This is a genomic window from Marinomonas sp. GJ51-14, assembly GCF_055808695.1.
Genome location: NZ_CM147879.1, coordinates 2,974,116 through 3,031,786, shown reverse-complemented (window position 1 = coordinate 3,031,786; position 57,671 = coordinate 2,974,116). Strand labels below are relative to the sequence as shown.

The 57,671-nt window shown below is 39.1% G+C and carries 52 protein-coding genes, 12 tRNA genes and 1 pseudogene (2 of these 65 cut by a window edge); 42 read left to right on the top strand and 23 right to left on the bottom strand.

Going from position 1 to position 57,671, the window contains the following annotated elements; genetic code table 11:
- Positions 1-600, top strand: partial view of a 4-phosphoerythronate dehydrogenase gene (locus AC0L3Y_RS14535; RefSeq protein WP_473465254.1) — the 3' portion only. 549 nt of this gene lie to the left of the window's left edge; 600 of the gene's 1,149 nt are visible here — the last part of the coding sequence; its start codon lies off the left edge, out of view; the stop codon is at positions 598-600.
- A gap of 10 nt (positions 601-610) precedes the next feature.
- Positions 611-1,333 (top strand): flagellar brake protein, encoded by a 723-nt coding sequence (locus AC0L3Y_RS14530; RefSeq protein WP_473465250.1) that lies wholly within the window; start codon positions 611-613, stop codon positions 1,331-1,333.
- Positions 1,334-1,395: 62 nt separating this feature from the next.
- Here AC0L3Y_RS14530 and htpX read toward each other — a convergent pair whose 3' ends face one another.
- Complete coding sequence (gene htpX, locus AC0L3Y_RS14525; protein ID WP_473465246.1) at positions 1,396-2,274, bottom strand: protease HtpX; 879 nt, start codon at positions 2,272-2,274, stop codon at positions 1,396-1,398.
- Between the two features lie 318 nt (positions 2,275-2,592).
- Complete coding sequence (locus AC0L3Y_RS14520) at positions 2,593-3,165, bottom strand: YajG family lipoprotein (RefSeq protein ID WP_473465244.1); 573 nt, start codon at positions 3,163-3,165, stop codon at positions 2,593-2,595.
- A 131-nt stretch (positions 3,166-3,296) separates the two neighbouring features.
- On the opposite strand from AC0L3Y_RS14520, the gene AC0L3Y_RS14515 reads away from it, so the two are divergent.
- From AC0L3Y_RS14515 to AC0L3Y_RS14365, 31 genes are all read left to right on the top strand, one after another.
- Positions 3,297-3,372: transfer RNA gene (locus tag AC0L3Y_RS14515), tRNA-Glu, on the top strand.
- A gap of 100 nt (positions 3,373-3,472) precedes the next feature.
- A tRNA-Gly gene (locus tag AC0L3Y_RS14510) sits at positions 3,473-3,547 on the top strand.
- Positions 3,548-3,616: 69 nt separating this feature from the next.
- Positions 3,617-3,692 (top strand) — tRNA-Glu (locus tag AC0L3Y_RS14505).
- A 77-nt stretch (positions 3,693-3,769) separates the two neighbouring features.
- Positions 3,770-3,844 (top strand) — tRNA-Gly (locus tag AC0L3Y_RS14500).
- A 69-nt stretch (positions 3,845-3,913) separates the two neighbouring features.
- A tRNA-Glu gene (locus AC0L3Y_RS14495) sits at positions 3,914-3,989 on the top strand.
- 77 nt (positions 3,990-4,066) lie between these two features.
- Positions 4,067-4,141 (top strand) — tRNA-Gly (locus AC0L3Y_RS14490).
- Between the two features lie 69 nt (positions 4,142-4,210).
- A tRNA-Glu gene (locus AC0L3Y_RS14485) sits at positions 4,211-4,286 on the top strand.
- A 77-nt stretch (positions 4,287-4,363) separates the two neighbouring features.
- A tRNA-Gly gene (locus AC0L3Y_RS14480) sits at positions 4,364-4,438 on the top strand.
- A 69-nt stretch (positions 4,439-4,507) separates the two neighbouring features.
- A tRNA-Glu gene (locus tag AC0L3Y_RS14475) sits at positions 4,508-4,583 on the top strand.
- A 60-nt stretch (positions 4,584-4,643) separates the two neighbouring features.
- A tRNA-Glu gene (locus tag AC0L3Y_RS14470) sits at positions 4,644-4,719 on the top strand.
- A gap of 56 nt (positions 4,720-4,775) precedes the next feature.
- Positions 4,776-4,850: transfer RNA gene (locus AC0L3Y_RS14465), tRNA-Gly, on the top strand.
- Positions 4,851-4,869: 19 nt separating this feature from the next.
- Positions 4,870-4,945: transfer RNA gene (locus tag AC0L3Y_RS14460), tRNA-Glu, on the top strand.
- Between the two features lie 48 nt (positions 4,946-4,993).
- Complete coding sequence (locus AC0L3Y_RS14455; RefSeq protein ID WP_473465240.1) at positions 4,994-5,302, top strand: aminotransferase class IV; 309 nt, start codon at positions 4,994-4,996, stop codon at positions 5,300-5,302.
- Positions 5,299-5,832, top strand: a complete 534-nt coding sequence (locus tag AC0L3Y_RS14450) for an aminotransferase class IV (protein ID WP_473470637.1) — start codon at positions 5,299-5,301, stop codon at positions 5,830-5,832. The genes AC0L3Y_RS14455 and AC0L3Y_RS14450 overlap by 4 nt, the downstream gene beginning before the upstream one ends.
- Positions 5,819-6,334: an endolytic transglycosylase MltG gene (locus AC0L3Y_RS14445; RefSeq protein WP_473465237.1), complete on the top strand. Its 516-nt coding sequence runs from the start codon at positions 5,819-5,821 to the stop codon at positions 6,332-6,334. The genes AC0L3Y_RS14450 and AC0L3Y_RS14445 overlap by 14 nt, the downstream gene beginning before the upstream one ends.
- Entirely contained in the window at positions 6,331-6,849 is a 519-nt protein-coding gene (gene mltG / locus AC0L3Y_RS14440) for an endolytic transglycosylase MltG (RefSeq protein ID WP_473465235.1), read from the top strand. Before AC0L3Y_RS14445 ends, mltG begins: the two co-directional genes overlap by 4 nt.
- A gap of 12 nt (positions 6,850-6,861) precedes the next feature.
- Positions 6,862-7,500: a dTMP kinase gene (gene tmk, locus AC0L3Y_RS14435; RefSeq protein ID WP_473465232.1), complete on the top strand. Its 639-nt coding sequence runs from the start codon at positions 6,862-6,864 to the stop codon at positions 7,498-7,500.
- Positions 7,501-8,439, top strand: coding sequence for a DNA polymerase III subunit delta' (holB, locus tag AC0L3Y_RS14430; RefSeq protein WP_473465229.1), 939 nt, complete (start codon positions 7,501-7,503; stop codon positions 8,437-8,439).
- A gap of 7 nt (positions 8,440-8,446) precedes the next feature.
- On the top strand, positions 8,447-9,253 hold the full coding sequence (locus tag AC0L3Y_RS14425; RefSeq protein ID WP_473465226.1) for a TatD family hydrolase: 807 nt from the start codon (positions 8,447-8,449) through the stop codon (positions 9,251-9,253).
- 196 nt (positions 9,254-9,449) lie between these two features.
- Positions 9,450-11,939 (top strand): Lon protease family protein, encoded by a 2,490-nt coding sequence (locus AC0L3Y_RS14420; RefSeq protein WP_473465224.1) that lies wholly within the window; start codon positions 9,450-9,452, stop codon positions 11,937-11,939.
- Positions 11,940-12,440: 501 nt separating this feature from the next.
- Complete coding sequence (locus AC0L3Y_RS14415) at positions 12,441-12,872, top strand: cytochrome b562 (protein WP_473465221.1); 432 nt, start codon at positions 12,441-12,443, stop codon at positions 12,870-12,872.
- A 129-nt stretch (positions 12,873-13,001) separates the two neighbouring features.
- Positions 13,002-13,352, top strand: coding sequence for a hypothetical protein (locus tag AC0L3Y_RS14410; protein ID WP_473465218.1), 351 nt, complete (start codon positions 13,002-13,004; stop codon positions 13,350-13,352).
- Between the two features lie 117 nt (positions 13,353-13,469).
- Positions 13,470-14,537, top strand: coding sequence for an AraC family transcriptional regulator (locus AC0L3Y_RS14405; protein ID WP_473470635.1), 1,068 nt, complete (start codon positions 13,470-13,472; stop codon positions 14,535-14,537).
- A gap of 140 nt (positions 14,538-14,677) precedes the next feature.
- Positions 14,678-16,450 (top strand): acyl-CoA dehydrogenase, encoded by a 1,773-nt coding sequence (locus AC0L3Y_RS14400; protein ID WP_473465214.1) that lies wholly within the window; start codon positions 14,678-14,680, stop codon positions 16,448-16,450.
- A 49-nt stretch (positions 16,451-16,499) separates the two neighbouring features.
- Positions 16,500-18,149, top strand: coding sequence for an electron transfer flavoprotein-ubiquinone oxidoreductase (locus AC0L3Y_RS14395; RefSeq protein ID WP_473465211.1), 1,650 nt, complete (start codon positions 16,500-16,502; stop codon positions 18,147-18,149).
- 181 nt (positions 18,150-18,330) lie between these two features.
- The gene (locus AC0L3Y_RS14390; protein ID WP_473465208.1) at positions 18,331-18,780 is read left to right on the top strand and encodes a YaiI/YqxD family protein; all 450 of its coding nucleotides are present in this window, start codon (positions 18,331-18,333) and stop codon (positions 18,778-18,780) included.
- 88 nt (positions 18,781-18,868) lie between these two features.
- The gene (locus AC0L3Y_RS14385) at positions 18,869-20,158 is read left to right on the top strand and encodes an NAD(P)/FAD-dependent oxidoreductase (RefSeq protein ID WP_473465205.1); all 1,290 of its coding nucleotides are present in this window, start codon (positions 18,869-18,871) and stop codon (positions 20,156-20,158) included.
- Positions 20,159-20,347: 189 nt separating this feature from the next.
- Positions 20,348-20,770 carry a MerR family transcriptional regulator gene (locus tag AC0L3Y_RS14380; protein WP_473465200.1) on the top strand — a complete coding sequence of 141 codons (423 nt, stop codon included), beginning with the start codon at positions 20,348-20,350 and terminating at the stop codon, positions 20,768-20,770.
- A gap of 9 nt (positions 20,771-20,779) precedes the next feature.
- Entirely contained in the window at positions 20,780-23,374 is a 2,595-nt protein-coding gene (locus tag AC0L3Y_RS14375) for a heavy metal translocating P-type ATPase (RefSeq protein ID WP_473465196.1), read from the top strand.
- 293 nt (positions 23,375-23,667) lie between these two features.
- Positions 23,668-24,819 carry an MFS transporter gene (locus AC0L3Y_RS14370; protein WP_473465193.1) on the top strand — a complete coding sequence of 384 codons (1,152 nt, stop codon included), beginning with the start codon at positions 23,668-23,670 and terminating at the stop codon, positions 24,817-24,819.
- A 326-nt stretch (positions 24,820-25,145) separates the two neighbouring features.
- Positions 25,146-26,579 carry a sensor domain-containing diguanylate cyclase gene (locus tag AC0L3Y_RS14365; protein ID WP_473465190.1) on the top strand — a complete coding sequence of 478 codons (1,434 nt, stop codon included), beginning with the start codon at positions 25,146-25,148 and terminating at the stop codon, positions 26,577-26,579.
- An 82-nt stretch (positions 26,580-26,661) separates the two neighbouring features.
- Here the strand turns inward: AC0L3Y_RS14365 and kduI are convergent, their stop codons facing one another.
- The 6 genes and pseudogenes from kduI to AC0L3Y_RS14335 all read right to left on the bottom strand — a co-directional run bounded on the left by kduI (position 26,662) and on the right by AC0L3Y_RS14335 (position 32,452).
- Complete coding sequence (kduI, locus tag AC0L3Y_RS14360) at positions 26,662-27,504, bottom strand: 5-dehydro-4-deoxy-D-glucuronate isomerase (RefSeq protein WP_473465186.1); 843 nt, start codon at positions 27,502-27,504, stop codon at positions 26,662-26,664.
- 432 nt (positions 27,505-27,936) lie between these two features.
- Positions 27,937-28,617 (bottom strand): pyrimidine 5'-nucleotidase, encoded by a 681-nt coding sequence (yjjG, locus tag AC0L3Y_RS14355; protein ID WP_473465181.1) that lies wholly within the window; start codon positions 28,615-28,617, stop codon positions 27,937-27,939.
- Positions 28,618-28,642: 25 nt separating this feature from the next.
- Positions 28,643-29,191, bottom strand: a complete 549-nt coding sequence (yjjX, locus tag AC0L3Y_RS14350; protein WP_473465177.1) for an inosine/xanthosine triphosphatase — start codon at positions 29,189-29,191, stop codon at positions 28,643-28,645.
- A gap of 153 nt (positions 29,192-29,344) precedes the next feature.
- Positions 29,345-30,442, bottom strand: coding sequence for a chorismate synthase (aroC, locus tag AC0L3Y_RS14345; RefSeq protein ID WP_473465174.1), 1,098 nt, complete (start codon positions 30,440-30,442; stop codon positions 29,345-29,347).
- A gap of 24 nt (positions 30,443-30,466) precedes the next feature.
- Positions 30,467-31,374: pseudogene (prmB, locus tag AC0L3Y_RS14340) on the bottom strand (50S ribosomal protein L3 N(5)-glutamine methyltransferase).
- Between the two features lie 106 nt (positions 31,375-31,480).
- Complete coding sequence (locus AC0L3Y_RS14335) at positions 31,481-32,452, bottom strand: RluA family pseudouridine synthase (protein WP_473470633.1); 972 nt, start codon at positions 32,450-32,452, stop codon at positions 31,481-31,483.
- 467 nt (positions 32,453-32,919) lie between these two features.
- Between AC0L3Y_RS14335 and rne the strand changes: the two genes are divergently transcribed.
- Together rne and AC0L3Y_RS14325 are read left to right on the top strand one after the other, a co-directional pair.
- Positions 32,920-36,063, top strand: a complete 3,144-nt coding sequence (gene rne, locus AC0L3Y_RS14330; RefSeq protein ID WP_473465171.1) for a ribonuclease E — start codon at positions 32,920-32,922, stop codon at positions 36,061-36,063.
- Positions 36,064-36,185: 122 nt separating this feature from the next.
- Entirely contained in the window at positions 36,186-37,832 is a 1,647-nt protein-coding gene (locus tag AC0L3Y_RS14325) for a SulP family inorganic anion transporter (protein WP_473465168.1), read from the top strand.
- 75 nt (positions 37,833-37,907) lie between these two features.
- On the opposite strand, the gene sppA is transcribed toward AC0L3Y_RS14325, so the two are convergent.
- Together sppA and AC0L3Y_RS14315 are read right to left on the bottom strand one after the other, a co-directional pair.
- Positions 37,908-38,924, bottom strand: a complete 1,017-nt coding sequence (sppA, locus tag AC0L3Y_RS14320; protein ID WP_473465164.1) for a signal peptide peptidase SppA — start codon at positions 38,922-38,924, stop codon at positions 37,908-37,910.
- Positions 38,925-38,927: 3 nt separating this feature from the next.
- Positions 38,928-39,572, bottom strand: a complete 645-nt coding sequence (locus AC0L3Y_RS14315) for an HAD-IA family hydrolase (RefSeq protein ID WP_473465159.1) — start codon at positions 39,570-39,572, stop codon at positions 38,928-38,930.
- A 67-nt stretch (positions 39,573-39,639) separates the two neighbouring features.
- Between AC0L3Y_RS14315 and AC0L3Y_RS14310 the strand changes: the two genes are divergently transcribed.
- Entirely contained in the window at positions 39,640-40,065 is a 426-nt protein-coding gene (locus tag AC0L3Y_RS14310) for a MaoC family dehydratase (RefSeq protein ID WP_473465156.1), read from the top strand.
- A gap of 90 nt (positions 40,066-40,155) precedes the next feature.
- Here the strand turns inward: AC0L3Y_RS14310 and adhP are convergent, their stop codons facing one another.
- A complete protein-coding gene (adhP, locus tag AC0L3Y_RS14305) occupies positions 40,156-41,166 on the bottom strand; it encodes an alcohol dehydrogenase AdhP (RefSeq protein WP_473465152.1) in 1,011 nt (336 codons plus the stop codon).
- Between the two features lie 236 nt (positions 41,167-41,402).
- Here adhP and AC0L3Y_RS14300 point away from each other — a divergent pair, with 236 nt between their 5' ends.
- Both AC0L3Y_RS14300 and AC0L3Y_RS14295 read left to right on the top strand, forming a co-directional pair.
- Complete coding sequence (locus tag AC0L3Y_RS14300) at positions 41,403-41,711, top strand: hypothetical protein (RefSeq protein ID WP_473465149.1); 309 nt, start codon at positions 41,403-41,405, stop codon at positions 41,709-41,711.
- Positions 41,712-41,752: 41 nt separating this feature from the next.
- Positions 41,753-42,346, top strand: a complete 594-nt coding sequence (locus tag AC0L3Y_RS14295) for a CBS domain-containing protein (protein WP_473465146.1) — start codon at positions 41,753-41,755, stop codon at positions 42,344-42,346.
- A gap of 64 nt (positions 42,347-42,410) precedes the next feature.
- On the opposite strand, the gene tusA is transcribed toward AC0L3Y_RS14295, so the two are convergent.
- Both tusA and AC0L3Y_RS14285 read right to left on the bottom strand, forming a co-directional pair.
- Positions 42,411-42,638, bottom strand: coding sequence for a sulfurtransferase TusA (tusA, locus tag AC0L3Y_RS14290; RefSeq protein WP_473465143.1), 228 nt, complete (start codon positions 42,636-42,638; stop codon positions 42,411-42,413).
- A 43-nt stretch (positions 42,639-42,681) separates the two neighbouring features.
- Positions 42,682-43,278 carry an alpha/beta family hydrolase gene (locus tag AC0L3Y_RS14285; protein ID WP_473465140.1) on the bottom strand — a complete coding sequence of 199 codons (597 nt, stop codon included), beginning with the start codon at positions 43,276-43,278 and terminating at the stop codon, positions 42,682-42,684.
- A 175-nt stretch (positions 43,279-43,453) separates the two neighbouring features.
- Between AC0L3Y_RS14285 and hemN the strand changes: the two genes are divergently transcribed.
- From hemN to AC0L3Y_RS14270, 3 genes are read left to right on the top strand one after another with little or no spacing between them, the layout of a single operon-like run.
- Entirely contained in the window at positions 43,454-44,824 is a 1,371-nt protein-coding gene (hemN, locus tag AC0L3Y_RS14280) for an oxygen-independent coproporphyrinogen III oxidase (protein WP_473465137.1), read from the top strand.
- A 21-nt stretch (positions 44,825-44,845) separates the two neighbouring features.
- Positions 44,846-45,607: a fumarate/nitrate reduction transcriptional regulator Fnr gene (gene fnr / locus AC0L3Y_RS14275; protein WP_473465133.1), complete on the top strand. Its 762-nt coding sequence runs from the start codon at positions 44,846-44,848 to the stop codon at positions 45,605-45,607.
- A gap of 25 nt (positions 45,608-45,632) precedes the next feature.
- Positions 45,633-46,175, top strand: a complete 543-nt coding sequence (locus tag AC0L3Y_RS14270; RefSeq protein WP_473465128.1) for an adenine phosphoribosyltransferase — start codon at positions 45,633-45,635, stop codon at positions 46,173-46,175.
- A 97-nt stretch (positions 46,176-46,272) separates the two neighbouring features.
- On the opposite strand, the gene AC0L3Y_RS14265 is transcribed toward AC0L3Y_RS14270, so the two are convergent.
- From AC0L3Y_RS14265 to AC0L3Y_RS14250, 4 genes are all read right to left on the bottom strand, one after another.
- A complete protein-coding gene (locus AC0L3Y_RS14265; RefSeq protein ID WP_473465123.1) occupies positions 46,273-46,842 on the bottom strand; it encodes a YfaZ family outer membrane protein in 570 nt (189 codons plus the stop codon).
- A gap of 10 nt (positions 46,843-46,852) precedes the next feature.
- Positions 46,853-47,692, bottom strand: a complete 840-nt coding sequence (gene ttcA, locus AC0L3Y_RS14260; RefSeq protein WP_473465118.1) for a tRNA 2-thiocytidine(32) synthetase TtcA — start codon at positions 47,690-47,692, stop codon at positions 46,853-46,855.
- A gap of 124 nt (positions 47,693-47,816) precedes the next feature.
- Positions 47,817-48,332, bottom strand: coding sequence for a SprT family zinc-dependent metalloprotease (locus AC0L3Y_RS14255; RefSeq protein ID WP_473465116.1), 516 nt, complete (start codon positions 48,330-48,332; stop codon positions 47,817-47,819).
- Positions 48,332-50,089 carry a RecQ family ATP-dependent DNA helicase gene (locus AC0L3Y_RS14250; RefSeq protein WP_473465111.1) on the bottom strand — a complete coding sequence of 586 codons (1,758 nt, stop codon included), beginning with the start codon at positions 50,087-50,089 and terminating at the stop codon, positions 48,332-48,334. The genes AC0L3Y_RS14255 and AC0L3Y_RS14250 overlap by 1 nt, the downstream gene beginning before the upstream one ends.
- 96 nt (positions 50,090-50,185) lie before the next feature.
- Between AC0L3Y_RS14250 and AC0L3Y_RS14245 the strand changes: the two genes are divergently transcribed.
- Positions 50,186-50,842 carry a UPF0149 family protein gene (locus tag AC0L3Y_RS14245; RefSeq protein WP_473465107.1) on the top strand — a complete coding sequence of 219 codons (657 nt, stop codon included), beginning with the start codon at positions 50,186-50,188 and terminating at the stop codon, positions 50,840-50,842.
- 20 nt (positions 50,843-50,862) lie between these two features.
- Here AC0L3Y_RS14245 and AC0L3Y_RS14240 read toward each other — a convergent pair whose 3' ends face one another.
- The 6 genes in view from AC0L3Y_RS14240 to AC0L3Y_RS14215 are tightly spaced (at most 17 nt apart) and all read right to left on the bottom strand, a layout consistent with a single transcriptional unit that may run on beyond the window.
- Positions 50,863-52,011 (bottom strand): SpoIIE family protein phosphatase, encoded by a 1,149-nt coding sequence (locus tag AC0L3Y_RS14240; protein WP_473465101.1) that lies wholly within the window; start codon positions 52,009-52,011, stop codon positions 50,863-50,865.
- 13 nt (positions 52,012-52,024) lie between these two features.
- Positions 52,025-52,327, bottom strand: coding sequence for an STAS domain-containing protein (locus AC0L3Y_RS14235; protein ID WP_473465097.1), 303 nt, complete (start codon positions 52,325-52,327; stop codon positions 52,025-52,027).
- Positions 52,328-52,344: 17 nt separating this feature from the next.
- Positions 52,345-52,659 (bottom strand): BolA family protein, encoded by a 315-nt coding sequence (locus tag AC0L3Y_RS14230; RefSeq protein WP_473465094.1) that lies wholly within the window; start codon positions 52,657-52,659, stop codon positions 52,345-52,347.
- A gap of 11 nt (positions 52,660-52,670) precedes the next feature.
- Positions 52,671-56,084, bottom strand: coding sequence for an SbcC/MukB-like Walker B domain-containing protein (locus AC0L3Y_RS14225; protein ID WP_473465091.1), 3,414 nt, complete (start codon positions 56,082-56,084; stop codon positions 52,671-52,673).
- Between the two features lie 9 nt (positions 56,085-56,093).
- Positions 56,094-56,738 carry a DUF4194 domain-containing protein gene (locus tag AC0L3Y_RS14220; RefSeq protein WP_473465088.1) on the bottom strand — a complete coding sequence of 215 codons (645 nt, stop codon included), beginning with the start codon at positions 56,736-56,738 and terminating at the stop codon, positions 56,094-56,096.
- On the bottom strand, positions 56,738-57,671 hold the 3' portion of the coding sequence (locus AC0L3Y_RS14215; protein ID WP_473465085.1) for a Wadjet anti-phage system protein JetA family protein. The gene runs 458 nt beyond the window's last position; 934 of the gene's 1,392 nt are visible here — the last part of the coding sequence; the start codon falls outside the window, past its right edge — the gene reads right to left on this strand; the stop codon is at positions 56,738-56,740. Before AC0L3Y_RS14215 ends, AC0L3Y_RS14220 begins: the two co-directional genes overlap by 1 nt.

The window sequence follows — 57,671 nt, the reverse complement described above, 5'->3', positions numbered from 1 at the left end:
ACAAAGGGAATGCTAGGTAAGAATGAATTGAACAAGTTGTCTGCGGGGGTTGCGATTATTTCAGCTGGACGTGGTGGTGTCATTGATGAACTCGCGCTAATTGAGTGTTATCGCCGTCTAGAAGGTAACATTCATCTTGTATTAGATGTTTGGGAAAAAGAGCCTGTTATCAATCAGGAGTTGGTTTCTATTGTGGATATCGCAACGCCACATATTGCTGGTTATAGTAAACAAGGTAGAGAGAAAGGCACATGGATGGTATATCAAGCGTTGTGTCAGCATTTGAATTTAGATATTGTCGATATTAGTAAACATGACGCGATAAGTGCCGGTTGGTTTTCCTCTTTCAATATTGCGATTGATTTTCCACAAGAAGAAATGCTAGCTCGGTGTATCCATGCTATTTATGATGTAGCAAGGGATGATGCTAGATTGCGTTATAAGTACCGAGAAAACAAAGAAAATAATGTGTTCGACTGGTTACGTAAACATTACGTGGAAAGGGATGAGCTAAATACTTGTATTGTAAATAGGTCGAATGGTACTGCATTCAATCTCCTTGGTGCGGCGGGTTTTTCGATCGATATTCATAAAGACTAAGGTTAAGTACATGGCTGGAGTAATGCAGGTTGACTTGGGTGATCTTGATGTACCCATAGGAACAAATGTGCAGCTGGAGTTTATTTCTCCTCCTGGTAGATATGTGGTCAGAGTGCTTGGGAATATTCCTGGGAGCTCATTGATTCTTTCTTGCCCTAGGTTGAATGGTAAAAATATTTTAGTAAGAGAGGGGCAGCTTGTTAATATTCGCCTCATGCTAAGTACTCATGTTTGTGCATTTTCAAGTAAAGTCGCTAAAAGTTATTTAGAGCCATCTGCACATCTTCATATCGCACATCCGGATCATGTTGATACTTCAGAGGTTCGTCAAACGGCTCGTATTGAAACTCGATTAATATCGAATTTAGAGCCAGATAAAACAGAAACAAGTATTGCCGAGCCATCTTCCGCCATTGTGATTGATTTAAGCCTTGGTGGTGCGAAACTTATCTCTAAAGAAGATTTTGGTTCTATTAATCAAACTATGCGGTTAGCCTGTAATATAAAGGTCGGTCCTTATACTCATATATTAAAATTGGATTGTGAAATACGCTCTCAAGAAATTCAGATGTTAGAGCAGGTTCAGTCAACCATGGCTGACAATGAGTTCTTAACTCGTATGGGAGCTGAGTACTTTTATGTTTATGGTATTCGCTTTATTAATTTGACGAAAGAGTCTGGTATTCCTCTCACTGCTTTTGTTCTTGAGACTCTGCGCAATAAGCATAAATAAGAGGGTTTGTATTCAAAAAAAACGCCAGCCTGATGCTGGCGTTTTTGTGTGTAGTTAAAATATTAAAGTGCTTGAAGAGCCTTAATTCTATCTTCAATAGGAGGGTGGCTGGAAAATAACGCCCCCCATTTTGGTGCTCTACCACGACGAATGCCGAAAGCCAGCATAGAGTCCGGCATATGACTTTCTTCGTGTTCTTGCTGCAAGCGAGCAAGGGCGGCAATCATTGCTCCTTTGCCTGCAAGTCTTGCGCCTGCTTCATCTGCTCTAAACTCACGAAAACGAGAAAACCACATGACAATGGTTGAGGCTAATATGCCAAAGATGATTTCAAACACAAAGGTGGCAATATAATAACCCCAGCCGACAGAACTGCTGTTGTCATTTCTACGCAAGAACTGATCTACCGCGTAGGCTGCGATACGAGCAAAGAACATAACAAAAGTGTTAACCACGCCTTGAATAAGCGAAAGTGTAATCATATCACCGTTTGATACGTGACCAATTTCATGACCAAGTACTGCTTTTATCTCATCTGGTGAAAAGCGATCCATCATGCCGCTAGAAACGGCAACTAAGGCTGCGTTTTTATTCCAGCCTGTTGCGAATGCATTTGCATCGTGGGATGGAAAAATGGCCACCTCAGGCATTTTGATATTGGCTTTTTGAGATAATTCCCTGACTGTATCAAGTAACCATACTTCTTTGTGGTTGCGAGGTTGCTCAATCACAACTGCGCCAGATCCTCGTTTTGCCATGAATTTCGACAAAAGAAGGGAGACAAAGCTACCAGCAAAACCAAATACAGCGCAGAAAATAAGTAAAGAGGAAAAGTCTAAGCCATTGCTAGACATATACCCGTTTACACCCAAAAGACTTAAAACAATGCCAGCTACAACCATAACGGCTAAGTTGGTCAGTAAAAACAGAATGATGCGCATAGTTATGCTCCTTAAGAAACTGTTAATGAGCATAGTAGGGCTTTATTAGATAATTTCAATAGACGAATAAGGAAGGTATTTAGACTTCTTTGGAGTGCTTGAAAATATTGTTTATTTATCAGCTTTATGGAAAAGGAAGTTTGTATCTGCTTTAGAGTTAATCTAAGGGCTTGTGCGGAAAATTTGCTCGATAGGTACTCAACTGAATGGAAAAATCCCGAGTAAGCAAGAAACCTTGTCTTACGGCTTTAATAATGATCTTTTGGAACGATAAAGTTAAAAGCAGCTAAGTATCAGACCTAGCCGCTTTTAATTGAGTTATTCTTTCAATAAAGTAATGATGTTTGGGTCACTCAATAAACGATTCACTGTTTGACTTGCAAGGCCATTCATATCGTCTTGCACATCCTCTTGATAAGGCATAGTTCCATATTCTTCAATTTTTTGAGATCCGTAGTTGGCTTTGTAAGTTTGTCCCTTGGCAGCAAGAACCGCTTTAATCTCAAAATCTAATGTTGCTACGGTTTTTAAGGTTTCTACCTTTGTAGTGTAGCTCATTTTGGTGATTTCAATTTTTAAGTCGGCAGCAGGAAGGACTCCTTGGTCTGGAGTAAAACCAATTTCACGCAGCCCATTTAATACACTATCTCGAATACTGGCTTTTATGTCATTGGTCGTATAGATGTCAGCATACTCATTAATGCCTGTTTTTATCGAACCAACTGTACTCGTTAGTTTAGTGCTGGTGGATACGTCTATTACTCTGTTGTTTGTTAGGCCAGAGTTTTCTACCTCAACCTGTGGTGTGATGCTTATATAATGCGTTGTAGAGCACCCAGCCAGTAAAAGCGCTGAAAGTGACAATGTTAAAAAGAGTTGTTTGTGTAGCATAAAAGCTCCCATTCGATTGATTTTTAAAGCGACTTTTTATGTAAGTGGCTTAAATTAATGAAAAAAACTGTTGATTTTAAGATTGGTAACAGTAATATACGCACCCGCTCACACAGCAAGATTATATTGATGTCCCATTCGTCTAGAGGCCTAGGACACCGCCCTTTCACGGCGGTAACAGGGGTTCGAACCCCCTATGGGACGCCATCCTTTCATACGGTTGGTTGTTAGTTTACCTATATTTCTCGTAATGAGAAGGTTTTGCTTGGTGAGATGTTTTTTGAATAGAGTGAAATGATATAAAAACGCGGGAATAGCTCAGTGGTAGAGCACAACCTTGCCAAGGTTGGGGTCGCGAGTTCGAGCCTCGTTTCCCGCTCCATTTGTCTTGATTCAATCGCATTGATGATAGGTAGGTGAAATGTTTATAGTTTTCTCAAAACTAAATTGTGTCCCATTCGTCTAGAGGCCTAGGACACCGCCCTTTCACGGCGGTAACAGGGGTTCGAACCCCCTATGGGACGCCACTTTCTTTTTTAGAAAAGAAAGCGTACGGAATTTAAGAATTCGATGTTTCCTGAATAGAGTAGGGTGATGTCAATATGCGGGAATAGCTCAGTGGTAGAGCACAACCTTGCCAAGGTTGGGGTCGCGAGTTCGAGCCTCGTTTCCCGCTCCATTTGTCTTGATTCAATCGTATTGATGATAGGTGGGTGAAATGTTTATAGTTTTCTCAAAACTAAATTGTGTCCCATTCGTCTAGAGGCCTAGGACACCGCCCTTTCACGGCGGTAACAGGGGTTCGAACCCCCTATGGGACGCCACTTTCTTTTTTAGAAAAGAAAGTGTACGGAATTTAAGGATTCGATGTTTCCTGAATAGAGTAGGGTGATGTCAATGTGCGGGAATAGCTCAGTGGTAGAGCACAACCTTGCCAAGGTTGGGGTCGCGAGTTCGAGCCTCGTTTCCCGCTCCATTTGTCTTGATTCAATCGTATTGATGATAGGTGGGTGAAATGTTTATAGTTTTCTCAAAACTAAATTGTGTCCCATTCGTCTAGAGGCCTAGGACACCGCCCTTTCACGGCGGTAACAGGGGTTCGAACCCCCTATGGGACGCCACTTTCTTTTTTAGAAAAGAAAGTGTACGGAATTTAAGGATTCGATGTTTCCTGAATAGAGTAGGGTGATGTCAATGTGCGGGAATAGCTCAGTGGTAGAGCACAACCTTGCCAAGGTTGGGGTCGCGAGTTCGAGCCTCGTTTCCCGCTCCATTTGTCTTGATTCAATCGCATTGATGATAGGTGGGTGAGATGTTTATAGTTTTCTCAAAACTAAATTGTGTCCCATTCGTCTAGAGGCCTAGGACACCGCCCTTTCACGGCGGTAACAGGGGTTCGAACCCCCTATGGGACGCCACTTTCTTTTTTTAAGAAGAAAGTTTAGTCGTATGTAATAATAGTGTTAATAAAAGTTTATGTCCCATTCGTCTAGAGGCCTAGGACACCGCCCTTTCACGGCGGTAACAGGGGTTCGAACCCCCTATGGGACGCCATTTATCTTCTTACAAGATAAATATATTACTTGAATAGAGTAGAGTGATATAAACGTGCGGGAATAGCTCAGTGGTAGAGCACAACCTTGCCAAGGTTGGGGTCGCGAGTTCGAGCCTCGTTTCCCGCTCCACAGTTCAAAGATTTTATATGTCCCATTCGTCTAGAGGCCTAGGACACCGCCCTTTCACGGCGGTAACAGGGGTTCGAACCCCCTATGGGACGCCATCCTTTTTTACGCTATCATAGCTAACCTTCTTTTTTGAGTTTTTAGCCATGACTTGGTTTGTCAATTACAGACTAGATTCTTCAGTTTCAATTGCTGACCGCGGTTTTACCTATGGCGATGGTGTATTTGAAACAATTCGAGCTCTCCCTGATACTTTTTTCCAACTTGATGATCATCTTGTACGTCTTTATCGTGGATTAAGTAAACTTGGTATGCCGCTTTCGTTTGAGCAAAAGAATGAGCTTATCGGTTTTTTATGCTCACAAGTGCTAGGCCTTATCAAAGAAGAATCAGTGGTGAAAATAATGGTTACTCGAGGTGAGGGGGGCGAGGCTACTTACCTCCTGAAGAAATAACTCATTCAATTGTCATTGGTGTTCTGTCAGCACCAGATTATCAAGTTCAGCAAAGTAAAGGTGTATCTCTTTCTGTTTCTCCTGTCCCAGTTAATAACAATCGATTTCTATCAGGCATCAAGCATTTAAATCGCCTAGAAAATGTCATGGCTAAGCGTTTTTTAATGGCTCCTGATTTTGAAGCCATTATGCTTAATACAGACGGCGAGCTGATAGAATGTATTCAAAGTAATCTTTTTTGGTTTAAAAATGGTGTCATCCATACTCCATCTCTTGAACATGCTGGTGTACAAGGAACTTACCGAAAAGCCATTATAGAGAGCCAATTTTATTACACAGTTCAAATTGGTCACTTTTCACTGTCTGACATCATTGGTGCAGATGAGGTTTTTATAACTAACAGTTTGATGGGAGTTGTACCTGTGGTTAACATTACAACTCACACAGGAAAGAAATTTTTTCCTGTCGGGGTTCATACTCGAAAATTACAAGTTTCAATGCAAGCTAAGGATCCGCATGGCATTTATTAAGTGGTTTTACCGTGTTGCTTTTTTAGGTTTTACTTTAGGGGCGATTGCTGCTGGTTACCTTTATCATTCTATAACTACTCCAATGACAGTAGATACGGTTGAGACATTTGAAGTTCGATCTGGTGATACTGCGTATAGCCTAGGTAGTGCATTAAATCAGCAGGGGATGATTGATTATCCATTTTTAACTCGAGTTGTCTCTAGATTGCATCCTGAGTGGGTGCCCAAGGTTGGAAAATACGCGATTAAACCAGATATGAGCCTATTGGATGCAATGGAGTTGTTTAACTCTGGCCAATCCATTTTTTATTCCATTACTTTATTGGAAGGTAAAACCACACAAGAATTCCTATCCACTATGGTAGAGAAAGGTAATATCACAATGACTTTACCAGGCTTATCTAATGAAGAAATTGCAAAGCGTATAGGCTTGGATGTTTCTCACCCAGAAGGGCAGTTTTTTCGAATACCTATCGTTATCATGAAGGTGATACCGACGTGAGTATACTTAAGCACGCTAATGTATTGCTGAAGTCTACTCTCGATGAATTATGGAAAAGCAAGGCTGATAACCTCCCTTATAAATCATCCTACGAAGCTTTGGTAATGGCTTCTATTATTGAAAAAGAAACAGGTGTTGCTGAGGAGCGATCGCTCATTTCTCGTGTATTTATTAGTCGCTTAGAGAAAGGCATGCGCCTACAAACGGATCCAACAGTAATTTATGGTCTAGGTGATTCATTCAAAGGTAATTTGACACGAAAAGGTCTTCAAGATTCATCTCCTTATAATACTTATCGCTTTTATGGACTACCTCCTACACCAATAGCAAATGTTGGTAGAGAGGCTATAGATGCAGCGCTTAATCCTGGAGAAACTAAAGCTCTGTATTTTGTTGCCAAGGGTGATGGTACACATGCTTTTTCTAATACATTAAGAGAGCACAATAATGCGGTAAGAAAATATCAGTTTAAACGCCGTGAAGATTACCGATCCACACCAGAAGTAACGCAGTAGAGGGTTCAGCACATGAAAGGCAAATTTATTTCGCTGGAAGGTGGAGAAGGTAGTGGTAAAACGACTGCAATCCAGTTCATTCAGAAATGGCTAGATTCCCAGAGTATTCCTTATTTAATGACTCGCGAACCGGGTGGAACACCCTTGGCAGAAGAAATTCGTCAACTGATTTTGACACCACGAGACGAAGCGGTGAATGACGTTACTGAATTACTACTTGTTTTCGCTGCAAGAGCGCAGCATTTATCTGAAAAAATCCAACCTGCTTTAGAAAAAGGTATCTGGGTCATCAGTGATCGTTTTTTAGATTCCAGCTATGTTTATCAAGGAAAAGCCCGTGGAGGCGACCTTGCTATGTTGGATCAATTAGCAAATTGGGTTGTTGGCAACAATAAACCAGACGCCACGTTACTATTGGATATTCCTGTTGAATTAGGTCAAGAGAGAGTTGTGCAACGTCAACTTCAAGATCGTTTAGATAAGGAATCTCTAGCATTCCATCAAAAGGTTCGAGATGGCTTTCTTGAGCGGGCAAATGCGGATCCAAAGCGTATAAAAATTGTTGATGCGAGCCTATCTTTAGAAGCGGTACAAAAACAAATCGAAGAACAACTATTGCAACTTAATAATGCTTGGTCTGGTAATCTTTAAATGGCAAATATAGCACCTTGGTTAGTACCTTGTTTACAGCAAGTACAGGTTTTAAAGCAAACTAAAAGTTTGTCTCATGCTTTATTGATTACTGGTGCCAATGGTGTCGGGCAGGAAGAACTTGCTCGAGAAATGGTAAAGGACTTGATGTGCGAAAAAGAGCAGTCAGCAGCCTGTGGTGACTGTCATTCTTGTCATTTAATGCGGGCTGACACTCATCCAGATTTTCGCGTTTTAGATGGTGAAGCATCGAGCATAAAAGTAGATCAAGTGCGCCTGTTGGTAAAACAGATAAATCAAAAACCTCAAGTCGGCCATAACAAGGTGGTATTGATTACTCATGCACAAGCGATGAATATCAATGCTGCCAATGCGGTTTTAAAAGCTTTAGAAGAACCCTCTGAGCGCACTTATTTTGTCCTAACTAGTTCACAGTCCACTAGCTTGTTAGCAACGATTCGAAGTCGATGTCTTCTTGTTAATGTACCAACACCAAATCTAGATGAAGTAAAGCAGTGGCTAGGGCAAAAAACTGATAATCAGGAATTGATCAATCTTTTTTGGCTAACGACTCAGCCATTTCGCTTACTTTCACTTCAGAAACAGGGTAAAGCAAAACTTTACGCAGACTTACCAGAGCAATTGAATAATTTATTGCAAGGCTCGATTTCTATTCCAGTCATGCTAAAAGGTTTAGATAGCAATAATATTGAAGACTATTGCAATGGTTTAGCCGCTATTTTGCATCAATGTATTTGCCACTCAACGGGGGATCCATTAGATAATGCATTACAAAATATCTATCCTACCTTGATGGCTCACTTAGGTATCCAAGGTCTTATGGTTCGCTATCAAGCGCTGCAGAAATTAAAAGCAGACCTTCAAAAAACAAATTTAAACCCCATAATGCAACTCACACACGAATTGAATCAGTGGTAAAACAACTATGTTAATTGATACACATTGCCATCTTGATATGTTGGACTTGGCACCATACGACAATAATCTTAATGGCGCTATTGATGCCGCTTACCATCAAGGCGTTAGGCAACTTCTTAGTATTTCTGTTGATTTAAACAAAATGGAGAGCATTTTAGCCTTTACTCAGCGAGATGGTGTTTATGCAAGTTGTGGAGTACATCCATTAGAGAGTAAAGGATTGATCACAGATGATTTGTTGCTCAAGAAGTACGCCCAAGAAAGTAAAGTGATTGCGATTGGCGAAACGGGTCTCGACTATTTTTACGAAGCATCCAAAGAGGCTCATGAAGCACAAAAAGTCAGTTTTATGCATCATTTACAAGCTGCTGGGGATTTGGGGTTACCTGTCATTGTTCATACACGCAGTGCGAAAGAAGATACTTTGGCTTTAATTAAGCAATATGGAAATCCTAATACAGCTGGAGTTTTGCATTGCTTTACTGAAGATTATGAGATGGCCAAAGCGGCGTTGGACGAGAATTACCTGATTTCAATTTCTGGCATAGTGACTTTTAAGGCTGCTGAAGAGCTAAAAGAAACCGTACGTAAGCTTCCTTTGGAATCTATTATTGTCGAGACCGATTCTCCGTATCTCGCTCCTGTTCCTTATCGTGGTAAAAAGAACGAGCCTAAATATGTATCAGAAGTCGCTCAATATGTAGCTGATTTAAAAGGAATCCGCTATGAGGCGTTACTAGAGGCCACAGCAGCAAATTTTCAGCGTGTTTTTTCTAAAGCAAATCCAGAAAATCAACTTAAGCTTGGTGCATAATTTCTGAGTTGAGGCCTTATGTGCCCCGCTAGCTTAGCTAAAGAATATTAATGATATTCTGCTTTCAATCTAGGCGAAGTGAAACCAGAATGTTAGTCTCAACGTATTGTATTTATTTAAATTTATTTGAAAGAAGAGATACTTCTTTCGCAAGCCTATTCATTGTCTGGCTTGTTAGACAAAAGGAATCCCATTGATGTCCAACATGGTTACCTCTCTACCATATCAAGCGCTTGCTGCAAAAGTGCCCGACGATCATTTACCTTTCAATACATTAAATGATATTGAGCCTCTTAGCGGTATTTTAGGGCAAGAGCGGGCCGTTGAAGCCATTCAATTTGGTGTTGCTATGCAGCGACCTGGCTACAATATATTTGCTATGGGAGATTCGGGAACCGGACGCTCTTCATATGTTTTGAACTATCTTAAAAGTGAAGCAAAGCGCCGTCCAGCTCCTAATGAATGGGCTTATGTTAATAACTTTAATGAAAGTCATCGGCCAAAAGCGATTGAGTTTGAACCTGGTTTAGCCTCTGAGTTTGAAAAAGAAATCCGCACCTTGATTGACGGGTTGATGACAACATTCCCTGCGGCGTTTGAAAATGCCTCTTATCAACAGCAGAAAAGCGTTATAGATCGTGCATTCAATGAAAAGTACGAAGCCGCTATTAATAAAGTTGAGCGCGTATCAGGAAAAATTGGTGTAGCCATGTTCCGAGATGCCTCATCCGTTAGTTTTGCCCCAATGAAAGACGGAAAAGCTTTAGAGGAAAATGAATTTGCAGCTTTGTCTGACGACGAACGAGACGCCTTCCAAGAGGGCGTTTCAACATTGGAAGGTTTGCTGAATGAAGAGTTACTTGGCTTACCTCAATGGAAGCGTGCTACATATGATCAAATTCGTCAGCTGAATTTAGATACGGTAAAAGAAGCGCTTGATCCTTTGATCTCTGGATTATTTGAAAAATATCAAGACAACGTGGATATTTTTAAACACCTTACAGAGTTAAGGGCAGATTTAGACAAAATCATCATAGATCAAATGGCCGATGATAAAGCATCTGAAAATCGAGATGAAATTGGCCGACGTCAGTTCTATGAGGATTTATATTTACCTAATATTGCCATCACTCACGAAACAGATAGTGGTCAGCCTGTCGTTTACGAGCCACATCCAACTTATCGTAATTTATTTGGTCAAGTCGAACACAGCAGTGATCAAGGTATGTTGGTCACCAGTTATCGTTTAATTCGCTCTGGTAGTTTACATGCGGCAAATGGCGGTTATTTAATTCTTGATGCTGAAAAACTGCTCACTGACCATTATTTATGGGAAGCACTAAAACGAGCATTAAAAAGTAAAACGTTGAAAATTGAGCATCCCTACGCAGACATGGGATTAATGAATACCATGACTCTCTCGCCACAGGATTTGCCTTTACAGGTGAAAGTTGTACTGATTGGTGCTCGTGATATTTATTATTTACTTCAAGATGCTGACCCTGATTTCCAAGAAATGTTTCGCGTTTTAGTGGATTTTGATGACACGTTGAAGCGCTCAAAAGAATCTGAATTTTCCTTTGCTCGCTTGATGAAAGACCGAGTTGATAAAGAAGAATACGCGAATGTGACTCGTGACGGTGTTGCAGCACTTATTGAGTACAGTAGTCGTTTAGCTGAGCATCAACGAGAAATGGCTGCAAAAATAGGCGATGTGTTTGAGTTACTTGGTGAAGCTGACTTTGTCCGTCAAATGGCGAAAGAAGACGAAATTACTGCAGAGCATATTACTCGTGCGCTTACTGCGAAGAAACATCGTACCGGTCGAGTGAGTGAAAAAATCATTGAAGAAATCATCGAAGGTACAGTGCTTTTAGAAAGCGAAGGTTTTGCGGTTGGTAAAATCAACGGTTTAACCGTTATGCAAATCGGTGATAGTAGTTTTGGCGCGCCAGCTCGTATTTCTACGACGGTTTACCCTGGTGGTAAAGGCATTATAGATATTGAGAGAGAATCAAACCTTGGTCAGAACATACATTCAAAAGGTGTTTTAATTCTGTCTGGTTACCTTGGCAATAAATATGCTCAACGCTTTCCATTAGATATATCTGCATCTATTGCTATGGAGCAGAGCTATGGTTATATCGATGGTGACAGTGCATCTACAGCAGAGTTATGTTGTTTATTATCTGCTTTAATTCAAGTACCACTACGACAAGATCTAGCTATTACAGGTTCTTTAAATCAATACGGTGAAATCCAAGCTATTGGTGGTGTTAATGAGAAAATTGAAGGCTTCTTCAATGTTTGTAACGCACGTGGACTTACTGGAACACAAGGTGTCATTATTCCTAAATCTAATGCCAATAACTTAATGCTTAATGATGACATTATTGAATCTGTAAAAACAGGTATGTTTCATGTGTATGCTATTTCAACAGCCGATGAAGCTTTGCATCTATTAACTGGAATTGAACCAGGTGTTGCAAATGAAGAGGGTGATTATCCTGAAAATACTTTGTCAGCAAGAGTTATTGAGCGCCTAGAAGAGATATCTAAACTAGGTGAAGAAGATGAAGAAGAGGACGATTCAGAAGACACTTCAGAAACAGGTAAGTCTGAGACAGAAAAAAAGCAGAAAAATAATGTGTGCACTAGGAGTAATAGTCCTAGTGTTTTCCATTAGTTCTTTTGATTATTTCCGCTTTACACTGAGAATTTATAAGAGAGTAGACAGTGTAATAGAGATCGTCTGCTTTTACATAAATATAGCTGGCGACCTCTTTTCTTTTACTTGGTAAGTGCTTCTTTAGAACAAGTGCTCTTTTAAAGGTCTTACCACCCAGGTATTTTTCAGCACTTTTGTCTGATGCTATTTTTGCATTAAAATCATCGCATTCGGCAAAAGTTAAGTTACTTACGCTTAAACAAAGGGTAATTAGCAAATAGCGTTTAAAATGAAAAATGTTTAACTCCAAGTTATTCTGCTGTGAATTTCTAGAATCAGACTGGCTAACCTATAAACCAACCCTTTACCATAATATCATTTAAGGTAAGTAAATCGACAAGATTTAAAAAAGTAACCTTATAAGATAGAGGGTGTTTTTGTAGAGAGCATGTTATTTTAGATGGCATAATTAGAAACAATAAAGTCTAAAAAATATTTTTTGTAATCTGGGGTGTTGTTATGAATAAAAAGTTTCTTGTTGCTACGATTGTTAGTTTGGCTTTTTCATCTGGCGTTTATGCAAACGAAGCCTGTAATGAAACTACATTGCATGGCTACATGGAAAATATCAAAGATGAAATGTGGGCAATGTCTTCTGATATAAAATCTGGTGACAATGAGTCCGCTTCTAAGCATCTCGATACTCTTATTACATTTTTTGAGAAAGCTCGTACAGAAACTCCATACAAATTTAAAGCAGAAGGTTTGGAAGGTAACTTGTTAGAAACTCAAAAAAAGGAGTTTATAGCGGTTATTGATGAATCTATTACAATATTTAAAAATCTTGAAGTCGCTCTACAATCTGGAGATACGTCAGAAATTAGAAAATGGATTAGTGCTGCAGGTAATCAAAGAAAGCTAGGGCATAGAGAGTTTAAAGCAAACTGTTAATGATAAGTCCTCAAGTGAAGTCTTTGTGGCATTTTTCTGAAAGACTTAGAATAGAAGGCTTATTCGTGCCTTGCTAGATGACCTAGCTCGAATTCGCTGCTACAATGCGCGCGATAAAGAGAGGATATTATGGCTCGTGCTAAAAAATCGCGCAGTATGCGCGGAAAACTTGGAAAAACTGGTTCAAAAGAGATGATGAAGGAGCAAAATAAAGCTCGTAAAGCTTCATCGACTCGTCGTTTTGCAACAAAAAAATCCAAGGAACGTAAAGAACAATCACACAAAAAACTTGAAAGATTAGGATTGCTTCCACCAAAACCGGAAGCAGGTCCAGCTGTAAGACCGCGTCGTTTTGTATTCGTTAAGCCTGTTAATGAAAAAGAAGAGCAGGAAAAAGCACTTGCAGAGCAAGCAAGCAACACAGAAAGTGAAGATTTATCAGTTGATGAGTTGTTGTCTGCCTTTACAGAAGAAAATTGATCAAATAAATGTAAAATAAAAAAGGCTGCATCTGCAGCCTTTTTTTATGTTAAAAAAACACCATACATAAAATATCTATTAACATCATTCAGGTCTGAGTGACTTAAATATAAGGTGATGAATTTGAAAGCTTCTGTTCCTATGTCGAGTGTCCGCTATCTATTAAAAGCAGTTGAAGACCAAGGCCTAGATCGCCAAGCAGTACTTGAGAGCCTGGAGATAACACAAGATGAAATAGAACAAAACGATTCATTTTCAGCATATCGATATGGCATGCTTTATCAAAAAATCATGTGGCTAATGCAAGATGAATCGTTTGGTATGTTGAGTGGTGGTAAGGTGCCAAATGGTACTTTTCGAATGATGTGTCTTTGTATTATTCATGCGAAAAGCTTAGCCCATGCTCTATATCGCTGTAGCGATTTTTATGAAATTTGCAGAGGTCCAACCGTTAAACCGGTATTGATTAAAAAGGGACGATTTGCTTTGGTGACATTTGCTCCTATTGATGCATCAGCCGGAGATGTTAATTCTCTGGTTACCCCTGAGTCTAAAGAACAGCTCAGAACGACACTTTCAATGTGGCATCATTTTATTTGTTGGCTGATAGGTCGCCGTTTGAGCTTAAAAGCGGCGTACTTTACCAGCGAAAGACCGGATGATGTTGAATACTACAAAACCCTTTTTCAGTCAGAAGTGAAATTTAATCAGCATGCTAATGCTTTGGTCTTTCCTGCTAGCTACTTAGATATGCCCATCGTCCAAACAGAAGACAGTTTAAGAGGCTTTTTGAAAACAGCGCCTTACCAACTAATGGTGATGGTTGAGAATGACAACAGCCTTAAATCACAGGTTATGGCGATGTTAGGTAAAGACTTTTCAAGAGAAATGCCCAGTGCCGAAGAAGTGGCAAGTGCACTTAATATGAGTGTCTCTACGTTACGTCGTCGCCTAAATGATGAAAAAACGTCTTACCAGAACATTAAAGACGAGTGTCGAAAAGAGGCTGCGATTACTTACATGAATGCTCCTAGGTTAAGTATAAATGACATCGCTGCATTAATGGGGTTTGATGAACCGAGTGCGTTTTTCCGCTCGTTTAAAAAGTGGACAGGGATGACACCAGGTGAATATCGAAAAAGTGAGGAATATTTAAAATTCGGAAAATCGATGAAACGACCATGATTTATAGGGTTTAGGTTTTTAAAATCAGGTCTTGATTGTTTTTGTTAGAAATATAGGCCTTAATTGTCATTGAGAGATTTGCTTTATTTTTCCATTCTATAGGTATACATCCGCTCGGATAATTAACCGGAGAATAAAAAATGAGCGAATACCAATATCCTACTAATGACATTTTATTCAGTTTGTCTTCTGTTGCTCAAATGCAGCGACTCACTCCTTATTTAGAAGATACTATCGACAAAGATCTGTTAGAAGCCATTCTTGGTGAAGCGGGAAAGCTTGCCGAACAAGTTATTGCACCTATTAACGGCAGTGGTGACAAAGAAGGTTCTCGGGTCGAGTCAGGTGAGGTTTACGAAGCAAAAGGCTTTAAAGACGCGTTCAAGGCTTATTCAGAAGGCGGTTGGATCGGTCTTTCTGGTGACCCTCAATATGGTGGACAAGGATTACCTTCTTATATTGCTACAGCCGTTAACGAAGGTGTTCAAGCCGCTAACCTTGCTTTCTCTCTATGCCCTTTATTGAGTTTAGGAGCGATTGAAGCAATCAGTCTCCATGCTAGTGATGAGTTAAAAAACCAATACTTACCAAAAATGCTAGCAGGCGAGTGGGCTGGAACCATGAACCTCACGGAACCTGCTGCAGGTTCAGATCTAGCCGCTATTGCCAGCAAAGCGACTCCTGATGGTGATGTCTTCCGTATTAAAGGCCAAAAAATATTTATTACGTGGGGCGACCATCAAATGAGTGACAACATCATTCATCTGGTCTTGGCTCGTCTACCCAATGCGCCTGAAGGCGTAAAAGGCATTTCACTCTTTATCGTTCCAAAATTCCTTCTAGATGAACAAGGCGAACCGTCAAAACGAAATGATGTTCAAGTGGTTTCTGTCGAGCATAAAATGGGGATTCATGCCTCACCGACTTGCGTCATGAGTTTTGGCGACCAAGAAGGTGCCATAGGCTATCTTGTTGGACAAGAAAATGAAGGCATCAAAGCCATGTTTACTATGATGAATAATGCTCGTCAGGGTGTTGGTTTACAAGGTTTGGCTATTTCCGAACGTGCTTATCAACAAGCGTTGTCTTACGCAAAAGAACGCAAGCAAGGTATGAAGGCCGATCGATCAGGAAGAGCGGCGATTATTGAGCATCCAGATGTCCTTCGTATGTTAATGGCGATGAAGTCACAAATCGATGCGATGCGCTCATTGATTTATGTTGCCGCAGTCGAAAATGATTTGTCTCACTTTGCGACAGGCGAACAGAAACAAGAATCAATTGAAAGAACGGCTTTGTATACACCAATCGTTAAAGGTTGGATCACTGAGCAAGCTCAAGAAGTCGCATCGTTAGCCATTCAGATTCATGGCGGCATGGGGTTCATTGAAGAAACAGGCGTTGCCCAACACGCTCGTGATGCTCGTATTCTCCCTATTTATGAAGGGACAAATGGCATACAGGCAATTGATCTGATTGGAAGGAAACTTCATTCAGATAAAGGTAAAGCCATGACAGCTTTGCTTGATGAAATTGAAGCAGAAGTGGCCGAATGGGAACAGTCAGCAGTCAGTAATAACACTGCAAAAGTGAAAGCGGTTCTTGATCAAGCAAAACAGGCAACACAATACTGTTTATCGTCTATGCAAAAAAATCCAGTGTTAGGTACTGGTTTGGCTTATTCCTACATGATGTTAATGGGTTATTTGATCGGTGCTTGGTTACAGCTTAGAGCTTTCCATGCCAGTAAACTGGATGAAAATAATTTGGACAATACTCAACAAAGGTCTTGGGCGCAGTCCGTTTCATTTTATTGCGATCATGTTTTGCCTAGAGCCGTCGCGTATTTTCAGTCCATTGAGCATGGTCAGTCATCTATAGATGATCTAGATGAAAGCAGTTTTAACAGATAAATAGCACAATACTTTATAAAAATAATAATGCCGTTTTTTAGGAGGCAGTATGACAGACAGAGAAGTAATGGAGTTTGATGTTGTGATCGTTGGTGGTGGTCCAGCAGGATTATCAGCAGCATGTCGAATCATGCAAAGAGCCAAAGCAGAAGAAAAAGAAGTCAGCGTATGTTTGGTTGAAAAAGGCTCTGAAATCGGCGCGCATATTTTGTCTGGTGCTGTGGTTGATAAAAAAGCCTTAGCAGAATTATTTCCTGATTGGGAAGCAATGGGCGCGCCATTACATACATCCGTTAATGTGGATGAATTACATTGGTTAAACTCAGAAAGCGGCTCAAAACAATTGAGTAACTGGATGATTCCCAAAACCCTTCATAATGACGGCAACTATGTTATTAGTCTTGGTAATCTTTCTCGTTGGTTAGCAGAGCAAGCAGAAGAACTTGGCGTCGAAGTATTTCCAGGATTTTCAGCGGCGCATCTTGCTTATGATGAAAACGGTCAGGTTGAAGGTATCATTACGGGAGATATGGGGATTGCTGAAGACGGTTCGCAAAAAGACGGTTTCATGCAAGGTATGTTGTTAAAAGCAAAATACACTATTTTCTCTGAGGGTTGTCGTGGTCATCTAGGCAAAGAGCTCATGGCTCGCTTTGAGTTAGACAAAGGCAAAGCACCGCAGCATTACGGTCTTGGAATCAAAGAATTGTGGGATGTGCCAGAATCTCAAAGTAAACCAGGTACTGTCATTCATACCGCAGGTTGGCCATTGGGCAAAGAAGCTGGCGGTGGTGGTTTTTTATATCATCTAGAGAACAATCAAGTGGTTGTTGGCTTGATCGTCGATCTTAACTACAAAAATCCTCATCTCAGTCCGTATGATGAATTTCAGCGTTATAAACACCATCCAATTATTTCACAGCATTTAAAAGGCGCAAAACGTGTTTCCTACGGTGCTCGAGCCATTGCCAAAGGTGGTTGGTCATCTTTACCTAAAATGAGTTTCCCTGGAGGCTTAATCATTGGTTGTGATGCTGGAACGTTAAACCCAGCAAAGATCAAAGGGACTCACACTGCAATGAAAAGTGGTATGTTAGCCGCAGAAACTGTTTTCGATGCGCTACAAACAGAAACGCCACCAGCAGAGTTAACTCAGTTTGACGACGCATTACGCCACTCTTGGTTAGGTGAAGAGCTAGAGCAAGCCCGCAACTTTGTTCCTGTCATGCATAAATTAGGGACTTTCTGGGGCGGTGCATACAATTGGCTAGATCAAAACCTTTTCTCTGGTCGTTTGCCTTTTACCTTTAAAGATATGGAGCCTGATTACGCGTGTATGGAATTGGCTGATAGTCATAAGGCTCCAGAGTATAAAAAACCAGATGGCTTGTTAAGCTTTGATAAATTGTCTTCTGTGTTTTTATCAAACACTAACCATGAAGAAGATCAGCCTTGTCATTTACAATTGAAAGATGCCAACATTCCCATTCAAAGTAATTTGGTGAAATTTAATGAGCCTGCTCAACGATACTGTCCCGCAGGTGTCTATGAAGTAGTGGAAGCGGATGGCGAGTCAATTTTTCAAATAAATTCTCAGAACTGTATTCATTGTAAAACTTGTGACATTAAAGACCCTGCCCAAAATATTACCTGGGTAACACCGGAGGGTTCTGGAGGACCAAACTATCCTAATATGTAAGAGCTACATTTTTGTGGCTTGGTGGCTACACATGCAAAAAGTAGAAAATGCGTATGAATAATTCAAAATAGTATTGAAAACTAACAGGTCACTTTTATATGTGACCTGTTTGTTCACATTCATCACTGGATTTCAAAATTAGCCTGTTTAATAATGATGCCCTACAAAAAAGGGGAACACTATGCGCCTATGGGTTGATGCTGACGCCTGTCCTAATGTGATAAAAACCATTCTTTTTCGCGCAGCCGAACGCACAGAAATTCAATGTATTCTTGTTGCTAATCAAGCTATTTCAATTCCGCCATCTAAATGGATAGAACGTAGAGTCGTTAGCTCTGGTTTTGATGTTGCTGATGATTATATTGTCGATAATATTGATTCTACGGATTTGGTTGTCACGGCAGACATTCCTTTAGCTTCTGATGTTATCGAAAAGGGTGCTTTGGCCATTAACCCTCGTGGTGAACTTTATACAAAGGAAAACATTAAACAGCGCTTAGGTATGCGAGATTTTATGGAGCAGATGCGTTCTTCCGGTGTGCAAATGGGTGGACCGGCAACATTTAGTCAACAGGATCGTATGGCATTTGCTAATACATTAGATAAACTATTAGCACAAAGAGCAAAATAGTCTTAATTATTAATTTTTTTGTTGAGGAATCTGGAAAGTATTTTTTGAATATTTCCCAGATTATTCAACGTTTATTAGGTGAGTTCATATGAAAAAAATCGTGGTTGTTGGCGGCGGTGCAGGTGGCTTGGAATTGGTAACCAAGTTAGGCCATGTATTTGGTAAAAAACACCAAGCTGAAATTGTACTGATTGATAGAAGCCAAACCCATATCTGGAAGCCATTATTGCATGAAGTTGCTACTGGCTCTTTAGACATTAATAACGATGGACTCAATTACCGAGCTCATGCGGCTAAGCATCATTACCAGTTTCAATTAGGCACGTTAATGGGCGTTGATCCTGAAGCGAGAACCTTGACGCTGGATTCTCTATCTGATGACATGGGACACATTGTTTTACCTGAGCGCACCATTGAGTATGACATCTTAATCATGGCTGTCGGCAGTGTCAGTAATGATTTTGGCACGCCAGGTGTGGCAGAGCATTGTTATTTCTTAGATTCACACAAGCAAGCTGAACGTTTCCAACAAGCCTTATTAAATCAATTCTTACGAGTTCATCAAGAAGGTTCTGATGCCAAATTGAAGCTGGCTATTGTTGGTGGTGGTGCCACTGGCGTCGAATTGTCGGCTGAACTGTTCCATGTGGCTGATATGTTGAAAGCTTATGGTATGCCGGAAATGTCTGGAAAACGTGTTCATGTTCAATTGATTGAAGCTGGCCCTCGTATTCTGCCAGCATTGCCAGAACGAATCGCTTTCTTAGCAACTAAAGAATTAAAACGTCTAGGAGTTACCGTCAGTCAAGATACGAGAGTTGTTCGAGCTTATGATGGTGGATTTGAAACGGCAGATGAAACAAATATTGATGCAGATCTTATGATTTGGGCTGCCGGCGTTAAAGCGCCAGATTTCGTTGCTAATATTAACGGGCTTGAAACTACGAAAAGTAATCAAGTTCTGGTGAAAGGCACATTGCAAACAACGACATTTGAAAATATTTATGTGATCGGTGATTGCTGTGCATGCAAACAAGCAAATGGTTCGTTTGTTCCTCCACGTGCTCAGTCTGCCCATCAGATGGCATCCTTGGTATTTGACAATATCAAAGCCTCTTTCTTGAGCGAACCATTGAAAGAATACACTTATAAAGATTATGGTTCTTTGGTAAATTTAAGCCGTTATAGCACTGTTGGTAATTTAATGGGGAATTTAATGGGAGGCTCTATGTTCATAGAAGGACGTATTGCTCGCTTTGTTTATGTTTCCTTGTATCGCCTTCACCTTATTGCCATTCATGGTTGGTTCAAAGCGACTGTTATTATGGCCGCTCAGAAGATTGGCAAAGTGGTTAAACCCAAATTAAAACTGCATTGATAGACCTCTAGTATTTTCCATCAGGAAACTCTCCATTAGGTAGTTATTTATTAAGAATAGTGAAAAGCCGAGATTATTATCTCGGCTTTTTTTGCTCTATTTTTATTTTAACTGCATCTAAGCTTGACCTATGTGTTACCAATAGGTTTTAAACTAATACTGTCATTTAGATATTTTAACGGTGAGCGTATGCGAGTAAGTGAACTGGCCAAAAGAGCCAAGGTGACACCTGAGACGGTTCGACACTATACAAGATTAGGACTAATTCATGCTCAACGCGACCCTAACAATGGTTATCAGTTGTATGACAAGTTGGGATTACAAAGACTGAATTTTATTCGACAGGCTAGTGAACTAGGGTTTAGTTTAAAACAAATTGAAGAGATATTTGAGCAATCTGACAGTGGAGATTCACCTTGTCCGTTGGTACGAGATTTATTGCAAAAAAAGGTTCCTGAAACCAAAGCAAAAATTGCGCAGTTACAAGCCCATCTTTTGAAAATGGAAGGCGCATTGAAAGCTTGGGAGGAAATGCCAGATGGTACACCTGATGGCCATTCTATCTGTTGCCTGATTGAAGATTGGGAAGAGAAAGAATCCGAGAGTAAGTAGGAGGAGACTATGAATAGCCTAACCGAAAGGAAATTGAATGTAACAGGGATGTCTTGTCAAAAATGCGTTTCTAAAATACGTACATCGATTCAAGATAAGGATCAAAACGCTATTGTTTCAGGTGTGCCAAATGAAAATACACTAAGTGTCACTTCTTTTCTTACTACTAAGGTAATTGAAGCTATTGTGATTGATGCTGGCTATAAGCCAGTATCAACGCCCATTGATGATGAGCGCACTCAAAAAGAAGATTTAAACACAGTAAAACCAACAAACCCTACCAATGAACAATCAAATATTAAGACAGAAGAGAAACAATATAAGTTGTCAATTACAGGCATGACTTGTGCGAGTTGTGTGAGCACGGTTCAAAAGGCATTAAGAGATTCAAACCAGGTTGTTTCTGCTGAAGTGAATTTTGCAAACCGGACGGCACAAGTAGTTACAGAAGGATCATTTGAGACTCTAATTGAAGCCGTAGCGAGTGTCGGCTATGAGGCCAGCTTGATTCTTGATGAAGAAAAAAGTGAAGCGGATCGTGAGAAAAAAGATTTAGAAGAATATCGCCATAAGATTCAATCTTCTGTACTTGGTTTGGGTCTTGGAATACCACTAATGCTTTATGGTTTATTGGGTGGTGATATGATGGTGAGTTCGCTCACTGAAAGGGTTATTTGGTTATTAATCGGCTTTTTGACCTTCGTCATTATGGTTAGAGCTGGAAAACATTATTTCGTCGGTGCTTGGAAAGCATTCAAATCCCATCAAGCTAATATGGATATGCTGATTGCATTAGGTACAGGTAGCGCTTGGTTTTATTCCATGTTGGTTTTATTAACGCCTACGCTATTACCAGAAAGCGCACATCATTTATATTTTGAAGCAACCGTGATGATTATTGGTTTAATAAATCTTGGGCAAGCGCTTGAACTGCGTGCTCGTCGTAAAACCAGCCAAGCATTGCATCGACTACTAGATCTACGCCCAAAGATGGCAACCTTAGTAAAAGGCAATTCCGAGTCACGTATTAGTGTTTCTGACATTCAGATAAATGATATTTTACGTGTTCGCTCAGGCGATAAAATTCCTGTGGATGGAAAAATTCTGGAAGGTGATTCGACCGTAAATGAATCCATGTTAACAGGTGAGGCTGAACCGGTTAAAAAAACTCAAGGTGACGTTTTATCGGCAGGAACAGTAAACGGTCAAGGCAGTTTATTATTCAAAGCAACACGTATTGGTTCGGATACATTGCTTGCTCAAATTATCGCCATGGTGAGTAAGGCGCAAAACTCAAAACCACCCATCAGTGTTCTTGCAGACAAGGTGTCATCTGTCTTTGTACCGAGTGTTATTATCATCTCGATTCTAACTGCATTGGTTTGGTTTAATTTAGGAAGTGAGTTCGTTTATTCTTATATGTTGGTAACCAGTATTTCTGTATTGATTATTGCTTGTCCTTGTGCGCTAGGTTTGGCTACACCTATATCAACCATGATCGGCATAGGTAAAGCAGCAGAATACGGTGGTCTGATTCGAAATGGCGAAGCATTGCAAAGAGCCAGTGAATTGACTGTTATCTTGTTGGACAAAACTGGAACCATTACGGAAGGTAAGCCCAAAGTCGTCAAACAAATCCTGACTAAGAAAGCAATAAATGAGCAAGCTCATCAAAATAATGAAAGTAAATTCATAGCGCAAATCGTTCACTCACTTGAATCTCGTGCGAATCATCCATTAGCGGATGCACTTTTAGAACACAGTAAGGTATTGCTTGAAAGTAATGAGACTCTTCCACTTGATGAATTTGAATCATTAGTGGGGTTAGGTGTTAGAGGAAGCTATCAAGGTAGTAACTATTACTTAGGCAATGAACGCTTAATGAAAGAAAAGGGTGCCTCAATCGAAATGGATGGCACTGAAGGTTTAGAGTATGCCAATGCCACACGTGTTTATTTAGCAGAGAAAACACATTCAACTGAAGTCGTTTTGATTAGTGTTTTTTATATTGAAGATCCGATTAAACAAGGCATAAAAGCGGCTATATCAAGTTTTAAAAAACAAGGTTTGAAGGTTGTTATGCTGACTGGTGATAATCCTCAAACTGCGAAGTCTGTTGCCAATAACCTTGGTATCGATGATTACCATGCGCAGTTAATGCCAGAAGATAAATTGAATTGGGTGAAACAACTTCAGGCTCAAGGCGAAGTGGTTGGTATGATTGGTGATGGTATAAATGATGCCCCGGCTTTGGCCCAAGCCGATGTTGGTTTTGCTATGGGAGCCGGAACTGATGTCGCAATGGAGAGCGCCGATATCACTTTGATTCATAATGATTTGAAAGGTGTAGCTGATGTTATTCAAATTAGTAAGGCAACCTTAAGAAATATCAAACAAAATTTGTGGGGGGCATTTGCCTACAACGGCTTAGGAATTCCTATTGCTGCAGGCATTCTATTTCCTTTTACAGGTTGGTTATTGAGCCCTATTGTTGCTGGAGCCGCTATGTCTTTATCTTCCATTACTGTGGTTATGAATGCCAATCGATTAAGGCTGTTCCATATATCACCTACAAAAAACACTGTTGACGAGAAGGGAGTTTAATTATGTTTATTAATTTTTTAGGCTTAGCAGCCATTGTTTTTGTGATTTATTGGTTTTGGTTACCTACTCATCATAGAGAAAATATCGAAAAGGCAAAATAAGTTGCCTTATATGAAATGTTTTTGAGGAAGTAATTGCTCTCTAAGTGTTGTACTATACCGCCATAAAAATGAGCCAAGGGGATTCTCTTGGCTCATTTTGTTTTAACCTATGTTCTTTTCAATCCATAGCACATAGTCGTTTTATATAATCTTATTTCCTACCGTACACTTTAATCATATATCGGAGTTGTTATGCTTGCTTATCAGTGGGGTGTTTTCGCTATTGCCCTTGGGACCTTTGGTATTGGAACAACTGAGTTTATGCCAATGGGATTGCTTCCTGTTATTGCTGATGGTGTAGGTGCATCAATCCCTGCCGCAGGTTTATTAATAAGCGCTTACGCCATTGGTGTTATGATCGGCGCACCTTTAATTACTTTGTATTTAACTAGGTACAGTCATAAAACTTCTTTATTAGCTCTTATGGCTGTTTTTGTTATAGGCAATGTGCTTTCTGCCCTGGCAATTAATTATGAGACTCTGTTATTTTCTCGAATAATCACAAGTCTGTCCCATGGTGCTTTTTTTGGTATTGGTGCTGTAGTTGCTATGAATCTGGCGCCGTATCATAAGAAAGGATCCGCTGTCGCTTCTATTTTTCTAGGACTTACTATTGCCAATATTGTTGGTGTACCTATTACCACTTGGTTAGGACAAACATTTGATTGGCGAATTTCATTTGCAGTGACAGCTGTATTGGGATTGGTTGCCATATTTGGCATTAGTCGTAGCCTTCCAGCTATGCCTAGAGCAGAGAAACCTAATGTAAGAAGCGAACTTAAAACTATCATGCAACCTGCTGCATTACGTGCATTTGCTACGACTGTAATGTGTGCAAGTTCAATGTTTACACTTTATACCTATATTACGCCGATAATGCAGACGTTAGCCCAAGCATCAGATAATGCCGTTGCAACCATGCTGATGTTGACAGGAATCGGATTTACACTTGGTAACTATATAAGCGGCAAAGTAACCGACAAATCGCCAGATATGGCGCTGTTTATTTTTCTTGGCTTACAGGTATTAGTCTTGCTTGTGTTCCGCTTTTCGTCAACCACAGTTGTGGGAGCTGGAATAACAATTTTGTTATGGGGGACGGTTATTTTTGGCAGCGGACCACCTTTGCAAATGCAAGTAATGAAAATTGCAGAAAAAGCTCCAGGTTTAGCTTCTTCAATTAATATTGGTGCTTTTAACTTAGGAAATGCTATTGGTGCTGCATTAGGCGGTTTGGTTATTAGTGTTGGTTTTAGTTTTGATTGGATTCCGACAGTGGCCGCTTTGTTATCCTTTTTTGCTTTGATCATGGTTTGGTTAAATCGTCATAAATCAATTAAATAAGGCAAAAAAACAAAATTATCAGATGACCGAATGCTTAAAGATATGATGCTTTGGGACTAGAAATAATTAAATAGCAAGGTAAAGACATCCGCTAACGTTGGTCTTTTATGCTACAAAGTCATTATAATGATCATAACTTCCTGAAATTAAAACTTTTCAAGCTAAATTATAGGTAAACCGATTTGACCAAACTGAGACGTAATTTTTTAAAGCTTAATAGGCTTATTCTATTTTTGGCCATATCGGCAACAGTTTTAACCTTTGCTAATAGTCTTTATTCAAATTATGAAGTACAAAAAGAGCAGCTGGTTTTGCAAGCTCTAGAAGTGAATCGCGCTTATGCTAGTAAGCTGTCAAATACAACTGAGGTTTTTCTGACCTCAGCTCAACAGCAACTATCCTATGCTAGCAATGTGTTATCCAAGAAAATACACGATAACACACATTTAAAAGATGAGGTGGACAGGCTGAGAAATCAGACTGACTCCTTTAACTCGGTTGTTGTGAGTGATGCAAACGGACTTATTAAGGCGGTTACACCTGAAACGACAGGGCTTCTTGGGCGACATTTAGACTCTGTTGGTGGTTTAGAAGCACTTGATGAAAAAAGAGAGTTAATTAGCAAACCTTATCATTCTGTTTCTGCAGTAAAAAATCTTCTCGTCTTTATTTCTAATCCTATATTTGATTCAGAAGGTGATTATTTAGGTTTCGTTGGCGGTACAATTTACCTAAAACGTCCTAATATTCTCAATAAAATATTAGGACAGCATTATTATCAAAATGATTCCTATATTTATGTAATCGATAAACAAAAACAAATTTTGTACCATCCTGATGTAGACAGGATAGGTGATTTTGTAACTAATAATGATGGTATCGATGAAATCATCACTAACCAAGAGGGTGGTGTTGTACTCAATAATAGTCGAGGTATAGATATGCTAGCTGGTTATGCAAGCATTCCTAGTACTGACTGGATTATTGTTACTCAAAGTCCATTGGATTCAGCCTTAATACCCTTAACAGGTATTATGGAAAAAGTTATTTTACGTACTATGCCAATAGGATTTGCAGTTTTTGTTTTCATTTGGTTCTTTGCTCGCGCTATATCTAGCCCTTTACAATTATTGGCAGACAAAGTAAGAACTCTTGATAACCCTAATGTAAGCGAAGAAATTGAAAAAATTAACTCTTGGTATGTTGAGAGCCTTAGCCTTAAGAAAGCTATATTGAGCGGTGTAAAATTATTACATAATCAGATAGGGCAATTACAACGAGATGCGGAAACGGATCCTTTAACTGGAGCATATAATCGACGCGCCTTCCAAGTTAAATTAAAAAAACTTGTTTTATTAGAGCAACCGTTTTCGATATTGTCTCTTGATATAGATTACTTCAAACATGTTAATGACAATTATGGACATAGCGCTGGCGATGAAGTTTTAAAACAACAAACGCAACTGATGAGCCGTTTTTGTCGAGATGGTGACATGGTGGCAAGAACAGGAGGGGAAGAGTTTGTTTTGCTACTAAGGGATGCTAAATTACAGGATGCATTTCTAGTCGCTGAAAGGTTACGTATTGCTACTGAGAATGAATTATTTGAAACAGTTGGGCATATTACTGTTTCAATTGGTGTTGCTGCTTGGACTGATAACTCAATATCTATTGATAAAATATTGTCATCTGCAGATAAAGCTCTCTATGAAGCGAAAGGTCAAGGTCGTAATCGTTGTATTATGGCAACACCCAGTTAACTGAGTGATTTCAGTGCTAATAAAAGCACCAACTTTATAGTGGGTGCTTTTATGTGTTTTTAGTAACGTTCGAGAGTGGAAATTAACGTAGTGTATCCATATCAACAAAGTCCATATCATCAAAAGTTTGATTTTCACCTAACATAGCCCAGACAAAACTGTAATTTTGTGTACCACATCCTGAGTGAATTGACCAACTCGGGGATAGCACAAGCTGCTTGTCTCTCACAACAATATGGCGAGTTTCACTTGGTTCTCCCATAAAATGAAACACTAGTTGAGACGGTTTTATATTAAAGTATAAGTAGGCTTCCATTCGTCTTTCATGGGTATGAGTCGGCATTGTGTTCCACACACTACCTGGAGCTAGATGAGTAACCCCCATTGATAACTGACATGTAGGTAGTACATCTGGATGCAAATATTGATTTAATACACGTTTATTGGCGTTCTCTTGAGAACCAAGTTCAACTTTACGAGCATCTTGACTAGTGACAAGTCTAGAAGGGTGCTCATAATGGGCTGGGGCGCTTAGACAATAAAGACTAGCAACCTTTCCTTTTTCTAGAGAAACGAACTCAATATCCTCTTCACCTTTACCAAGGTATAAACCATCCAAAGGCTCTAATACATAACTTTGTTTTTTTGTACGGACTTCAGCTTTACTGTCACCTAGGTTGATAACACCTAATTCACGTCGTTGGAGAAAAAAGTCCGTACCGAAAGCTTTATTATCGACAAAGGCATTTAATTTAAGTGGTGTATCAATTGGGCTGGCACCAATAGCGACAATGCGATCTATGTGGCTGTAGAGTAATTGAATACTATTATCTTCAAAGAGTCCCTCGGTTAAAAATTCTTCTCTTAGGCGTGTAGTGTCGTATTGTTTGGCATCTTTCGGGTTGCTATTGAAATTGGTTAGCATGTCAGTCTCCAGTATTGTTATTCTTGTTTAAGTTACATGCTATAAAGAATACGACAAAAAGACCACTGATAAATCATATTTTTGAAACAGCATTTTATTTTATAACTACCGATACTTAAAACTATAAGTTTGACCTTACAAGTTTAACTATAATCTAATGATACAAAAGTATGTTTTTCTTGATAACATCAAAAAACGGAATTATTTAGATAGAGATGTATTAGAAAGAACATAAATTAAAACTAGATCTTAAGTTCGGAACACAGGGCTCATAAAGTTAATCAAGTGTTAAGCCCAAGGAATAACGGTGTGAATTAACTTCATATATAGTGAAACAACATGGAAATACAATATCATACTAATTCCGATAATAACATTTATCGGAATTAGTATGGATACATATAGCTACCTCAAGCTTTTTACTTGTTTGATTTATTGGTCTTTTAGCCACATCAACAAATCATTCAACTCTTTGACTTGATGTGTTGGTGTTATCTCTTTTGTGTGTGCTTTGTCATGATGATTTAACCAGCAAGTATCAAAACCAAAGTTATTGCCACCAAGAATGTCAGACTCCAATGTATCGCCAACCATAAGAACTTGAGCTTTATCTGGTGCGCCCATTTGTTCATAAGCATGTTGAAATATCAAAGGGTTCGGTTTGGCGACACCAACTAACTCTGAAATAACCACAGGTGAAAAATACGAATGAAAGCCTGTGCGTTCTAAACGAATTTGCTGTAATTGAGCAAATCCGTTTGTGATGATACCCATCTTGATGTTGTTATTATGTAGATACGTTATTAACTCATCTGCTCCGGGTAAGGTTTTACAAATCTCGGCCATGGAATCTAAAAATTGAGAGTTTAATTCTTTCGCGCTGATATTTAGTTTATTGCTCCAATGCTTGAATCGACGAGTTTGAAGTTGTTCTGCACTAATTTTTCCATTCTGATACTCGACCCATAACGGCTTATTTAAGCTTTGGTATTCATCGAAATCGTTTTGAGTAAAGCTCACATCGTAACGTGTGAACATGTTTTTTAGACCAGCGAAATTATCGAAATAAAAAATTGTTTCGTCCGCATCAAATAAGATCCATTGATATTTCATTGTGTTTGCTTCTATTTAAAAGTCGTTATGAGTAATGTTCTGGGTGTAGCGCAGGTGCAATCGCTAGAATTAAAGCCTGCGTATAAATGCTTTCTCTTGTTGCGTTATGATTGGTGAGTAAGCCAATTGCACCGCCTTTTTGTCGAATATTGGAGGTGTTAAATAGATCATCCATTACCAAACCAAGCTCTTCACCATTTACTAAACGTTTAAAAACTTTGTTTGGTAATGGTAAGTTCGCTGAACGACCTGTCATTAATTTGCTGTGTTTATCATCAATAATGGCAATGTAAGCGAAGGTCGCTGCACCCTCCTCAAATTGATCGACACCCCCTTCCATTGCAACAAAATAATCAGCGGTTTTAGCGTATTGCTCAGCACAATAATGAACACGATTCTGTGCGCCCATACGTGTCTCAGACTCCGTCATAGGTTGATCTGCAACGCCAGATGGTGCTAAAAAGCCTTCGCACTGAATGGTATTGTCAGGAAAAATAGTGGAAAAAGCATTTTTTGCCGAGTTCACTTTCACTGGATTAGTTGAACCTACAATGATGCGAATAATGCTAGACATGATCTTTCTATACCTTTGGATAATGGATTTAAAGCTTGTTAGTTTTTACTTTATTTTAGAAATAAAAAGGCCGCTATATGCAAGTAAATAGCGGCTCTCTTGATTGATATAACATTCCAATTGAATTGCTATTTAGCAATTCAATTTCTTTAGTTATGCTTGCCCTTTGATGATTGGCGTAGCACATACTACATCAGCGTTCTGTGCGCGATGTCTTAGTAAATGATCCATTATTGTCAATGCCAACATAGCTTCTGCAATTGGCGTTGCGCGGATACCAACACAAGGATCATGGCGACCTTTGGTGATGACATCAATGGCATTACCGGAACGATCAATACTTTTACCTGGAATAGTAATACTTGAAGTTGGTTTTAGTGCCATATGAACAACAATATCTTGTCCTGATGAAATACCACCTAAAACACCGCCAGCATGGTTAGTTAAAAAACCTTCGGGTGTCATCTCATCTCTATGTTCGCTACCTTTCTGCTCAACAACGTCAAAGCCATCACCAATTTCAACGCCTTTTACCGCGTTAATACTCATAATAGCTTTCGCAATATCAGCGTCTAATCGATCAAAAACAGGTGCACCTAACCCCGGCATGAGATTTTTTGCAATAACGGTAATCTTCGCTCCAACTGAATCTCCTTCACGACGTAATGCAGTCATATAAGCTTCAAGCTCAGGAATCGCGTCAGGGTCAGGGCTAAAAAAACTATTCTCATACACTTGGCTAAGATCTTTTACTTCAAGCTTAATTGGGCCAAGCTGAGATAAGAAACCTTGAATTTCGATTCCGAATTGCTGCTTTAGGTACTTTTTAGCAATCGCACCCGCTGCAACTCGCATTGCAGTTTCTCGAGCAGATGAACGACCGCCACCGCGATAATCACGAAAGCCATATTTTTGATCGTAAGTGTAATCAGCATGAGCAGGACGGAATGTGTCTGCAATATTGCCATAGTCTCTTGAGCGTTGATCCGTGTTTTCAATCTGTAATCCGATTGGAGTGCCTGTTGTTTTGCCTTCAAACACACCGGAAAGAATCTTAACTTCGTCTGCTTCACGACGCTGTGTTGTGTGTTTTGATGTGCCGGGTTTGCGTAGGTTTAGATCATGCTGTAAATCTGCTTCACAAATTTCAATTCCAGGAGGGCAACCATCAACAATTGCACCTAATGCAACCCCATGACTTTCACCGAATGTGGTGACTTTAAAAAGTGTTCCAAATGTATTGCCAGACATAAGTTAATTTTGCTCTTGTTGTAGTTAGCTAAGTAGTAGTTCGCTAAGTTGTTCTTTTGTTAGGATGAAAACACCATTGCCACCCTGCTCTAACTCTACCCACATAAAGGGAACATTTGGATAGGCAGCCTGTAGTGCGTTTTCCGTGTTTCCTACTTCATACACTAATATACCGTCATCTTGTAGATAATGCGCGGCTTGGGATAAAAATTCATGGGTAAATGTAAGTCCATCGTCACCTGATGTGAGTGCCAATTCTGGTTCGTTATGAAATTCTGCCGGCGCACTTTCGAAATCGTCTGCATCAACGTAAGGTGGATTGCAAATAATCAAATCATATTGCTTATTCGTCAGGGCTTTAAACATATCTGAATGAATGGCTTCCACTCTGTCTTCAACTTGGTGCCTAAGGGTATTTTCCTTTGCTACTAGTAATGCTTTTTCACTAATATCAGTGATATCCACCTGAGAGTCTTCAAAAACTAACGCTGCAGCAATGCCCAAACACCCTGAGCCTGTACACATATCGAGAATATTAAGGGGATAGTTTTTCAGCCAAGGTGAAAACTCATTTTCCAACAAGGCCATAATCGGTGAACGAGGAATTAATGTATCTTTAGTTACTTTGAAAGGTAGCCCCATAAACCAAGCTTCACCTAGTAAATAAGGCAAAGGTTCACGTTTTGTAATGCGAGTTTGAACCAGTTTTAAAATATGTTTTTTTCATCATAAGTGAGTGAACAATTAAGCATGTCACGATCAAAGTCTAACGGTAGTTTCAGTGCCCCCATCACAAGTTGCACAGCTTCATCCCAAGCATTGTCAGTACCGTGACCATAAAACAAGTCTGCATTTTGAAAACGACTAAATGTCCAACGAATAAAATCTTTAATCGTTGATAGATCTTTTATGGCTGTTTGATTTTTGCTCATTATCTCTTCTTAAATAATAGGTTCGCTTATACGAAAGACGCATTATAGCGGTTATTCTTATGTGTCTCTATCTTGTTATCTGTATCCGAGAGCTTACTTATGAGACTCAAGGAAATGCAGAAGTTAATTTTTCATTCATTAATGTTTGCCATTCTTTATCTATTGGAGCTTCGAATAACATACGTTCGCCGTTCAGCATTATATCTAATCGTGTGGCGTGTAAGCATAGACGTTTAAAACCTAGTGCTTTGGTTTCTTTTAAGGACTCAATCGGCGAATACTTTTCATCGCCTACAATTGGATACCCTGCATGCAGGGTGTGTACACGAATTTGATGGGTTCGACCTGTCACTGGTTCACATTCGACTAAGCTATAGCCTTCAAACTGTCTCACCAATTTGAATCTGGTCAAACTTTCCTTTCCATCTGTATGAACTTTTACAACTCGTTCACCAGATTTCAGCTCATTTTTTAATAGAGGCGCGTTCACCTGTAACTTACGTTTTGGCCAACTGCCATAAACTAGAGCAAGATAAGTTTTTTGCACTCCTTCTTTTTCTCGTAATGCCGTATGCAATTCTTTTAATACTGCTCGTTTCTTAGCTATCATGATAAGGCCTGATGTATCTCGGTCTAATCTATGTACAAGTTCAATAAATTTTTCTAATGGACGCATTTGTCGAATCACTTCAACTAGCCCAAAGCTTAACCCACTTCCACCATGCACAGCTAACCCAGAAGGTTTATTAATCACAATTAACCCCTTGTCTTCATAAACGATACGAGACTCTATCTCGTTTTTTAATCGATCAGGCAAGGTTGGTTTTTCTGACTCCGGTGCTATAACAATGGGCGCAATACGAACAATGTCTTCAATTTGAAGACGATAATCGGGCTTAGTACGTTTTTTATTAACACGTATTTCCCCTTTTCTAAGTAGATTATATATCTTTCCTTTAGGCACTCCTTTTAGCAAGGTAACCAAGAAATTATCTATGCGTTGCCCCAAATTGTTCTCGTCAATTGTGACGTAACGAACCGCTGGGCGCTCTGTTGAATTTTGTTCTGAGTCCGAGATAAGCAAAGATTGGTTTCCTTTATAATTGAAGCACTTAGTTTTTACTGTTATATTCACTATCGCAAAGGGTAAGAGGCAACAAAACACCTCGAAGATAAGATGAAGAATTGAATGTAAATTACCAAAGCGACACTTTGGCCCCTATCTTACCTCTGTAACAGTCAATCTTAAATAATAAACCGCATGATTCGGAAAAATCCGCTTCAGTGGAAGGAATTCTCATTATATTGCTCGACCGCGCGTTCGCGTCGTTCCATAAAAAAGCAAAGAAACGAGACCGGTTAAAGAAACTATTTAGTATTAATCACGGCAGCGACCGCACAAAAGCGTTTAACACAAGTAAACGAAACGCGTACTCCTCTTGCCAGAGACACTGAATATTAGCTTTAGTGCTGAGTCAGATTTATTAATGGTTACCCTATCACTGCAGTGACTCTTTCGAATCAGCTAACAGAGTTCACATAACAATGATTAGAATGCTTATAAATGCAACTCAACAAGAAGAGTTGCGCGTCGCCCTAGTAGACGGACAACGTCTATATGATCTAGATATCGAATCCGGTTCTCGCGAACAGAAGAAGTCCAATATTTATAAAGGTCGCATCACTCGTATTGAGCCGAGCTTGGAAGCGGCTTTTGTTGATTTTGGAGCCGATCGTCACGGTTTCCTACCTTTAAAAGAAATTTCTAAAACTTACTTTTCTAAAAAATCCAATCATGAAGGCCGAATTAACATCAAAGATGTGTTAAGTGAAGGTCAAGAAGTAATAGTTCAAGTAGACAAAGAAGAACGAGGTAATAAAGGCGCAGCATTAACAACCTTTGTTAGTTTAGCAGGTCGTTACCTAGTCTTAATGCCTAACAATCCTCGTGCAGGCGGTATTTCTCGTCGTATTGATGGCGATGATAGATCCCATCTTAAAGAAGCTATGTCTGGTCTTAATACACCAGAAAATGGTGGTTTGATTGTTCGTACTGCTGGTGTTGGACGTTCGACTGAAGAACTTCAGTGGGATTTGGATTACCTAGATACGCTATGGAACTCTATTACTAAAGCCGCTTCCGAAAAGCCGGCCCCTTTCTTAATTTACCAGGAAAGTAATATTGTTATCCGTGCCATTCGTGATTATCTTCGCGAAGATATTGGTGAAGTACTTATTGATGAGAAAGATGCTTATCAAGATGCAATTAACTTTGTTATGCAAGTTATGCCGCACTTTAAGTCTCGTATCAAAATGTATACAGACTCGACACCTCTATTTAATCGCTTCCAGATTGAAACTCAGATAGAAACGGCTTTCCAACGTGAAGTTCGTTTACCTTCTGGTGGTTCAATTGTTATCGACCCTACAGAAGCACTTGTTTCTATTGATATTAACTCGGCTCGTGCAACAAAAGGTGGCGACATCGAAGAAACAGCATTACAAACAAACGTAGAAGCTGCAGATGAAATTGCGCGCCAATTACGCTTGCGAGATATTGGTGGCTTGGTTGTTATCGACTTTATTGATATGACACCAGTGCGCAATCAAAAAGAAGTTGAAAACCGCATGAAAAATGCGTTGGAAGCTGACCGTGCGCGCGTTCAAATTGGACGTATCTCACGCTTCGGCTTGCTAGAAATGTCTCGTCAGCGACTACGTCCTTCCCTTGGTGAAACAAGTGGGATCGTTTGTCCTCGCTGCAATGGTCAAGGGTTTATCCGTGACGTAGAGTCATTGGCACTTTCTGTCCTACGCCTTATCGAAGAAGAGTGCTCTAAAGAGCGTACTTCTCAAATTCGAGCAGTATTACCAGTTTCAGTAGCAACTTTCTTGCTTAACGAAAAACGAACTAACATCGCAAAAATCGAAAAACGTAATAGCGTTCATATTATCCTTGTGCCAAACCCTCATATGGAAACACCACATTTTGAAGTGGAACGTATCCGTGATGACAGTACAGTAGTTTCTCAAAATGAGAACAGCTATACGCTGGTAGAAACACCAGAACAACCACCGTACGAACCACGTCAGACAAATGACAATGTTCGTCCGCAAGCGGCTGTTACGAGCATAGCGCCTAAGTCACCGGCTCCAGCACATACTGAGACGACACAGACTACAACAGCCAAAACGTCAACAACACGTAAACCAAAAAAACCTGGTCTTTTCACACGCATCATGAAAGCGTTATTTGGTGAGCCTCAAAACAAACCAAAACCGAAGAAGACAACTAAAACAAGTACGAGTGCTCCAGCGTCAAAAAATGATCGTAATACAAGCAAATCAAGTACGAACACTCGCACAAACCGCAACAAGCGTAATGTGAAGCATCAGAACTCTGATCGCGACAACACGACAGAGAATAACCGCTCTACTCGTCAGTCTCGTAGAGAGCAAGCTGAAGCTGGTACAAAACCGAATAACAACAACCGTCGCAATAATAACCGTGGCAATAACAAACAAGAAGCACCTGAAGCAAAAGTTGAAAAGCAAGAAGCCGCTGTAAAAGCGCCTCGCCAACAACCAAGAGAAAAAGTGATTCCTGAAGTTAAAGAACGTAAACGCGATCGCAATGACAATCGTCGTCGTAACGGCAAGTTAAAAGATGAGGCCCTTGAAGCAACTAAGTTACAAGAGCAAGAGGATGCAGCACTAGCTGAAGCAGCACAATTAGCTAAAGTAGAGAACAACGAGAATGGTGATGAGCCACAACGTCGCTCTCGCCGCTCTCGTCGCTCTCGTCGTCCGCAAAAAGAGGACGTTAACACACAAGAAACAGCAGATACTAATACTGCTGTAATACAAGAAAAAATAGTTGAAGCTGAAACCGTTTTAGCCTCTGATCATTCAAATGAAACAAAGGCGCAAGAAATCAAAGCCGAAACGATTAACGAAGACGCTCCTGTTAAGGTAGAAGCAGAGTCAGTACAAACACAGGATGAAAATCCTGCCGTTGAAGCAGTTGAAGCCGTTGAAGCCGTTGAAGCCGTTGAAGCCGTTGAAGCCGTTGAAGCCGTTGAAGCCGTTGAAGCCGAAATAGTAACAACAAAAACTGATAGCGATACTACAGAAACCGTTTCTGAGAAAGCACCACAAAAAGCTAAGCAGACAAAACCTAAAATGTCTGTAAAAGCTCAAATGAGAAAAATTGAAACGCCTACTGAACCAACTGCTGTAGAAACAGTGGCGGAAGTTAAATCTGCAGATCCTGTAGTAACAGAAAAACCTTCTGAGCCTGTAGAGGAAGCTGCTGAAGAGACTAAGAAGATAGAGTCTGCAGTAACAGAAGTCCCTATTGAGCCTAAAGTAGAAAAAATAGTGGAGGCGATACAGAAAGAAGAATCAACTGAAGAAAAGCCAGTAACAACGGCTCGGTCGACTCGGACACCTCGCCGTGGGCGTGGCAAACCAGTGATTCAACCAGCCAGTGCAGAAACTAAAGCACCAGTTGAATTACCTGCTGCTATTTTAGCTCAACAAGAAAAGCTGCGTCAGGAACAAGAAGAGAAACGCAATGCTAGTGCTTCTCGCCGTCGTTCAGCAGCGGGTCGAGTTAAAAATGACCCTAGACTGGCTCTTGAAGAAAATAAAACAGCAGAATCGAGCCCAGATAAAAACGTAGAATAATCAGGCGTTTCTATTTGGTCTAAAATAAAGAGCCCGCATTTATGCGGGCTCTTTTGCAAACAAGATAAAATAACAGTACTAATAGTCTAATATGAATCTAGATTACGAACAGGTAAGCCATAATGATCATTGATTTTTCTCGCTTCAAAGACTGGACTCTTATAGGCGATTTATTTGGTGGAGCAACAACCGCAATTGTCTCTCTTCCTTTGGCCCTAGCTTTTGGTGTTGCTTCGGGTGCAGGGGCCGAAGCCGGTATGTGGGGGGCGATTTTAGTTGGTTTTTTTGCTGCGGTATTTGGTGGATCCACTAGTCTTATTTCCGAGCCGACAGGCCCAATGACTGTCATTATGACAGCTGTACTCACCAGCATGATGGCTAGCAATCCAGAAAACGGTTTGGCGATGGCATTTACTGTTGTTATGATTGCCGGTATTTTTCAAATTACACTTGGTTATTTAAAACTCGGAAAATACATCACATTAATGCCATATAGTGTGATTTCTGGATTTATGTCCGGAATAGGTATTATTTTAATTATTCTGCAGCTTGCACCATTTCTAGGCCACCCTTCTCCTTCAGGTGGCGTAATGGGAACGATCAGTGCCCTACCTGACCTTATTTTCAATTTGAAATTCTCAGAGCTTTTCCTTGGTCTTTTAACCTTGGGAGTACTATTTTACCTACCCAAACAATGGCGACGATTTGTTCCACCTCAGCTTGTTGCTTTAGTCGCCATAACTCTTGTTTCAATTATATTGTTCAGCGATGCTGATGTTCGCCGTATTGGTGTAATTCCATCGGGCCTACCTAGTATTCATTGGCCACATTTTGAAATGGCAGTGATTGTAGAAATGGTTATAAATGGCTTAGTACTTGGCACATTAGGCTGTATAGATACTCTATTAACAGCTGTGATTGCAGATAGTTTGACTCGCAAAGAGCACGATTCAAATCGCGAACTCATTGGTCAAGGTGTCGCAAACCTTTTCTCTGGATTATTGGGCGGTTTGCCGGGTGCAGGTGCAACAATGGGTACGGTTGTAAATATTCAATCAGGAGGTAAATCACCTCTAGCAGCTATCGCAAGAGCTTTCATTCTACTTCTTGTTGTACTTGGTGCATCAAACCTAATCAGCCCTATTCCAATGGCTGTTCTTGCTGGTATTGCCTTATATGTTGGGATTAACATTCTTGATTGGAGTTTTTTGAAAAGAGCCCATAAAGTTGCACTCTCGCCAACTATTATCATGTATGGCGTAATGACCCTTACTGTTTTTGTAGATTTGATGGTTGCTGTTGGTATTGGCGTTTTTATTGCGAATATCATGACTATCGAGAAATTAAGTCGATTACAATCTGGTAATGTTAAAGCAATCAGTGACGCTGACGATGATATTTCTTTATCAGATGATGAAAAAGCCTTACTTGATCAAGCCGATGGTCGAGTCCTACTATTCTACTTAACAGGTCCTATGATTTTTGGAGCCAGTAAAGCCATAGCCAAGCACCATAATCGTATTCACAATTATAAAGCTGTTGTATTGGATTTAAGCGCTGTTCCAATGATGGATTTAACCATTGGGTTAGCTTTGGAGAATGCCATTAAAGATGCAATCGAGGCAAACTGTGATGTCTATATTTTCAGTCCGAATGGGCAAACTACAGAACGATTAGAGAAATTAGGTGTTTTAAAGCGCCTACCTCACAATGCATTCTGTGACTCACGAAAATCAGCATTAACCCAAGCTGTTAATAATCTCACTTAGCATTTTAAAAAAATCCCCTCTAATAAGAATATTAGAGGGGATTGATATTTATCTTTTAAGTTTTTTTAAAGTAATTTACTGAATTCTTGCTGAATTCATTATTTTAGCTGCCATTTCAACACCAAATTCTTTTGCAAACTCTTTCCATGACTCTTTCTTAGGTGCGTAAGTAATTTGTTTCGCATTAGGAAAACGAAGCTTCAACAGATCATGTACGCTAGCCAAGCCATCAATCAGACCAATCTCTACCGCTTGATAGCCAGTAAAAATCATACCACTAAAAACGTCGTCGGTTATGGTCAATCGATCGCCACGGCCTTCTTTAACGGCTTCGATGAACTGTTGATGTGTTTCATCCAAAACGGCCTGCCACTTAGTTCGTGCTTCTTCTGTCATTGGTGTAAAAGGATCAAGAAATGCTTTATTTCTTCCTGCCGTAAACGTTCGACGTTCAACTCCAATTTTCTCGAGTAAATTGCTTGCATCGAAGCCAGAAGAAATAACACCTATAGAACCAACTAAACTGGCCTTATCTGCATAAATCTCACTGGCTGCAGAAGCAATATAATAGCCACCAGATGCGGCCATATCTTCAACAATGACAATAATAGGAATTTCTGGGTAAGCTTGTTTCTTTGTTAGAATTGCATCATAAATAATACCCGAATGAACAGGGCTTCCGCCTGGACTGTTCATCTCTATGACAACCCCTGTTAACTGACTATTTTGATAAGCACTATCTAATAAACCTACAAACTCATAAGATTCAATTTCTGAGTCTGCTCCTATCACGCCTCGCATAGGAATCATGGCAACAACATCACTATCTAGATTTACGTCAGGTAAGTCTGATCGCAAAAACCAACCCGCTGCAATGACAAAAATGAAGGAAAAGGTCACAAGTCGAAAGAATATTTTCCAGCGTCTTGTACGGCGTTTCTCTATAAGGTTATCACTTAGCGTTTTTTCGAGTAACGACCAAATTTCTTTATTTGGATCAAGTAGTTGATCTTCTTGTGCGTTTTGCTGCTCAGACAAGTTACTATTTTGTTCACGAGATGCTTTTCGATCTTCATCTTCAGTCCAACTCATTTCTTATAATCCTAAAATATTTGATAATTCATTAAAATCGTTAATTAGTGCGTGTGGCTGACAAGCTTTTAAGCGAGTCTCTGTGTGAGCTCCATATGTTACACCAATGCTTTTCATACCAGCATTTGTTGCCATATTTAAATCGTATTCAGTATCTCCAACCATAACAGCCTGTTCTGGAGACAGGTTTAATTCAGCCAAAATATGTTCAAGCATTAATGGATGTGGTTTAGATAAAGCTTCATCAGCACAGCGGGTAGTAATAAAATAATCTCTTGTGTCGGTAAGAGACATAACTCTTTCTAAACCTCTTCGACTTTTACCTGTAGCGACAGCCATTTTAATATCGAATTTTTTTAATGCATTTAATGTTTCAATCACGCCTGCATAGGCATCAGGTGGAGTTTGATCTTTGGCGACATAAGCCTTCTTATAATGTTCAATAATGACGCTTTGTTCATTTTTAGGTAGCTCAGGCCAAATAACGTCAATGGCTTTGTCTAATGACAGCCCAATGATGTTTTTTACATCTTCTTTATTACGTTGTGGTGCATTTGCTAATTGCGCTGCATGCAGCATACTTTGGCAAATCGTATCAATGGAGTCGAATAAAGTGCCATCCCAATCAAAAATTACTAACTTAACCATAGATACCTCTTAAGAATGATGTGCCGAAAGTGTACCATAGCGATAAATTACAATATAAGGATAGGTAATGACTTCTGGATATACATTAGAACAACTTTCTCTTGATCAAAACGTTGAGTATCGAAAAGTTGTTACTCAGACTGACGTTCAAGCTTTTGCAGACGTTACAGGCGATACCAACCCTGTTCATTTGGATGCGGAATATGCAGCGACGACTTCATTTGGTAAGCCTATCGCGCATGGCATGCTAACGGCGGGTTTCATTTCAGCCGCAATTGGTACCAAACTACCTGGGCCAGGCTGTATTTATCTTGAGCAAACGCTGAAGTTCCGCTCCCCAGTTTTTGTTGGGCAAGAAGTTGTGACCACAATTACTGTGACAGATATCAATGAGCGTCGCCGCCGTGCCACATTAAAAACTGTGTGTGAATGTGAAGGTAAAGTCGTTGTTACAGGCGAAGCTACCATTATGCTTCCTGCTGTAACGGTTTAAAGTAGATAGCCATAATAAACAAGAGCGACAGCTATATTGCCTTTGCTCTTGTTTATTTAGATCAATTTAACTTATTTGCATTAGGAAAGCTTACATCGAAAGAACAATACGCCCTGTAATTTCCCCCTTCTCCATATCAGCAAAAATTTCATTAATATTTTCGAGTTTCTTCTCTTCTATAATGGCTTTTACTTTACCCCGTGCAGCAAATTCCAAACACTCTTCTAGATCTTTTCGAGTACCAACAATAGAGCCGACAACACTCACGCCATTTAGGACTGTGTTGAAAATAGGCAATGGCATATCTTCTGGAGGTAAACCAACTAATACGCATTTGCCACCACGTCGAACAACATCGTAGCTTTGTCTAAAGCCAACCTTACTAACAGCAGTACATACACTTGCATGAACTCCTCTAGTCTTTGTAATGATATCAGCGACAATATCATCCGTTTTAAAGTCTAAATAGTATTCAGCTCCAAGTGACATAGCTAACTCTCGCTTTGCATTACCCGTATCAACAGCAACGACTCGTAAACCCATAGCGATTGCATATTGAACTGCCAAGTGCCCTAAACCACCAATACCAAAAATAGCGACCCAATCCCCAGGTTTCGCCTCAGATACTTTGAGGGCTTTATAAGTGGTAACTCCAGCACAAAATAATGGTGCTGCATCTACATAATTTAAACCTTCGGGCACTTTTACAACATAATCCGCATGAGCCGCACAGTACTCAGCATAACTACCATTTACCGAGTATCCTGCATTTTCTTGCACTAGACACAAACTTTCTCTACCACTTAAACAGTATTCGCAATGACCACAAGCACTATAGAGCCAAGGAATGCCAACGCGGTCACCGTTTTTGATGTGAGTAACGGCACTACCAACTTCAACCACCTCGCCCACGCCTTCATGACCAGGAACTAATGGTAATGTAGGTTTAACTGGCCAATCTCCATGACAAGCATGAAGATCTGTATGGCAAACACCACAGGCATGAATTTTAACGAGTATTTGATGGGGCTCTATTTTAGGTTTTGCGATGTCTTCAATTTTAAGAATAGAACCAAATGTGTTTGCAACAGCAGCTTTCATAATACTCTCCTAAGAGGATGAATGATTTTTACCTATTCAGATTAGCTGAGTTACTAAAAAATAAAGACGATCTAGATCAAACTTCACTCAAGTAAGTCATACTTGATTAATAAAGTGCAGGATCATGGAAAGAAAGGTCATTTGTTTAAAAAAGACTGGGATTTATAAGATGGTAAGCATATATTGATTAAATAGAAAAAACGTATACTTAGTTAAGATAAGGTTTAGTTCTTACCATGAAAACTCAATTACTTATGATCATTGCTGTGGTTTTATCGTCTTTATTGACGATATCTCAACGAGCCAGTGCTCAAGAAGTAAGTCAGCTACGTTGGTTGGAACCTACTGTAGAACAACGTTTTAATGAAGTCATTGCGCCAGATCAAGAGTTAGGATCTGACAACAGTTATCTTGCACCTTCTTTTTTGACTCTAGAGGCTAATACCTCATCTTCGTTTAAACATTTTTTTTATTACTATCTGCCTAATACAAAAAAAGTTAACGGCAGTATTAACCCAAGAGCACCACCTTCTCTACTGATATAACTCACCCATTTTATTCATTTATTTTTTATTGGGGTTTTATCATGAAAACATTAACTTATGTTTCTACAAAAAATGTTAACGATCTTACTTGGCCTACGGCTTACGAAAACACCAACATTTATTCTTCAGCGCTATCCGTTTTAACAGATTTCAAAACCGCTGGCCCTCGTGTTATTGAGTCGAATACCCGAGCTGACACATTGGTTCAGTTAATGAAAAAAGAACATGTACGCATGAAAATAGTGGTTGATTCAACCAATCACTTTGTCGGCGTGATCAGTCTTGAGGATTTATCTGAAGATGTATTCATTAAACGGGTTGCTGATGGATATAAACGATCTGAATTAATGGTTGCTGATTTAATGAGACCGAAAGAAACTTTATTGGCATTATCATACACATCACTTAAAAATTCAGATATCGAGTCACTTCTATACAGCCAAAGGGAAAATAAGTTACAACATTTATTAGTAATTGATGAAGAGACAAAAGCAATACGAGGTCTGATCTCATCTAATGATATTGTGCGCCAACTTAGATTAGAGGTTGATGTCGCTTTTTCTAGTTTTGAGCACACTTATCACAGTGCAATTTTAGGTCAAAAATTTCAAAGTAGAAATCTTAAGGTTGCATAACAAGACTTAATAAAGTGATTAAAATACCTCCATATTTGGAATATGGAGGTATTTTTGATTAATCTTATTTCTTCTCTATCCAATAGTAATAAGTCTCTCCATCCTGTACTTGATTTATTAGTTTATGACCAAGAAACTGGCAAAACTTGGGAATATCTCGTGTCGTAGATGGGTCTGTAGCAATGACTTTAAGTACACTTTTTGATTCTATTTTTCGCATTTCCACATGTAGCATCATGACTGGCTCAGGACAAAGTAAGCCAGTTGCATCAAGCAAAGCTTGGTGTTCCATATTAATTCTCTTCTATATAAATTAGACCAATATTTTTGTTTTTTTAAATGGTTGATTTAACACTATGATTAAGCCAATTCTGTGTTATTTCAGCAAGGTTTGAAATAGTGTCAGTGATACTTTGATTTTGTTTCTTCAAGGTTCTGAAGTCGTGATCAGCCCCTTCTACCCAAATAACAGTTACGTTTTCTGGTAGAGACTGCTGGCTTACCCAATCGTATGACCCTAGTTGATCTCTTGTCCCTTGAATTATTAAACAAGGCACCTGAAGGTTATCAAGAAAAGATAGTCTGTTTTTTTCAGGCTTACTTGCTGGATAAAAAGGAAAACCAAAACAAACAATGGCTTTTACCATAGGTAGACTAGACAGCTGAGTTGCCACACGCCCTCCCATAGACTTACCTGCGACAATACAAGCCTCATCTTCTGCTATGAAATCTGCGAATTCAGGAACAAGATACTTAAATGGTGGCGGTGGTCTTTTTTTAGCCGTCTTTTCTTGCTCTTTCATATAAGAAAAAGTAACAGGAATGACTTCTTGATTCATTGTTTTTGTAATCGCAACACCAAGTTCATTCAAAAATGCATTGCTGTGGCCGGCACCTGCTCCATGAGCAAGGTAAAAAGATATGTTTTCCATGAATATATTTACTAAAAATAATATTGATGGTGATTATATGGTTACAGGGCACCTTATCCAACCTAATTTACCAAATGCCTTATTTTCTTAACAGGTTAATATCCTTGATCTGGATCAGAAAACTCCTGATTGCTAAGGAGTAAACTTCTATTAGAAATTTTAATAGGAACAAATCATGATTTGGGATTCTTCACTCGTTAGTAAGTACGATTTATCAGGACCTAGATATACGTCTTACCCAACAGCACCACAATTTAATACAGGCATCAGTAAAATCGCTTTAATCGATAAAATGATGATGCCTTCAGATAAAGCTCTTAGTTTATACTTCCATATCCCGTTTTGTGCTCACCTTTGTTATTACTGTGCTTGCAACAAAATTGTGACCAAGCAATATGAGAAAGGTGCTGAGTATGTTGAATTACTTGGTGAAGAGATGAGATTGCGTAGTTTGATGCTAGATCATTCGAGGCAAGTTACACAGCTTCACTTTGGCGGTGGAACACCTACTTTCCTCACAGAAGACCTCATTCGCTGTCTATTTGATATAATAAACCAGCATTTCAACCTTATTAATGATGGCTCTCAAGATTACAGTATAGAAATAGATCCTAGAGAAATAACGCCATCCAAACTTAAGTTGTTCACTGAAATGGGGATAAATAGAATTAGTGTTGGCGTTCAAGATTTTGACAGTAAGGTTCAAGCAGCCATACATCGAGTCCAACCAGTTAAAATGGTAGCAGATCTTGTGGAGGATGCTCGTGCAATGGGCATTAAATCAATTAATTTTGATTTGATCTATGGTTTACCGTTTCAATCCATTGAGGGTTTTAGAGATACTTTAGACAAGGTAATTGCTTTGTCTCCAGATCGTATATCTCTTTTTAATTACGCCCATTTACCTGAACGTTTTAAAGCTCAAAAACGAATACTTGATGAAAGCCTTCCTATACCTAGTATTAAAGTTGAATTATTAAGGATGAGCATTGAATATCTAATTTCATCTGGTTATGAATACATAGGTATGGATCATTTTGCAAAACCTAATGACACTTTAGCTAAAGCTCAAAAACAAGGTATGTTACAGCGCAACTTCCAAGGCTATACCACTCACGCAGGTACTGACCTAGTTGCATTTGGTGTCTCTGCTATTAGTGACCTAGATGGCGTTTATATCCAAAACTATACAGATTTAGATCAATATCAACACAGTATTGAAAAGGGTCAACTACCTATCAATAGAGGTTACATTAGTAATTTTGATGACAGAGTTCGTCACCAAGTCATTATGACGCTTATTGCTCAATTTGAATTAAATACAGGTACTATCGAACAAAAATATAATATTAGTTTTTTTGAATATTTTGCAGAAGAAGTTGATAATCTTATACCTATGATCGAAGATGGTATGATCGAAATAAAAGATAATGGAATGCAGACCATTATTAACGTTACAGACCGAGGTAGATTGCTTATTCGCTGTATTTGTATGGTTTTCGATAAGTATTTGAACAACAGTATAAAATACTCAAAAGTTATATAAATTCAGGTCAGGGAGATTCACATGTCAACAACACACGCACAGACACGTTTTAACAGTACTCTTACATCTCAATGCCAAAATTGTAGTTTGAGTGCTCTCTGTCTGCCTATTGCCCTAGCAGATGAAGACATCAATAAGCTAGATCAAATTATCGAACGTAAGAAACCGTTAAAAAAAGGAGAATTTCTTTTTCGCCAAGGGGAAATCTTTGATTCGGTTTATGCTGTTCGCTCTGGGACATTAAAAACCTTTAACATTACATCCTATGGTGAAGAACAAATTACTGGTTTTTATTGTCCTAGTGAGTTGGTTGGTCTAAGCGGTATAGATTCGAGCACTTACCCGGTTTCTGCTAAAGCATTGGAAACAACGACAGTTTGCGAAATCCCGTTCAGCCATTTAGAAGAGCTATCCGCACAAATACCATCGTTAAGACATCAATTATTTAAAGTGATGAGTCGAAAAATTTCTGACGATCAACAAATGATGGTATTGCTTGGTAAGAAAAATGCGGATGAAAAAGTAGCTTCTTTTTTACTAAATCTATCCAACCGATTCAAAAAACGCGGCTATTCTGCAAGCTCTTTTCGACTTTCTATGTCCCGTGGAGAAATAGGAAACTATCTTGGACTTGCTGTCGAAACTGTAAGCCGCGTCATTACCCGCTTCCAGAAAAATGAGCTAATACATGTAGATGGCAAAGAAATTGAGATAGTCGACTTCCCAGAAATGCAAAAACTCGTTGGGATTGCGAGTGATTGTGGTAAAATCGCCAACATTTGATCGATAAATTAAGGCGTTACTAAATATGCTCTACGATGATTTTTATGTTAAATCACTAATACAAACAGTGGAAGACTGGCCAAAAGAAGGCATTAGTTTTCGTGATATTACTCCTATCTTTAGTGATCCTAAAGGTATGAGGATGGTTGTTGACGCCTATGTTCACCGATATATGTCTACGGATATTACACATATTGCTTGTATTGATGCTCGTGGTTTTTTGATTGCTGCCGTACTTGCTTATGAGCTTCAAAAACCTCTTATTTTAGTGCGTAAGAAAGGTAAGCTTCCAGGTAAAACTATTTCACAAAAATACGATTTAGAGTATGGTGAAGCGGAATTAGAAATCCAAGAAGGTGCAGTCAAAGCTGGCGATGAAGTTTTGTTATTTGATGATTTAATTGCAACAGGTGGAACACTCTTCGCAGCAATAAAACTTCTAACACAACAAGGCGCTAATATAAAAGAAGTAGCTGCTATTATTGATTTACCAGATTTAGGCGGTAGCCAAAAGTTAAGAGACAGTGACATCCCGGTCTTTTGTCTTTGTGCTTATGATGGTGAATAATTTTATAATTGTAGCTAACGTAAAATAGAATAAGACAAATAAAAAAAGGTGGCATGAGCCACCTTTTTTTATTTGTCTTATATCCATAATCGTTTTTTTAAAAATCAACAACAGCACCAACGGAGAAGCCTTTGTTAATTTCCTTACGACTATCATCATCATAAACAATAACAGTATTACCATAACGAATGTAAGCACGAGAATTGCGCATCGTCATGTATTCAAGACGAAGATCATAAGTATACATATGGTCTAAGTTAGAAAAAGATAATACTTCTGGAGAGTAGTATAGAGAGCCATAAATGCTTAAACGATTTGCTTGTTGAAGTGTATAACGATACCAGCCGCCAAGACTAAGAGCAGCTGATACTTCATTTTCATCATCATTCAAGTCTGCATCAATAACATACAAACGAACCCCTAATCCAACTTGTAGCGGTCCGCCATCTCCTTCAGAATCTTCTACAGTTAAACCAATATGACCTGTAGATGAGTTTTCATCTGAATCATGAGTTACGCCAGCATTAAGACCAAAACTACCTAAATCTAAATTAACATCACCTTGCACAGTCTCATTAGTTAAACTGACTCCTGCCGTTGACGCATTAACAAAAGAAGACCCTAAAATGCCAAATGTTAACAATAAAGCTTTATGCATAATATTCATTTCTATTATCCTATAATGAAATAATATTTAATCGATCAAAAGCAGATGGTATTTGCTTTAAACCTTTGAAATCAAATAATTCTTTGTCTGCTAGATGTGATGGAACCACATTTTGAAGAGCAGTGAACATAGAATCTGTTCTACCTGGGAAGTCTTTTTCCCATTTTTTCAACATGTCTTTAATAACCTGTCTTTGTAAATTATCCTGTGAACCGCAAAGATTACAAGGAATAATCGGATATTCTTTCATAAGGGCAAATGCCTCTATGTCTTTTTCTTTGCAATATGCTAAAGGACGGATAACAACATGCTTACCATCATCACTCAGTAATTTTGGCGGCATGGATTTCAATTTTCCGCCAAAAAACATATTTAGAAACATTGTTTCTAAAATGTCATCTCTATGATGACCTAGAGCAATTTTGGTAGCACCAATTTCTTCAGCAAAACCATACAAGGAACCACGTCTTAGACGAGAGCATAAACCACAAGTGGTTTTTCCTTCTGGAACGATTTCTTTTACTATGCTGTAAGTATCACGTTCCAGAATATGAAAATCTACCCCCAGACCTTTTAGGTATGCAGGAAGAATATGTTCTGGAAAGCCGGGCTGCTTTTGATCTAGATTGACAGCAATAATACTAAAATCAATTGGAGCACTGGCTTGCAGGTTCCTTAAGATTTCTAGCATTGTGTAAGAGTCTTTACCACCAGACAAACAAACCATAACTTTATCACCCTCTTCAATCATATTGAAGTCAGCAATAGCTTGGCCCGTTAATCTACGGAGACGTTTCTGGAGCTTATTTTGCTCCAATTTTTCTTTAGGTCGACTAGATAAATCCATCATATACACGCTATAAACAAAACGCGCATATATTACTATAAGGATCTAGGTATCGCATCAAAAATGGATGTAATAATGTAAAAGTACATAAAAAATCACTTTTTTTACTTTTACAGCAAATAACAATTTAGATTCTAGACCTAAAAAATAATTTTGAATTGCAGTTCTTACAGATATATTGAACACCTCCTTGTGCTCTTGTATGCCGGCGCTTAGTGAAATCATGCTGCTGGCATTCACAATGGTATTGATAAATTTCTTTTGGGGGAGGAATATCGAAAGTATGAGTTCTATCTGGTTTTATACCATAAACCTTCATCATTACAGCCTGCCATTCCTTTCCATGAGGCTTGACTGTACTTCCATAAATTTGAAATACGATAATGTGAGCCACTTCATGGGGAATAACAGTATCAATGAATCTATTTGGATCCTGTTGATACATAAAATAATTAAATCTAATTTCATTTTTTTGTAAATGCGCAGTACCTGCAGCTCGCCCTCTTTGTTTAAAATTACAACTCGCACGTTTAAACCTATTATTGAAAAAAGCATCTGCCTTATCAAAACAAAGATTAACACTCCCAATCACGGTATTCATTACATCTGGTGCTACGTGATTTTTTTGAGATACTGAGATCATTATGCAATAACCTCATTAATACTGGCGTCATGTATGATTTTGATTAAACTGTCTGCGAAAATAGCCACTTTTTCTTTTGGTAACCCGGTTAAACGACTTAATGATGCTATAGAGTTCGGTTTATGCAAACAAATGAGTCTAAGCTGAGAATCACTTAAATCAACATCATTGAATGATTTTTTCCAAGATAGGATTCGATGTAAGCTAATATTATCAGCTGATAGCTGGTCTTCATTTAATATTGGATAATAACGCTCACTGGGGATAATAATCTGTATATTACCTTTTAATATAGCTCGAGCTTTTTCATTAATTTGAACAGTAAAAACACTAGATTGCCCTAATGTAATGTATTCATAGGCAATAAGGTGGCGAATTATAGACTTCCATTGTGCCTCTGCAAGTTCCTTTCCTTTTCCAAATAGCGATAATGATTCAGCTCTTATTAAACTAGTTGCTCTCGTTTTTTTACCTAGTAATATTTGAATCAAAACAGAAAATGGCTGCAAACCTTTAGTGTGGTAGATAAGAGACAAAAGCTTTTGACTTGCTGTCGTCATATTCAACTCTGAATGACTACCAAGGCAGCGATCACAAAAACCACATTCTGAAATTCTTTCATCGAAGTGAGAAAGTATATTTTTGCGCCTGCAACCTCTACCTTCTAAAATACGAAAAAAATCACCTAAACGTTGAGAATCGCTTTCAGACCCTGAAGGCTGAAGTACAATAAACTGCTGAGCCTGCAACATATCTTGCAGACCATATAGTAAAAGAGATTTAGCAGGATTACCGTCTCGTCCTGCGCGACCAACTTCCTGAAAGTAGGCTTCAGGGCTGCTGGGTAAATCTAAATGAACGACAAAACGTACATGAGCAATATCGATCCCCATCCCGTAAGCAGTTGTCGCAACCATAATTGTGCCATGTTGCTCAGAGAATAACTTATGATTGATTTGTTTCTCTGAATCTGTCATCGCTGCATGATAGCTTAAACTAGACAATCCTAACTCATTAAGCCAATGAGCTAGCTCTTCTGTTTTCTTTCTAGAACGACAATAAATAATACCACTTTCACCAGGAACCTCATTATGAAGAAAATACAAAATCTGTTGCTTGGCTTTTCTCTTCTGGGCAATTTGGATATGAATATTAGAGCGATCAAAACTGCTATGCATAACAAGACAGTTATTCAACTGTAATGATTCTTTAATTGTATTTATTGTGTTTTTATCGACAGTTCCTGTGAGAGCTATAATTGGCACGGTTGGAAAAGCTGCTTTCAATTGACCAAGCTGGCTATATTCAGGCCTGAAATAACTTCCCCATTGTGAGATACAATGTGCTTCGTCAATGGCGAATAAGGAAATATCGAAGCTATGTAAAAAGCCCATAACAGATGACTGAACAAGCTTCTCTGGTGACAAATACAGTAAATCAATATGCTTATGACGTAAGGCTGAAACTAAATCGTGTTGCTCACCTGGGTTTAGAGTTGAGTTTAGAAATTTTGCGCGGACACCTTTTCTATTTAATTCTTCAACCTGTTGTGACATTAAAGACAATAAGGGGCTAACAATAATAGCTACACCATCTAGGATAAGCCCAGCTGCTTGGTAAGCCAAAGACTTACCTCCTCCAGTCGGTGCTGCGAGCAAAACATCTTGGCCTGAGCATAACGCGTCAATTGCTTGTTCTTGCAATGGGCGGTATTCAGTGTAGCCTAAACGGGAAAGTACCTGTTTCTTTAAGTTCATTTTGGAATTATCTCTTAACAGCGCACTTTCTGCATCGATTTTTCACCTTCTTTTCGCTAAAATCGAATACTAAATTTGTATTAAGGAAATATCTACATGGCGCACCAACCTCTTGATGACCTTGAGTTAGAGACGTTAGAAAATTTTTTAGAATCAGATCAAGTCCATGAAGAATGTCAGAACTTTGTGATGGCTCATGGTTTCTTAACCGCATTATCTATTTGCCCTGTTAGTATTCCTGAAGAAAAGTGGTTACCTGTTATTTTTGAAGACACACCTCAGTTTGATAATGAGAAACAAGAAAAGCAAATTCTTCAGTATTTATCTCGTCTCTTTTTAGATATTCAAAAAGAACAAGAATCAGAAGAAGGCTTTTTGATTCCCTGTGAATTAGAAATGGGAACATCCCCAGAAGAACTCAGTGAGCTACAAGAATGGGCAACTGGTTTTATGGAAGGTGTATTTATGACCGAGGCCAACTGGTTTGAGTCTGAAAAAGAAGAAGTGGTCGCCGAACTTCTTTTGCCAATTATGGTTGCCTCAGATTTATTTGATGATGAAGAAGTGGTACAGATTCGCTCGAGTGAAAAACTGACTAATTCCTGTATTGCTCAAATCCCAGAAGTTGTAACAGATTTATTTTTAGTTATGCGTACTGAACCGGAAAAACGACCATTTCCTAAAGCCTCTCCAAAATCTAAGCATCAAGGAAATAAGAGCAAAAATAAGAAAAAGAACGGTAAAAAAGCATAAAATCAATACCCATCTATGATTTATGGATGGGTGTTTCTAAGTGCTACAAGCGTTATATCATCTAACTGCACTGAATTACCTAGATATTCTGTTAACTTATGAACTGCCATTTTCTGAGCTTCTAAAAGACTTTTATCAGCATAGCTTTCTAAAATAAGATGTTCTACTAGGTTATTGCCTAACATTTCACCATTATTCTTTTTCAACTCCAGAACACCATCAGACACTATGACAAGAGTATCTTCAGCATTAAGCTTATTATTCTTGAAGTCACTCTCAAACTCCGTGAACGAAAGCACACCTAAGGGCATATGATTAGACTGCAAATAATCCATCTCCCCACTTTCTCGACGTATAAATGCGTTTGGCATTCCTCCGCCCCAATATTCAAGTTTTCCATCTGGTGACATCAAAATAAGATAGCCTGCACAAAACATATAATCTGGCAGAATATTGAATAACATCTTATTAATTTGAGACGCAAGTTCTTCTACTGGAGTCAAATCATCTACAGCATCAAAAAATGCCTGCATAACAGGTAATGCACCAATAGATGCAGGCAACCCATGACCTGTGAAATCGCCAACAAATACAAGACGAGCCCCATCAAAGCGAGTTTTGACTAAAGCTAAATCACCATTAAAACTTGCCGCAGATAATCGCGTTATAGCGGCATGCTCAGAATTATTTTCACTTCTGTTTTGTATATGATTGAGAACTTGATGAGCCATTTCATGTTCGCGTTCGATCATTGTTTGATAATACGTAAGTGCTTTATTTTTACGATACATCTCCTTCATCAATTCAACATGACGAACATGAGTTTTAAGACGAATATTGAATAATACCTCATTGAATGGCTTAGGAATAAAGTCATCGGCGCCAGATTTAAAACACTGATCCATCACGGAGTCAGACGCATGAGAAGAAAGAAAAATAATGGGAACAAAGCGACTACCTGATAAGCGTTTGATATTTTGGACTAGCTCAAAAGCATTACCACCTTTAAGGATAACATCTAAGGTTACTATATCAGGAGCATAATCGATAAAGGCTAATATGGCTTCATCGTATGTTGCCACACTTTTAACTTGGATGTTTTCTTTTTCCGCACATAAGGAAAGAATTTCGCGATAAACTGGTTCACTGTCTACGCATAATAATTTCATTAAAATAGCGCCCTTATTGAATGCTAAAGCGCTTGTCGAAACGTGAAATCATTAAAATATTTTTAATGAAATCATTAGCACCCTTAAGCTCTATATCACTGCTTGGATTAACTGAATTACGCATACTTAACAGCATGCCCAAAGCCGCACTATCTAAATACTCAACCATATTCATATCTATAACATAAAGTTTATATGGTTTCGGTAAATCGCAATAAGCTGCACGAAAATCATTAAACAAAGAAAAATCAAAGTTTCCAACTATGGTGATAGTTGCAATATCTTGCTTGTCATTAACCGTTACTGAAATACTCATAAGCTACCAAGCAAAGGCTATTCGCCCTTCTCTCCTCCGTGACATTTTGGCGAAGAAGGAGCAAGTAAATTACGCTCCTGCCATTCTTTTATTGAATACAAATGCATTGCAAGAGCATGAATTTTTGTCATTTCTTCTTTCAAGATGCTATAAACAAGCTGATGACGCTGAACGAGCCTTTTACCATGAAAAACATCTGTTACTAACACCAGTTTAAAATGTGACTCACTGCCTTGAGGCACATTATGCATGTAACTCTCGTTCTCAAGAGTCATATAATGAACATTCATTTCATCTTTGATGCGTTGATCAATTTGTGCCTGTACTGTCATATTTTTCTCTATTATACCGTTGGCAGACTATCTAATTGGCCATTAAGGAGTACTTGCCCTTTCTCTTTTGGATAAGCAACATCAATAGAAACAGCACCACCTTCACGCCACACACTAATAATAGTATCCATATTGGCAGCCATAACAGCACGCTTATCATCTGGAGCCGCTGCAATAACTTGCAAGCCAATGTCTTTCATGAAGCCCATGCAAGTTGATGTTTTAACCATATCAATTTTATTGAATGCCTCATCAAACATAGCTAATGAGAACCCACCCACAATATCGCCATCCATAGTTTCATGTAAACGATATGTTGTAGACAATGCCGCAGCAATGGCTAAATAGAATGGAATCTGATGCTCACCACCGGACCCCGTTTGGATACGTTGACTCAATGTAGTTTTTTTATTCCCTTCTGCGTCAAGGATATCAACCTCGAAATTATAGAACTTACGGTAATCAGCTAGATCTTGCTGTTTTTCTTCATCAGAAATAAGTTCTTGAATCGAAGCTATCGCACGAGCATGTTCAGGGTCATCGCTTAATTGAGGATCAAACAATCCACCAACATTTGCCTGATCTTGAGCGCTAAAACGTTCAACAAGATCCAAAATGTCTTTCATATCCCCATTTGGGTAATATCGGAATTGATAAATTTCATGGTTGAATGGGCGACGTTTAAGGCTGTGATTCAACTCTTTAATAATGTGTGCAACTTGATCCAAAGAGTCTTTCAACTTAGAGACATAATCAGAACGGAATGTTTCTTCAGCTTCTCGGCGTGCTAACTCAGCTCGTTTAGCGTATTTCGCCAACTCTGTTTCGCTCAACACATCAATTTGGTAAGAAACATAATGTTCAAACTCTTCAAACTTAGATTCTAAATAATCCAGTTGAGTGTCATTATCTAGATTTGCCTGATGGTATTTAGAGTAATGATCGGCCACTTCTTTACGAACTTTTTGATCAAAACTACGGGCTTTTTCACTGGCCTTGTCTGCTCGACTAATTGCCTCTTTATAAATCGCAGCACCATTAACCATACTACTTTCGAGTAACGCATAACGTTCGCTTGCAAACTCAGCATCATATCTTGGGTTAGAAGTTAAGCGATTTCGTTCTTCATCAAGCGCAGATAACGCTGAACTTAATTGGCTCTTCTGTGTATTTAATGCACCGAATTGTTCTGCAATTTGTTGGCGCTCACGATCACGTTTTTTCTGCTCTAACTCGACATTAGTAATACGAACTTTTAGTTCTTCAATTCGTTCTTGAAGGTCTGTGTCGTCATGTTTTTGCAGTTGAGCAATCTCAGCCTCTACAGAGTCAAGTTCTTGAGTTAATCGTGTAACAGCATGACTTGCATTACCAAGTGATTCCGTATCAAACTGATTGTTCGCCATGATTCGACCTAATAATGAATCAGCTTGCTCAAGGCGTTGGTCTGCTTTTAAGAAGCCCATCAACTCGCCACTTAACTTAGCAAGCTGAGTCTCTCGTGATTCACGCATACCTTCAGTATTAATACCAACCATCATGTGAGGCACAGACCGAATCGTTGAAATCGTACCTGATAATTTCAACATGCCATCTGCAGTCATGGCACTGTCTTCGCGTAATAGTTCACGTTCTGTTTCTACAGGTTTAATGCCACCTAAACGACGATTTAAATAAGCTTGAGCATGATCATTATTACAACGAATAAAGCGCAATGCTGAATTTTGATCACCACGGTTTAGCCAAAGTCTGGTCTGAGTCGTATCAACAACACGACAACCCATCAACTGACGACGATGAGCACGGAAAACTCGAATAGCTTCTTCCGCATCATCGGGTTCAACAATAAGTGCTTCACGCTGAGCGCCTAAATACCCCTCAATTGCGTCTTGCCATTTACGGTCGGTTACTTCTGCCAAATGGCTTAGTGGGGTCGCTATAATATTGGCTTCTTTTAGTAAAGCAATTAAACGCTTTGTATTTTGTGATAATGGGCTCACGCCTCCTTTCAAAGATGAAACATCAGACTCTAATTGCTTACATTCATCTTTCAAATTTAAAATGGTACGGTTCAATTCTGAACGTTGTCCAAATACTTGAGCTTTTTCTTTATCGAGCAGTGTATTTAGTGCATTCAGTTTTTGAGTTAGTGGTTTAAGGTTACCTTCAACTCGACCGTCTTCTGTAATTAAACCATCAAATACAGAGAACTCTTGTATCAAGCTGATTGTATCTTTGGAAAGTAAATCTTCAAACGAACTAAGAGATGACAACAACAAAGTCAGTTGGCGCACCTGTATGATCGCTTTTTGATCTTGTTGACCTTGCAATACTAAAAGCTTTTTACTTTGCTCAAGTTGCTGCAACTTCAAACCAACATCAGAATGTTCGTATTGTTGTTCGAAGCGGAGTAGCTGACTTTGTAATTGTTTCAATAAACTGGCTTGTGTTGCTAGCTCTTCTTCAATCTCTTCTTCACGTTCTTTTTGCAATTCATATTGGTCTTGAATCTCATCTTGTTTGCTACCAAGTTCATCAAAACGCGCTTCTGTTGCTATCCATTGATAGTTAACGGCACTCTGTTCTTGTTGGTGTTTTTTCTCACAATCTAACTGAATGTTTTTTAAATCATCAATACGACTAGAGACTTCCAAGGTTTTCGCTTCAAGATGGCGGTATTCATTTAAAGACTTTTGATATGCACCAACCTGAAGAGGAGCTTCAGCGAGAACAAAGTCTTGAACAAAGCGAGTCGGAGAAGCAATCGGAACAAATTTAAGGGCGTTTTTAAAGTTTTTCAAAAAACTATCTAGTGTAATTAATTTGTCCGAACTAGGGCTTAACTCTTCAAGATAGCGGTTAATATATTGTGTTGCTGATGCACTACCTGATTTGATGTATGGGTCAAGACACACTTTTTTTAATGACTCACGCACTTCAACCCAAGGTTTAGCTTTATAACTTTTTCCTTCCATGGCATCAATAAAATCAGATTTTCTTGCGCCATGATTCGGCAATACAAAGCGACCTAACACATCTTCCTCTGGAGACGCTAATGAAGCGCTAAGAGCCAAACCAACTGATGATTCATTACCTGTAATACTGTCCTCGAAAACCAAAGCTAAGTAGCTTGTTGCATCTTGTCTTGGTTGAGTACCAAACACTTTCGCGTTGGCTTGACCTGAATCTATCATACCTAGAATATAAGACCGAATACTACGCCCACTGGCTTTACCATCATTAGCACTGGCGTTGTAGTTCAAATGACGCTTACTAGCACCAGTCAATACCGTTTGAATGGCATCTAACAAAGATGATTTGCCTGAGCCAGTTGGTCCAACAATAGCTGTATTACCACGGATATTGATTTCTTCTGCACCAAGTAGGTACCAATTTACTAATACGATTCGATTGAGCTTTTTCATATTTTGGCCCTAGTCCTGGTTAGTTTCTGATGTTGTTTCGACATCCAAATCTGATTCAATATCATCTTCATCAGGATCGGCGCCATTAAAAGACTCTAACTGTCTCAAATAGGCTTCTGTAACAATGAGTCGAACAACTGGTGTAATGTTAATAACTTGGTTTTTACTGTCTTCTTCATAGGTTTTGCCGCGTATCAAAACACCATGACGGCTGAATAAAGCCAGAATATCTTTAAAACGAGTTTCACTTGGAATTTCTCGTTTCACAAGATGAACAAAACGGTCCAATATCGTATGAGTGTTGGTTGCAACAAAACCGTTATCGACTTCAAAATTTTCAATTTTTTCTTCGTAAATCTGACGAAGCACCAACAAAAACAAGGTTTCATCAGTTCTTAAACGAACAAAGGCTTCTTTTTGAACGGGTAATACACCAGCTAGACGTTCATTTTCGTTGATATAAAGTTTCATGCCCAAAGCATCAAATAATTGATCAAAGTAGTCTTGGTAAGCTTCTAATAATAAGTAATGCTTACGCTGCCCATGTTTATAGGCGCTCGCAAACTGGTTTGCGACAATAAAATTGGCTGTCTGTTGAAATTCTTGAGCGTCTTTACCAGACTCTTCCACTACTTTTTTTAATTCTTTAAGCATTACGCTTTGCTCCTACGTACCACATTAAATTCGCGACATTCTACGAACCCATGTACATCCAAATACTGATTGGTAAAGTGTATTTCAAAAAAATCTTCGAGTTTCTTAGCGGTTACACCGAGTGAACCTATGTATCGTAAATGGTCGAAACAGACAAAATCTTCTACGGATTCAATAGTGAAATCTAGAATATGTTTAGTTTTCTCAGAAGCCATTTGTTTCTCTAGGTAACTCTGCATTTTAGGTATGGTTACTTGTCGTGCTTCGTGAAAGCGGCGCTGTTGATCTCGAATTTTTATCGCATCAGCTGACACTTCTGTTGGGGTCATTACTCGTGGTGGTGGTGGTTCACGCCGTTTAGTTGGTTGTGCTGCTGAAGCAACACCAATAAAACGAGCACCGACGACCTCTTTCAAGATTGGCAGTTTTTCATATTTAGCGATATCAGAAATAATTCCTGTAATCTTATTAGCCATACCAGGACGAGAACTATCCATATAACGAGCTGTATCAGCAGCTCGCTTCTCTAGTCGATAACGGTATTCATCAATACGTTCCAAACGTTGTTCGATATTGCCAAACGTTTGCATGATATCACGACAGTCTTTTTCAACCATGGCTTGTGCTTCTGCCATAGTAATGAGTTGTTGATCAACATAACATTTTGCAATCTGCCCAAGAGTTTCCGGATTAGCAAGAAATTCTTGAGTTAGCTCTAAAATCTGTCGCCTAAAGCGAAAAGGGTTATTGCTTGTCTTAATCGTTTTATAATCAGCAATAAGTATTCCTTCTACAAACAAATCGAAGAAGCCTGCCACTATTGCTTTAGGGTCTCTACTTGCAAACAGTTCTTTTTGTAAGCTGCGAATACCAAGCAATATTTGATTAAGGTGTGCAGAGAAATCTCTTGAAGCTTCTGCTGACTGACGCAAT

Bases quoted from the DNA above. Each gene is read 5' to 3' on its own strand.
- AC0L3Y_RS14530 (WP_473465250.1), top strand. From the start codon at position 611: ATGGCTGGAGTAATGCAGGTTGACTTGGGTGATCTTGATGTACCCATA.
- htpX (WP_473465246.1), bottom strand. From the start codon at position 2,274: ATGCGCATCATTCTGTTTTTACTGACCAACTTAGCCGTTATGGTTGTA.
- AC0L3Y_RS14520 (WP_473465244.1), bottom strand. From the start codon at position 3,165: ATGCTACACAAACAACTCTTTTTAACATTGTCACTTTCAGCGCTTTTA.
- AC0L3Y_RS14455 (WP_473465240.1), top strand. From the start codon at position 4,994: ATGACTTGGTTTGTCAATTACAGACTAGATTCTTCAGTTTCAATTGCT.
- AC0L3Y_RS14445 (WP_473465237.1), top strand. From the start codon at position 5,819: ATGGCATTTATTAAGTGGTTTTACCGTGTTGCTTTTTTAGGTTTTACT.
- tmk (WP_473465232.1), top strand. From the start codon at position 6,862: ATGAAAGGCAAATTTATTTCGCTGGAAGGTGGAGAAGGTAGTGGTAAA.
- holB (WP_473465229.1), top strand. From the start codon at position 7,501: ATGGCAAATATAGCACCTTGGTTAGTACCTTGTTTACAGCAAGTACAG.
- AC0L3Y_RS14425 (WP_473465226.1), top strand. From the start codon at position 8,447: ATGTTAATTGATACACATTGCCATCTTGATATGTTGGACTTGGCACCA.
- AC0L3Y_RS14420 (WP_473465224.1), top strand. From the start codon at position 9,450: ATGTCCAACATGGTTACCTCTCTACCATATCAAGCGCTTGCTGCAAAA.
- AC0L3Y_RS14415 (WP_473465221.1), top strand. From the start codon at position 12,441: ATGAATAAAAAGTTTCTTGTTGCTACGATTGTTAGTTTGGCTTTTTCA.
- AC0L3Y_RS14410 (WP_473465218.1), top strand. From the start codon at position 13,002: ATGGCTCGTGCTAAAAAATCGCGCAGTATGCGCGGAAAACTTGGAAAA.
- AC0L3Y_RS14405 (WP_473470635.1), top strand. From the start codon at position 13,470: ATGAATTTGAAAGCTTCTGTTCCTATGTCGAGTGTCCGCTATCTATTA.
- AC0L3Y_RS14400 (WP_473465214.1), top strand. From the start codon at position 14,678: ATGAGCGAATACCAATATCCTACTAATGACATTTTATTCAGTTTGTCT.
- AC0L3Y_RS14395 (WP_473465211.1), top strand. From the start codon at position 16,500: ATGACAGACAGAGAAGTAATGGAGTTTGATGTTGTGATCGTTGGTGGT.
- AC0L3Y_RS14390 (WP_473465208.1), top strand. From the start codon at position 18,331: ATGCGCCTATGGGTTGATGCTGACGCCTGTCCTAATGTGATAAAAACC.
- AC0L3Y_RS14385 (WP_473465205.1), top strand. From the start codon at position 18,869: ATGAAAAAAATCGTGGTTGTTGGCGGCGGTGCAGGTGGCTTGGAATTG.
- AC0L3Y_RS14380 (WP_473465200.1), top strand. From the start codon at position 20,348: ATGCGAGTAAGTGAACTGGCCAAAAGAGCCAAGGTGACACCTGAGACG.
- AC0L3Y_RS14375 (WP_473465196.1), top strand. From the start codon at position 20,780: ATGAATAGCCTAACCGAAAGGAAATTGAATGTAACAGGGATGTCTTGT.
- AC0L3Y_RS14370 (WP_473465193.1), top strand. From the start codon at position 23,668: ATGCTTGCTTATCAGTGGGGTGTTTTCGCTATTGCCCTTGGGACCTTT.
- kduI (WP_473465186.1), bottom strand. From the start codon at position 27,504: ATGCTAACCAATTTCAATAGCAACCCGAAAGATGCCAAACAATACGAC.
- yjjG (WP_473465181.1), bottom strand. From the start codon at position 28,617: ATGAAATATCAATGGATCTTATTTGATGCGGACGAAACAATTTTTTAT.
- yjjX (WP_473465177.1), bottom strand. From the start codon at position 29,191: ATGTCTAGCATTATTCGCATCATTGTAGGTTCAACTAATCCAGTGAAA.
- aroC (WP_473465174.1), bottom strand. From the start codon at position 30,442: ATGTCTGGCAATACATTTGGAACACTTTTTAAAGTCACCACATTCGGT.
- rne (WP_473465171.1), top strand. From the start codon at position 32,920: ATGATTAGAATGCTTATAAATGCAACTCAACAAGAAGAGTTGCGCGTC.
- AC0L3Y_RS14325 (WP_473465168.1), top strand. From the start codon at position 36,186: ATGATCATTGATTTTTCTCGCTTCAAAGACTGGACTCTTATAGGCGAT.
- sppA (WP_473465164.1), bottom strand. From the start codon at position 38,924: ATGAGTTGGACTGAAGATGAAGATCGAAAAGCATCTCGTGAACAAAAT.
- AC0L3Y_RS14315 (WP_473465159.1), bottom strand. From the start codon at position 39,572: ATGGTTAAGTTAGTAATTTTTGATTGGGATGGCACTTTATTCGACTCC.
- AC0L3Y_RS14310 (WP_473465156.1), top strand. From the start codon at position 39,640: ATGACTTCTGGATATACATTAGAACAACTTTCTCTTGATCAAAACGTT.
- adhP (WP_473465152.1), bottom strand. From the start codon at position 41,166: ATGAAAGCTGCTGTTGCAAACACATTTGGTTCTATTCTTAAAATTGAA.
- AC0L3Y_RS14300 (WP_473465149.1), top strand. From the start codon at position 41,403: ATGAAAACTCAATTACTTATGATCATTGCTGTGGTTTTATCGTCTTTA.
- AC0L3Y_RS14295 (WP_473465146.1), top strand. From the start codon at position 41,753: ATGAAAACATTAACTTATGTTTCTACAAAAAATGTTAACGATCTTACT.
- tusA (WP_473465143.1), bottom strand. From the start codon at position 42,638: ATGGAACACCAAGCTTTGCTTGATGCAACTGGCTTACTTTGTCCTGAG.
- AC0L3Y_RS14285 (WP_473465140.1), bottom strand. From the start codon at position 43,278: ATGGAAAACATATCTTTTTACCTTGCTCATGGAGCAGGTGCCGGCCAC.
- hemN (WP_473465137.1), top strand. From the start codon at position 43,454: ATGATTTGGGATTCTTCACTCGTTAGTAAGTACGATTTATCAGGACCT.
- fnr (WP_473465133.1), top strand. From the start codon at position 44,846: ATGTCAACAACACACGCACAGACACGTTTTAACAGTACTCTTACATCT.
- AC0L3Y_RS14270 (WP_473465128.1), top strand. From the start codon at position 45,633: ATGCTCTACGATGATTTTTATGTTAAATCACTAATACAAACAGTGGAA.
- AC0L3Y_RS14265 (WP_473465123.1), bottom strand. From the start codon at position 46,842: ATGAATATTATGCATAAAGCTTTATTGTTAACATTTGGCATTTTAGGG.
- ttcA (WP_473465118.1), bottom strand. From the start codon at position 47,692: ATGATGGATTTATCTAGTCGACCTAAAGAAAAATTGGAGCAAAATAAG.
- AC0L3Y_RS14255 (WP_473465116.1), bottom strand. From the start codon at position 48,332: ATGATCTCAGTATCTCAAAAAAATCACGTAGCACCAGATGTAATGAAT.
- AC0L3Y_RS14250 (WP_473465111.1), bottom strand. From the start codon at position 50,089: ATGAACTTAAAGAAACAGGTACTTTCCCGTTTAGGCTACACTGAATAC.
- AC0L3Y_RS14245 (WP_473465107.1), top strand. From the start codon at position 50,186: ATGGCGCACCAACCTCTTGATGACCTTGAGTTAGAGACGTTAGAAAAT.
- AC0L3Y_RS14240 (WP_473465101.1), bottom strand. From the start codon at position 52,011: ATGAAATTATTATGCGTAGACAGTGAACCAGTTTATCGCGAAATTCTT.
- AC0L3Y_RS14235 (WP_473465097.1), bottom strand. From the start codon at position 52,327: ATGAGTATTTCAGTAACGGTTAATGACAAGCAAGATATTGCAACTATC.
- AC0L3Y_RS14230 (WP_473465094.1), bottom strand. From the start codon at position 52,659: ATGACAGTACAGGCACAAATTGATCAACGCATCAAAGATGAAATGAAT.
- AC0L3Y_RS14225 (WP_473465091.1), bottom strand. From the start codon at position 56,084: ATGAAAAAGCTCAATCGAATCGTATTAGTAAATTGGTACCTACTTGGT.
- AC0L3Y_RS14220 (WP_473465088.1), bottom strand. From the start codon at position 56,738: ATGCTTAAAGAATTAAAAAAAGTAGTGGAAGAGTCTGGTAAAGACGCT.